General features: G+C 70.1%; 53 protein-coding genes (1 of these 53 running past the window's edge). 30 read left to right on the top strand and 23 right to left on the bottom strand.

All coding sequences use genetic code 11. The features are described 5' to 3' along the window. Nucleotides 1-15, bottom strand: partial view of a hypothetical protein gene (locus PUT80_RS36180; protein WP_275294822.1) — the 5' portion only. 546 nt of this gene lie to the left of the window's left edge; 15 of the gene's 561 nt are visible here — the first part of the coding sequence; the start codon lies at nucleotides 13-15; its stop codon lies beyond the left edge, outside the window. Nucleotides 16-104: 89 nt separating this feature from the next. Between PUT80_RS36180 and PUT80_RS36175 the strand changes: the two genes are divergently transcribed. Together PUT80_RS36175 and PUT80_RS36170 are read left to right on the top strand one after the other, a co-directional pair. Next, nucleotides 105-629 (top strand): PadR family transcriptional regulator, encoded by a 525-nt coding sequence (locus tag PUT80_RS36175; protein ID WP_107051028.1) that lies wholly within the window; start codon nucleotides 105-107, stop codon nucleotides 627-629. Next, nucleotides 593-1,189: an NUDIX hydrolase gene (locus PUT80_RS36170; protein ID WP_275294825.1), complete on the top strand. Its 597-nt coding sequence runs from the start codon at nucleotides 593-595 to the stop codon at nucleotides 1,187-1,189. Before PUT80_RS36175 ends, PUT80_RS36170 begins: the two co-directional genes overlap by 37 nt. A 23-nt stretch (nucleotides 1,190-1,212) precedes the next feature. Here PUT80_RS36170 and mgrA read toward each other — a convergent pair whose 3' ends face one another. Then, the gene (gene mgrA / locus PUT80_RS36165; RefSeq protein WP_037812382.1) at nucleotides 1,213-2,241 is read right to left on the bottom strand and encodes an L-glyceraldehyde 3-phosphate reductase; all 1,029 of its coding nucleotides are present in this window, start codon (nucleotides 2,239-2,241) and stop codon (nucleotides 1,213-1,215) included. Between the two features lie 168 nt (nucleotides 2,242-2,409). Here mgrA and PUT80_RS36160 point away from each other — a divergent pair, with 168 nt between their 5' ends. From PUT80_RS36160 to PUT80_RS36135, 6 genes are all read left to right on the top strand, one after another. After that, a complete protein-coding gene (locus tag PUT80_RS36160; RefSeq protein WP_051172698.1) occupies nucleotides 2,410-2,769 on the top strand; it encodes a hypothetical protein in 360 nt (119 codons plus the stop codon). After that, nucleotides 2,766-3,509: a hypothetical protein gene (locus tag PUT80_RS36155; protein WP_037812380.1), complete on the top strand. Its 744-nt coding sequence runs from the start codon at nucleotides 2,766-2,768 to the stop codon at nucleotides 3,507-3,509. The genes PUT80_RS36160 and PUT80_RS36155 overlap by 4 nt, the downstream gene beginning before the upstream one ends. An 18-nt stretch (nucleotides 3,510-3,527) precedes the next feature. Further along, on the top strand, nucleotides 3,528-4,289 hold the full coding sequence (locus tag PUT80_RS36150; RefSeq protein WP_275294821.1) for a hypothetical protein: 762 nt from the start codon (nucleotides 3,528-3,530) through the stop codon (nucleotides 4,287-4,289). Next, nucleotides 4,282-4,770 (top strand): hypothetical protein, encoded by a 489-nt coding sequence (locus tag PUT80_RS36145; protein ID WP_158714477.1) that lies wholly within the window; start codon nucleotides 4,282-4,284, stop codon nucleotides 4,768-4,770. Before PUT80_RS36150 ends, PUT80_RS36145 begins: the two co-directional genes overlap by 8 nt. Before the next feature lie 148 nt (nucleotides 4,771-4,918). After that, nucleotides 4,919-5,800, top strand: coding sequence for a MoxR family ATPase (locus tag PUT80_RS36140; RefSeq protein WP_009080300.1), 882 nt, complete (start codon nucleotides 4,919-4,921; stop codon nucleotides 5,798-5,800). Next, nucleotides 5,797-7,170 carry a VWA domain-containing protein gene (locus PUT80_RS36135; RefSeq protein WP_275294820.1) on the top strand — a complete coding sequence of 458 codons (1,374 nt, stop codon included), beginning with the start codon at nucleotides 5,797-5,799 and terminating at the stop codon, nucleotides 7,168-7,170. Before PUT80_RS36140 ends, PUT80_RS36135 begins: the two co-directional genes overlap by 4 nt. Here PUT80_RS36135 and add read toward each other — a convergent pair. Continuing rightward, complete coding sequence (gene add, locus PUT80_RS36130) at nucleotides 7,148-8,131, bottom strand: adenosine deaminase (RefSeq protein ID WP_275294819.1); 984 nt, start codon at nucleotides 8,129-8,131, stop codon at nucleotides 7,148-7,150. The two genes, PUT80_RS36135 and add, sit on opposite strands and share 23 nt — an antisense overlap. A gap of 119 nt (nucleotides 8,132-8,250) precedes the next feature. Here add and PUT80_RS36125 point away from each other — a divergent pair, with 119 nt between their 5' ends. Next, entirely contained in the window at nucleotides 8,251-8,454 is a 204-nt protein-coding gene (locus PUT80_RS36125; protein ID WP_037812373.1) for an antitoxin, read from the top strand. 62 nt (nucleotides 8,455-8,516) lie between these two features. Here the strand turns inward: PUT80_RS36125 and PUT80_RS36120 are convergent, their stop codons facing one another. Beyond that, complete coding sequence (locus PUT80_RS36120; protein WP_134670133.1) at nucleotides 8,517-9,827, bottom strand: serine hydrolase domain-containing protein; 1,311 nt, start codon at nucleotides 9,825-9,827, stop codon at nucleotides 8,517-8,519. 139 nt (nucleotides 9,828-9,966) lie between these two features. Then, nucleotides 9,967-11,811 (bottom strand): DNA helicase RecQ, encoded by a 1,845-nt coding sequence (gene recQ, locus PUT80_RS36115; protein WP_037812369.1) that lies wholly within the window; start codon nucleotides 11,809-11,811, stop codon nucleotides 9,967-9,969. A 241-nt stretch (nucleotides 11,812-12,052) separates the two neighbouring features. Between recQ and PUT80_RS36110 the strand changes: the two genes are divergently transcribed. Then, nucleotides 12,053-12,487 (top strand): DUF6314 family protein, encoded by a 435-nt coding sequence (locus PUT80_RS36110; protein ID WP_275294818.1) that lies wholly within the window; start codon nucleotides 12,053-12,055, stop codon nucleotides 12,485-12,487. A gap of 77 nt (nucleotides 12,488-12,564) precedes the next feature. Here the strand turns inward: PUT80_RS36110 and PUT80_RS36105 are convergent, their stop codons facing one another. After that, a complete protein-coding gene (locus PUT80_RS36105; RefSeq protein WP_158714476.1) occupies nucleotides 12,565-12,714 on the bottom strand; it encodes a hypothetical protein in 150 nt (49 codons plus the stop codon). A gap of 248 nt (nucleotides 12,715-12,962) precedes the next feature. On the opposite strand from PUT80_RS36105, the gene PUT80_RS36100 reads away from it, so the two are divergent. Beyond that, nucleotides 12,963-13,469: a DUF664 domain-containing protein gene (locus tag PUT80_RS36100; RefSeq protein ID WP_037812365.1), complete on the top strand. Its 507-nt coding sequence runs from the start codon at nucleotides 12,963-12,965 to the stop codon at nucleotides 13,467-13,469. A 922-nt stretch (nucleotides 13,470-14,391) separates the two neighbouring features. Here PUT80_RS36100 and soxR read toward each other — a convergent pair. Next, nucleotides 14,392-14,859, bottom strand: a complete 468-nt coding sequence (gene soxR, locus PUT80_RS36095) for a redox-sensitive transcriptional activator SoxR (RefSeq protein ID WP_134670128.1) — start codon at nucleotides 14,857-14,859, stop codon at nucleotides 14,392-14,394. A gap of 95 nt (nucleotides 14,860-14,954) precedes the next feature. Between soxR and PUT80_RS36090 the strand changes: the two genes are divergently transcribed. Next, nucleotides 14,955-15,515 (top strand): NAD(P)H-dependent oxidoreductase, encoded by a 561-nt coding sequence (locus PUT80_RS36090; protein WP_134670126.1) that lies wholly within the window; start codon nucleotides 14,955-14,957, stop codon nucleotides 15,513-15,515. A 644-nt stretch (nucleotides 15,516-16,159) separates the two neighbouring features. Here the strand turns inward: PUT80_RS36090 and PUT80_RS36085 are convergent. Beyond that, a complete protein-coding gene (locus PUT80_RS36085) occupies nucleotides 16,160-17,395 on the bottom strand; it encodes an FAD-dependent oxidoreductase (protein WP_275294817.1) in 1,236 nt (411 codons plus the stop codon). Nucleotides 17,396-17,451: 56 nt separating this feature from the next. On the opposite strand from PUT80_RS36085, the gene PUT80_RS36080 reads away from it, so the two are divergent. Beyond that, the gene (locus PUT80_RS36080; protein WP_275294816.1) at nucleotides 17,452-18,045 is read left to right on the top strand and encodes a TetR/AcrR family transcriptional regulator; all 594 of its coding nucleotides are present in this window, start codon (nucleotides 17,452-17,454) and stop codon (nucleotides 18,043-18,045) included. On the opposite strand, the gene PUT80_RS36075 is transcribed toward PUT80_RS36080, so the two are convergent. Genes PUT80_RS36075 through PUT80_RS36065 form a run of 3 tightly spaced genes read right to left on the bottom strand, consistent with a single transcriptional unit; the run spans nucleotide 18,042 to nucleotide 20,607 of the window. Beyond that, the gene (locus PUT80_RS36075; protein WP_275294815.1) at nucleotides 18,042-18,524 is read right to left on the bottom strand and encodes a hypothetical protein; all 483 of its coding nucleotides are present in this window, start codon (nucleotides 18,522-18,524) and stop codon (nucleotides 18,042-18,044) included. The genes PUT80_RS36080 and PUT80_RS36075 overlap by 4 nt on opposite strands. Then, nucleotides 18,521-19,867: a HAMP domain-containing sensor histidine kinase gene (locus PUT80_RS36070; RefSeq protein ID WP_275294824.1), complete on the bottom strand. Its 1,347-nt coding sequence runs from the start codon at nucleotides 19,865-19,867 to the stop codon at nucleotides 18,521-18,523. The genes PUT80_RS36075 and PUT80_RS36070 overlap by 4 nt, the downstream gene beginning before the upstream one ends. 59 nt (nucleotides 19,868-19,926) lie before the next feature. Then, nucleotides 19,927-20,607 carry a response regulator transcription factor gene (locus tag PUT80_RS36065; RefSeq protein WP_275294814.1) on the bottom strand — a complete coding sequence of 227 codons (681 nt, stop codon included), beginning with the start codon at nucleotides 20,605-20,607 and terminating at the stop codon, nucleotides 19,927-19,929. A 112-nt stretch (nucleotides 20,608-20,719) separates the two neighbouring features. On the opposite strand from PUT80_RS36065, the gene PUT80_RS36060 reads away from it, so the two are divergent. Then, on the top strand, nucleotides 20,720-21,625 hold the full coding sequence (locus tag PUT80_RS36060; protein WP_134670430.1) for a phosphatase PAP2 family protein: 906 nt from the start codon (nucleotides 20,720-20,722) through the stop codon (nucleotides 21,623-21,625). A gap of 33 nt (nucleotides 21,626-21,658) precedes the next feature. On the opposite strand, the gene PUT80_RS36055 is transcribed toward PUT80_RS36060, so the two are convergent. From PUT80_RS36055 to PUT80_RS36045, 3 genes are all read right to left on the bottom strand, one after another. After that, nucleotides 21,659-22,633, bottom strand: coding sequence for a pirin family protein (locus PUT80_RS36055; RefSeq protein ID WP_275294813.1), 975 nt, complete (start codon nucleotides 22,631-22,633; stop codon nucleotides 21,659-21,661). A gap of 355 nt (nucleotides 22,634-22,988) precedes the next feature. After that, a complete protein-coding gene (locus PUT80_RS36050; RefSeq protein WP_275294812.1) occupies nucleotides 22,989-23,804 on the bottom strand; it encodes an alpha/beta hydrolase in 816 nt (271 codons plus the stop codon). Nucleotides 23,805-23,814: 10 nt separating this feature from the next. Next, nucleotides 23,815-24,873: a hypothetical protein gene (locus PUT80_RS36045; protein ID WP_134728715.1), complete on the bottom strand. Its 1,059-nt coding sequence runs from the start codon at nucleotides 24,871-24,873 to the stop codon at nucleotides 23,815-23,817. 96 nt (nucleotides 24,874-24,969) lie between these two features. Between PUT80_RS36045 and PUT80_RS36040 the strand changes: the two genes are divergently transcribed. Then, nucleotides 24,970-25,890 (top strand): hypothetical protein, encoded by a 921-nt coding sequence (locus PUT80_RS36040; RefSeq protein ID WP_037812345.1) that lies wholly within the window; start codon nucleotides 24,970-24,972, stop codon nucleotides 25,888-25,890. Nucleotides 25,891-25,896: 6 nt separating this feature from the next. Here PUT80_RS36040 and PUT80_RS36035 read toward each other — a convergent pair whose 3' ends face one another. After that, on the bottom strand, nucleotides 25,897-26,364 hold the full coding sequence (locus tag PUT80_RS36035) for a MarR family transcriptional regulator (protein ID WP_037812343.1): 468 nt from the start codon (nucleotides 26,362-26,364) through the stop codon (nucleotides 25,897-25,899). A gap of 136 nt (nucleotides 26,365-26,500) precedes the next feature. Here PUT80_RS36035 and PUT80_RS36030 point away from each other — a divergent pair, with 136 nt between their 5' ends. The 5 genes from PUT80_RS36030 to PUT80_RS36010 all read left to right on the top strand — a co-directional run bounded on the left by PUT80_RS36030 (nucleotide 26,501) and on the right by PUT80_RS36010 (nucleotide 32,268). Continuing rightward, nucleotides 26,501-27,688, top strand: a complete 1,188-nt coding sequence (locus tag PUT80_RS36030) for an FAD-dependent monooxygenase (protein ID WP_275294811.1) — start codon at nucleotides 26,501-26,503, stop codon at nucleotides 27,686-27,688. Between the two features lie 182 nt (nucleotides 27,689-27,870). After that, on the top strand, nucleotides 27,871-29,703 hold the full coding sequence (locus PUT80_RS36025; protein ID WP_275294810.1) for an FUSC family protein: 1,833 nt from the start codon (nucleotides 27,871-27,873) through the stop codon (nucleotides 29,701-29,703). 72 nt (nucleotides 29,704-29,775) lie between these two features. Further along, on the top strand, nucleotides 29,776-30,543 hold the full coding sequence (locus PUT80_RS36020) for an NPP1 family protein (protein ID WP_205673114.1): 768 nt from the start codon (nucleotides 29,776-29,778) through the stop codon (nucleotides 30,541-30,543). A 69-nt stretch (nucleotides 30,544-30,612) separates the two neighbouring features. Beyond that, nucleotides 30,613-31,806 (top strand): CaiB/BaiF CoA-transferase family protein, encoded by a 1,194-nt coding sequence (locus PUT80_RS36015; RefSeq protein ID WP_275294809.1) that lies wholly within the window; start codon nucleotides 30,613-30,615, stop codon nucleotides 31,804-31,806. Between the two features lie 33 nt (nucleotides 31,807-31,839). Beyond that, the gene (locus PUT80_RS36010) at nucleotides 31,840-32,268 is read left to right on the top strand and encodes a MarR family transcriptional regulator (RefSeq protein WP_134667702.1); all 429 of its coding nucleotides are present in this window, start codon (nucleotides 31,840-31,842) and stop codon (nucleotides 32,266-32,268) included. Between the two features lie 24 nt (nucleotides 32,269-32,292). On the opposite strand, the gene PUT80_RS36005 is transcribed toward PUT80_RS36010, so the two are convergent. The 4 genes from PUT80_RS36005 to PUT80_RS35990 form a co-directional block, all read right to left on the bottom strand. Further along, on the bottom strand, nucleotides 32,293-33,219 hold the full coding sequence (locus tag PUT80_RS36005; protein WP_275294808.1) for a LysR family transcriptional regulator: 927 nt from the start codon (nucleotides 33,217-33,219) through the stop codon (nucleotides 32,293-32,295). A 239-nt stretch (nucleotides 33,220-33,458) separates the two neighbouring features. Then, a complete protein-coding gene (locus PUT80_RS36000) occupies nucleotides 33,459-35,834 on the bottom strand; it encodes a CoA transferase (protein ID WP_275294807.1) in 2,376 nt (791 codons plus the stop codon). Nucleotides 35,835-35,855: 21 nt separating this feature from the next. Beyond that, a complete protein-coding gene (locus PUT80_RS35995; protein ID WP_275294806.1) occupies nucleotides 35,856-37,037 on the bottom strand; it encodes an acyl-CoA dehydrogenase family protein in 1,182 nt (393 codons plus the stop codon). A 2-nt stretch (nucleotides 37,038-37,039) separates the two neighbouring features. Further along, on the bottom strand, nucleotides 37,040-38,101 hold the full coding sequence (locus PUT80_RS35990; protein ID WP_275294805.1) for an acyl-CoA dehydrogenase family protein: 1,062 nt from the start codon (nucleotides 38,099-38,101) through the stop codon (nucleotides 37,040-37,042). Between the two features lie 218 nt (nucleotides 38,102-38,319). Between PUT80_RS35990 and PUT80_RS35985 the strand changes: the two genes are divergently transcribed. The 6 genes from PUT80_RS35985 (at nucleotide 38,320) to PUT80_RS35960 (ending at nucleotide 44,698) form a co-directional block, all read left to right on the top strand. Next, complete coding sequence (locus tag PUT80_RS35985) at nucleotides 38,320-39,504, top strand: thiolase family protein (RefSeq protein WP_043835779.1); 1,185 nt, start codon at nucleotides 38,320-38,322, stop codon at nucleotides 39,502-39,504. After that, on the top strand, nucleotides 39,501-39,920 hold the full coding sequence (locus PUT80_RS35980) for an OB-fold domain-containing protein (RefSeq protein ID WP_134667710.1): 420 nt from the start codon (nucleotides 39,501-39,503) through the stop codon (nucleotides 39,918-39,920). Before PUT80_RS35985 ends, PUT80_RS35980 begins: the two co-directional genes overlap by 4 nt. Then, the gene (locus PUT80_RS35975; RefSeq protein WP_238605485.1) at nucleotides 39,910-40,704 is read left to right on the top strand and encodes a crotonase/enoyl-CoA hydratase family protein; all 795 of its coding nucleotides are present in this window, start codon (nucleotides 39,910-39,912) and stop codon (nucleotides 40,702-40,704) included. The genes PUT80_RS35980 and PUT80_RS35975 overlap by 11 nt, the downstream gene beginning before the upstream one ends. Nucleotides 40,705-40,783: 79 nt before the next feature. Beyond that, nucleotides 40,784-43,435 carry an ABC transporter permease gene (locus tag PUT80_RS35970; protein WP_275294804.1) on the top strand — a complete coding sequence of 884 codons (2,652 nt, stop codon included), beginning with the start codon at nucleotides 40,784-40,786 and terminating at the stop codon, nucleotides 43,433-43,435. After that, the gene (locus tag PUT80_RS35965; RefSeq protein WP_240691275.1) at nucleotides 43,422-44,084 is read left to right on the top strand and encodes an ABC transporter ATP-binding protein; all 663 of its coding nucleotides are present in this window, start codon (nucleotides 43,422-43,424) and stop codon (nucleotides 44,082-44,084) included. Before PUT80_RS35970 ends, PUT80_RS35965 begins: the two co-directional genes overlap by 14 nt. Continuing rightward, entirely contained in the window at nucleotides 44,081-44,698 is a 618-nt protein-coding gene (locus PUT80_RS35960) for an ABC transporter ATP-binding protein (protein WP_275294803.1), read from the top strand. The genes PUT80_RS35965 and PUT80_RS35960 overlap by 4 nt, the downstream gene beginning before the upstream one ends. Nucleotide 44,699: 1 nt before the next feature. Here the strand turns inward: PUT80_RS35960 and catC are convergent, their stop codons facing one another. From catC to PUT80_RS35940, 4 genes are read right to left on the bottom strand one after another with little or no spacing between them, the layout of a single operon-like run. Continuing rightward, nucleotides 44,700-44,978 (bottom strand): muconolactone Delta-isomerase, encoded by a 279-nt coding sequence (catC, locus tag PUT80_RS35955; RefSeq protein ID WP_037812322.1) that lies wholly within the window; start codon nucleotides 44,976-44,978, stop codon nucleotides 44,700-44,702. Between the two features lie 15 nt (nucleotides 44,979-44,993). Further along, nucleotides 44,994-45,836, bottom strand: coding sequence for a catechol 1,2-dioxygenase (gene catA / locus PUT80_RS35950; protein ID WP_037812320.1), 843 nt, complete (start codon nucleotides 45,834-45,836; stop codon nucleotides 44,994-44,996). A gap of 32 nt (nucleotides 45,837-45,868) precedes the next feature. After that, on the bottom strand, nucleotides 45,869-46,972 hold the full coding sequence (locus tag PUT80_RS35945; protein WP_037812318.1) for an enolase C-terminal domain-like protein: 1,104 nt from the start codon (nucleotides 46,970-46,972) through the stop codon (nucleotides 45,869-45,871). Beyond that, nucleotides 46,969-47,877 carry a LysR substrate-binding domain-containing protein gene (locus PUT80_RS35940; protein ID WP_275294802.1) on the bottom strand — a complete coding sequence of 303 codons (909 nt, stop codon included), beginning with the start codon at nucleotides 47,875-47,877 and terminating at the stop codon, nucleotides 46,969-46,971. Before PUT80_RS35940 ends, PUT80_RS35945 begins: the two co-directional genes overlap by 4 nt. Nucleotides 47,878-48,106: 229 nt before the next feature. On the opposite strand from PUT80_RS35940, the gene benA reads away from it, so the two are divergent. Genes benA through PUT80_RS35920 form a run of 4 tightly spaced genes read left to right on the top strand, consistent with a single transcriptional unit; the run spans nucleotide 48,107 to nucleotide 55,148 of the window. Beyond that, nucleotides 48,107-49,477, top strand: coding sequence for a benzoate 1,2-dioxygenase large subunit (gene benA, locus PUT80_RS35935; protein WP_275294801.1), 1,371 nt, complete (start codon nucleotides 48,107-48,109; stop codon nucleotides 49,475-49,477). After that, nucleotides 49,474-49,983: a benzoate 1,2-dioxygenase small subunit gene (benB, locus tag PUT80_RS35930; RefSeq protein WP_275294800.1), complete on the top strand. Its 510-nt coding sequence runs from the start codon at nucleotides 49,474-49,476 to the stop codon at nucleotides 49,981-49,983. The genes benA and benB overlap by 4 nt, the downstream gene beginning before the upstream one ends. A gap of 12 nt (nucleotides 49,984-49,995) precedes the next feature. Continuing rightward, on the top strand, nucleotides 49,996-52,485 hold the full coding sequence (gene benC / locus PUT80_RS35925; RefSeq protein WP_275294799.1) for a benzoate 1,2-dioxygenase electron transfer component BenC: 2,490 nt from the start codon (nucleotides 49,996-49,998) through the stop codon (nucleotides 52,483-52,485). A gap of 29 nt (nucleotides 52,486-52,514) precedes the next feature. Then, nucleotides 52,515-55,148, top strand: coding sequence for a LuxR C-terminal-related transcriptional regulator (locus PUT80_RS35920; protein WP_275294798.1), 2,634 nt, complete (start codon nucleotides 52,515-52,517; stop codon nucleotides 55,146-55,148). Nucleotides 55,149-55,469 lie beyond the last annotated feature (321 nt).

Raw genomic sequence — 55,469 nt, 5'->3', positions numbered from 1 at the left:
CTTCAGGTAGTTCATCGGTGCCCCTCGCTCACGTTCCTGTGGTGACATGTCAAAGCTAGAACGTCCGGCGTGCACATGTCAATAGTGGAAGGTAGGGTGAGCGCATGACCTTGCGACACGCGGTGCTGGGGCTGCTCGCCACTGCCCCCGGCAGCGGCTACGACCTGCTGAAACGCTTCGAAACGGCAATGTCGAGCGTCTGGACGGCCACGCAGAGCCAGCTGTACGGGGAACTGGGCAAGCTCGAGAGCGCGGACCTGATCGAGGTCTCCGCAGAAGGCCCGCGCGGCCGCAAGGAGTACGCGATCACCGACGCCGGCCGGTCGGAACTGCGCAAGTGGCTGCTGGAGGAGCGGCCGCCGGCCGCACGGCGGAACGAGATGCTGCTGCGGGTGTACTTCCTGGGCGAGGTCACGCCGGAGGAGGCCCGCGGATTCCTGCGCAGGCACGGGGCTTTCGCCGAGGGACTGGTCGACGAACTGGCGGCGATCGACGCGTCGGTGGACTGGGACGACAGCGATCCGTCGCTGTACGGCCGCCTCGCGCTGGAGTGGGGCAAGCGATACGCGGCGATGGAACGCGATTGGGCGGAGTGGGCGGCGGAGACGATCCGCGCGGCCCGCGGCTGATCATGACCGGCAGCGAGGCCCGCCATTGCGGCGACGACGCGGTTTTCGCGCGCGATCTTCGGGACGAGGGCGAGCCGGAGGCCGAGTTCAACCCGGGCATCGCCGAACGGTTTCCGCGCAAGAACGCGGCCGCGGGAGCGCTCGTCCGCGACGAACGCGGTCGGATCCTGTTCGTCTGCCCGACCTACAAGCCGTTCCTGGAAATCCCGGGCGGCTTGGTCGAAGACGGCGAATCACCGCTGGCGGCGTGCCGTCGGGAGGTCCGCGAGGAACTCGGCATCGACGTGCCGGTGGGGCGGCTTCTCGTGGTCGATTGGCTGCCCGAGCACGGAGTCTGGCGCGACAGCCTGCAATTCGTCTTCGACGGCGGCGTGCTGAGCCGCGAGCAGATCGGCGCGATCCGCCTGGCAACGGACGAAGTGAGCCGGTTCGAGTTCCTTGACCTCGAGGCCGCGCAAACGCAATTGCGGCCCTCGAAGGCACGGCGGATCGCGCTGGCGCACCAAGCGTTTCTGGCCGGGGAGACGGTCTACGGCGAGTTCGGCCGGAGGCTCGGGTAGTCCTCGCCTCCGGCCGTGCCGGGTCATCCGTCGGAAGACCGCTTCCAGATGTTGATGCCTTCTTCGGTGGCGTGCTGGTCGATCTCGGCCAGCTCCTCCGCGGTGAACGACAGGTTGTCCAGCGCGGCGACGTTGTCCTCCAGCTGCTTCACGCTGCTGGCCCCGATCACCAGCGACGTCATCCGCGGATCCCGCAGCGCCCACGCCAGCGCGAGCTGCGCCAGCGTCTGCCCGCGCCGCGCCGCGATCTCGCCCAGCGCCCGGATCTTGGCGAGCTTCTCCTCGGTGATCGTGTCCGGGTTCAGCGATTTCCCTTGCGCCGCACGAGAATCCGAGGGCACCCCGGAAAGGTACTTGTCGGTCAGCAAGCCCTGCGCCAGCGGCGAGAACGCGATGCACCCGGCCCCGGCCTGCTCCAGCGTCCCGAGCAGATCGTCCGTCTCGGTCCAGCGGTTGAACATCGAATACGACGGCTGGTGGATCAGCAGCGGCGTGCCCAGTTCGCGCAGCAACCGCGCGGCTTCCGCGGTCCGCGCGGAGTTGTAGGACGAGATCCCGACGTACAGCGCCTTGCCGGACCGGACCGCCCGGTCGAGCGCGCCGACGGTCTCCTCCAGCGGCGTCTCCGGGTCGAAGCGGTGCGAGTAGAAGATGTCGACGTAGTCCAGGCCCATCCGCCCGAGCGACTGGTCGAGGCTGGCCAGCAGGTACTTCCGCGAACCCCATTCGCCGTACGGACCGGGCCACATGTCGTAGCCGGCCTTGGTGGAGACGACCAGCTCGTCGCGGTACGGCTTCAGGTCGCTCGCCAGCAGCCGGCCGAAGTTCTCCTCGGCGCTGCCGTAGGGCGGGCCGTAGTTGTTGGCCAGGTCGAAATGCGTGATGCCGAGGTCGAAGGCGCGCCGGACGATGTCGCGCTGGACGGTGAGCGGGCGGTCGTTCCCGAAGTTGTGCCACAGCCCCAGCGAGATCGCGGGCAGCTTCAGGCCGCTGCGCCCGCAGCGGCGGTAGGGCATCGAGTCGTAACGGGCGTCAGCGGCAGCGTAAGTCACGCCGCGATGCTAGCCCGCGACCCGCCGCCGGAGCCCGCACACTGCCGGTGACCTCCTGATCGGTGGCAAAAGGCGGTTTTGCGCGCGACATCCCATTTGGCTCCGTACTATGCAGGCTGTGGCGCCCGTCACGGCCGGGCAGCCCGACGGCGAACGAGGGAGGAACGCATGGCCGGTTACAAGGTCATCACCGGCGCCTTGCGCACCGAAGCGAAGAAGTGGGATCCGCACGCGGAGAAGATCGCCGGCGTGCACACGGCGGTTTCCGGCATGACGCTCGACATCTCGGCGTTCTGGATCGGCGACGGCGTGAACTTCCTCCTCACCGCCGGGGTCGCCGCGATCGACAAATCCGCCTACGACAAGCTCCAGCAGTTCATGGAGCAGAAACTCTCCACGGCGGGCGCGGACATGGGCCACATCGGCGACGTGCTGGTCAAGGCGGCCAACACCTACGACCAGAACGAAGAAATCGTCGAACTCGACCTCAAGGACTGGTCGAAGAAGATCCCGGAGGGCGGCTCGTGAGCGAGGACGCGGAAAGCACCACCGCCGAGTTCAAGAAACTGATCGACCAGCTGGTCCAGTGGGTCAACGACATGGTCAACGGGTTCCGGGAGTTCGTCGGCAAATGGGCGGACTCGGCGTGGCGGTACGTCCTGGGCCCGGCGGTCATCGCCTTCGACCGGGGAATGAAGGCGCTCAGCGAGAAGCTGACGAAGATCGTCGAGGACATCAAGAAGATCCTGGAGCATTCGACCCCGATCGTCTCGATCATCGTCCAGGGGTTCTCCTGGCTGGAGGACGCCCAGCGTCCCGCGTCCCAGCTCCAGGGCGTCGTCAAGGAACACCCGGACGCGAACTTCGGGTACTGGGAAGGCGCGGCCCGGAACGCGTACAACGACGCCGTCGACCTGCAGCACGCCGCGCTGGGCGCGATCAAGACCAAAGCGGACAACATCAGCAGCTGGCTGCTCGACATCGCCAAGGCGAACATCATGTTCGTGAAGGAACTCGGCGACGCCTTCGCCGCCATCGCGGGGGAGTTCGTCGCCGTTCTGGTCGAGGCCGGGACGATCGTCGGCGCGCTGGAAGCCATCGGGGAAGCGGGCAAACTCGTCGAGAAGCTCGTCACCACCGCGGGGCAGCGGCTCACCAAGGTGGTCGAGATGTACAGCGAGGCGGTCGGGCGCACGCGCGACGCCACCAGCATCCAGTACGACGCCGCGGAATTCCCGCACGACAAATGGCCGAGCCTGGCCGGCTAGCCGCACGGAGGAACGACAATGACCGATCCGGTCGCCTCGGCGAACACGCTCGACGCGGGGCTGGAAGCACTTCGGGACATCAGCGCACGGCTCGATCGGGCCCCGGAGCCGCAGGCACTGCCGACCGTCGCCGAACCCGTGCTGGTCGGTACCGGGCACGCCCGCGGTTTCCGCGCGTCCGACCGGACCGGCGTCGTCACGATCACGCTGGACGAGGACCTCAAGCTGGTCGAGGCGACCGTCCTGGACCACTGGAAAGACCGGGTCGAGCCGGCTTTCCTCGGCGAAGCGCTGACGGAGGCGTACCTGTCCGCGCTGGACGCGGCGGTGCAGGCCAGATCCGAACGCCTGGCTTCGGAACCGCCGCCTGCCGCGGCTCCGGGCGACGCGGACGGTCCCGTGGTGGTCCCGACGCTCGACGAAGTGGTCGCGGCAGCCAGGGCCAGCCGGGAGCGCAACGAGAACGAACGGCTCCGGCAGCAGCGAGAACGCGCTTCGGCGGCGGAGCCGGAAGGGCCGCGTGAGGTGCGCGGAAGCTTCGGCTACCTGACCCTGCGCGTCCAGGGCGGCGCGATGATCTCGGCGACCCCGAACGTCAGTGCGCTGGACAACGCCGGCACGGCCAACATCCAGGAGGACATCGAAGCCGCGTTCGGCAACGCGGGACTGAAATCGCCGCACGCCGTCTCGGAATCGGGCAGTGTCCGCCCGGACAAGGCGGCCGGTCGCGAGTTCGACGACGAAGAGGACGCGTGGCAGGGGTTCCATGGCAATGATTAAGCGGCTCGTGCTCGGGCTGGCGGTCGCCGTTTCGGCAGCGGGATGCGGCGGCGCCGGCCCGGAGGAGACGTTCGCGAAAACGAACGCCTGCGAGTTGCTGGCGACCGCCGCGCGGGGCACGCCGATCGACCCGCAGCACAGCGAGTACAAGCTGGCGGACTCCGGGGCGTCGGGAGGCGTCGGCGGCTGCCGCACCGAGTGGAACCCGCCGTCGGGCAAGCTGACCGGCGGCGACCTGGCCGCGACGCTGGAGCTCGGCGAGGCGGAGGACTGGAGCGGGCACAGCGAATCGAGCACCCAGAGCGGGCACGAAGTCCGGAAGGACACCACGAAAGCCGGCGGCGGCTGCCGTTACCAGGTCCAGATCCCCGGCACGGACTCGGCGGTGCGCATCTGGTACCTCGACCGGTCCGTGAGCAACGAAGGGTCCTGCCCGGTCGCGAAACGGCTGGTGGACCAGGTCATTCCGAGCCTGCCGTGAACCGGCTCCGGCATACGTCGGAGGAATCTCGGGCTCTCCGTGTCTCTTCTAGGCTTTGCGTGGGCTTAGATCCGATGTCTGGCCGCCGGGACGCCGTTGGCGACGCCCGCCCAGTACAGTGCGGGTGAGCGATCGCTTAGGAGGCCACGTGGGCACCGGGTTTTTCTCGTCCGTCGACGACGTGTCGGCGCAGCTGGCCGAGGCCGGGTACCTCGCGTCGACCGCGGTCGCGACCACGGTGTTCCTCGCCGACCGGCTGGGGAAGCCGCTGCTGGTCGAGGGCCCGGCCGGGGTCGGCAAGACCGCATTGGCGACGGCGGTCGCCGAGGTCACCGGCTCGCGGCTGGTGCGGTTGCAGTGCTACGAGGGCATCGACGAGGCCCGCGCGCTGTACGAGTGGAACCACGCGAAGCAGCTGCTGCGGATCACCGCGGGCCGCGACGAGACGTGGGACGAGGCGCGCACCGACATCTTCGGCGAGGAATTCCTGCTGCGCCGCCCGCTGCTCACCGCGATCTCCGGCACCGAGCCGACCGTGCTGCTGATCGACGAAACGGACAAGGCCGACGTCGAGATCGAGGGCCTGCTTCTGGAGGTGCTCGGCGATTTCCAGGTGACCGTGCCCGAACTCGGCACGATCACCGCGACGCAGCAGCCGTTCGTGGTGCTGACGTCGAACGCGACGCGCGAGCTGTCCGAGGCGCTGAGGCGGCGGTGCCTGTTCCTCCACATCGATTTCCCGGACGAGGACCTGGAACGCGAGATCGTCCGGCTCAAGGTGCCCGGCATCGAGGCCGCGCTCGCGGATTCGGTGGTGCGGGTGATCGCCGCGCTGCGGGCGATGGACCTGCGGAAACTGCCGTCGGTGGCGGAGACCGTCGACTGGGCGCGCACGCTGCTGGAGCTCGGCGCGGGCGCGCTCGACGAACGGGTGGTGCGCGAAAGCCTCGGCGTCGTGCTGAAGCACCAGGACGACATCGCGAAGGCCGGGGCCGGGCTGCGTCTCGACCAGGTGCTGGACGCGTCGTGACCGCCGCGCCGGGCCTGACCGGACGGCTCGCCGAGTTCGTGCGGGCCTTGCGGGCGCAAGGCATCCCGGCCGGTCCGGGGGAGACGGCCGACGCGGCGGCCGCGCTGGAGGTGCTCGGCCTGGACGACCGCGAACTGGTCCGCGAAGGGCTCGCCGCCGCGCTGGTCCGCCGGGGCGGGCAGCGCACGGTGTTCGACGCCGCGTTCGACCTGTACTTCCCGGCCGGCGTCGGCGCCCCGGAGCTGGCGCGCGAAAACCCGCCGCAGGACCGGGAAGAGCTGCGGGAAGCGCTCGCCGCCGCCCTGGCCGAAGGCGACGACCAGGCGCTGGACCAGCTCGCCGGACTCGCCGTGGACCTGCTGGGCCAGTACGGCGTCGGAACCGGCCCCGGCGGCGGGTATTCGGCGCACCAGACGCTGGACCGCCTGCAACCGCAGACGCTCATCGCCCAGGTGCTGGCCGCGATGCGTGCCGCGGGCGCCCCGGACGAGTTCACCGACCGGCTCACCCGCGACGAAATCCGCCGCCGCGTCGAGGGTTTCCGCGGCCGGGTGCGCACCGAAGCCCGCCGCCGGGCCGCCGAAGTCCGGGGCCGCGAACGGATCGCCAAGCACGCGATCGCGCCCGCCGCCGACCGCGTCGACTTTCTCCTGGCCAGCCGCACGCAATTGGCCGAACTGCGGCGCACGATCCAGCCGCTGTCCCGAAAACTCGCCACCAGGCTTGCCGCGCGCCGCAAACGCACCACACGCGGCCAGATCGACTTGCGCCGAACGCTGCGTCGTTCACTCTCCACTGGCGGCGTGCCCTTGCGTCCAGCCTACCGGCACCGGCGTCCCGGCCGCCCGGAAATCATCCTCCTGTGCGACCTTTCCGGTTCGGTGGCGGGTTTCGCGAACTTCACGATGCTGCTGGTGCAGGCTTTGCGGGACCAGTTCAGCAAAATCCGCGTCTTCGGTTTCGTCGACAGCACCGACGAGGTAACGCATCTCGTGGACACCGGCGCCGCCGACCCCGAACAGCTGGGCGCGCGGATGCTCAGCGAAGCCGCAGTCGTCCGCTGGGACGGCCACAGCGATTACGGCCGCGCACTAGGACAATTCACTTCGCACTGGCTCGACGCCGTCGGCCCGCGAACGTCGGTCCTCATCCTGGGCGACGCCCGGACGAACGGCGGCGACCCGAATCTCGAGGCCGTCCGCGCGATCCGCTCGCGTGCCCGGCACGTCCACTGGCTGAACCCCGAACGCCGATCCCTGTGGGGGACCGGCGATTCGGCCGCGCCGGACTACGCGGACCTGGTGGAGATGCACGAATGCCGGAACGCACAGCAGCTGGGCGTGCTGGTCACCCGACTTCTGCCGACCTGAGCCAGCCGTCAATCTCCTTGCGCAGCAACGCTTTGGTCTCCTCCGGTGCGAACGATGCCTCGACCCCGTTGTGGACCAGCTGCGCCAAGGTCGCGTCGTCGTACCCGAAAACTTCCCTCGCCCGAGTGAATTCGTCGGTGATGGTGGTGCCCGTGACGTCCGGGACATCCGTGTTGAGCGTGACCCGCAGCCCCGCCTCGATCAACCGGGGGAGCGGGTGCCGCGGAAGCGTCGGCACCAAGCCGAGCGTGACGCTGGACGACGGACACACCTCGAGCGCGATCCCGCTTTCCGCTACCTGGGCGGTCAGTTCCGGATCCTCGACAATGCGGATCCCGTGGCCGATACGCTCCGCGCCACCGATTTCAATCGCCTCGCGGATGCTCTCCGGACCAGCGTCCTCGCCCGCGTGGTGAACGAGGTGCACTCCCGCCTCCCGCGCCCGGACGAACACCTCCCGGAACGGAGCGAGCGAATGCCTTTCCTCGCCCGCCATCCCGATCGCGACGACCTCTTCATACTGCTTGGCGAGTTCCAAGGTCTTCATCGCCCGCTCGACCGACCTGCGCCGCGAGTGATCAAGGATCAACCGCCATTGCAGCCCATGCTCTTTTCCGCCCTCCGTCAGTCCTTTGCGGACCGCGTCGAGCGGCATTTCAAGATCCCCGAGCCGTTCCCCGTGCGACGCGGCGGTGAACGTAACCTCGACGTACCGAGTCCCCTGCGCGGCTTCGTCCGCGCAGAACTCGCGCGCGATCCGCTCGAAGTCTTCCGCCGCGCGCAAACACGACCGAGTGAGACTGTTGCGATCGGCAAACGCCCGAAACCCGTTGAACGAGGCCGGTTTATCCGGCACCTCGACTCCGTGGACAGCCGCGAGCTCCTTGAGCGTGCCCGGGCGGACAGTGCTCTCGAGGTGGACGTGGAGATGCACCTTGGGAAGGGCCGAAAGATCGCGCACGCGTCGGATGATGCCTGCCTTCGGCACCTCCTGTCACTCAAGTTTGCCCGGGGGAACTCGCGGTGGCGTGGCGGCGTTGAGAAGGTGACGGATGTTTCCGCAGGGGAAGGCTGTGCGCGATGGCTTTGATGAAGAAACTCACCATGCTGGCCGGTGCCGCGGGCGCGGTGTCGTATGTGCGGAACAACCCGCAGAAGGTCAACGAGGCCGTGGGCAAGGCGGCGCGCTTCGTGGACGAGAAGACCAACGGGCGGTATCACTCGCAGATCGCCGGGGCGGTGCGGAAGGTCTCGGACACCACGCGTCCTCGGACGGCTGAGTGACGCTGCTGGCTGGGACCCGGGTTCGCGCACCTTCCGCAGGGCCGTGCCGGGTCGCGTGAAGATCAATCGACTCGGTAGGCGGCGGCTCCGTTGTGCAGGAAGCGCGCGCGGCCGCGCGCGTCGGAGCCGATCAGTGACCAGACCTGGTGGCCGTCGAACTTCGGTTCGGCGGTGATGACCGCGTGGTCGTCGAGGCGGACCACCTCGACGCGCCGCGCTGGCTTGCCGTGCCGCGATTCGGCGGTCTCCTTGCGGGGACGGTAAGTGAGGAACGCTCGATCGTTGTCGACGGTCAGAGTGATGTCGTCCGAGGTGGTGCGGTAGGTGCCGCACATCAGGTCCGCGTCGAGGGGAACGGGTTCCGCGGGCGGTACGGGAAGCGGTGCCGTCTCGACGCCGGCGAGGTCCCGGAGCACCGTGCTGAAGAGTTCGTGGGCCAGAGGTTCGGCGCCCGCGCTGTTGGTCAGGACGGCCATCGCCACCCCGGCCGAGGGGACGACGCGCAGGAAAGCCTTCTGGCCTTTGGAGACGCCGGTGTGGCCGACGACGCCGTCGCGGTAGAGCATCCAGCCGAGCCCCCAGCCGAGGACGCCGCCGCCGAAGTCGGGGACGGATTCGAGCTGGGGTTCGCGCAGTCCCGCGAGCGTGTGGTCGGCGAGGTGCAGGCGAACGAACTCCAGCAGATCGCGGGCACTGATCGCGAGGTGCGAGCCGCTGGGCGTGGAGAAATAGCGGACTGCCCAGCTCTTCGTCGGCGCGAGTCTTCCTTCGGTCTCGACGTGGCCGACCGCGGTGCGGTGCAGGATCGCTTCGTAAGTGTCGGAGGCGAGGGTGGAAAGTCCCAGCGGCGTCGCTAATCGATCCCGGAGCACGTCGTGGAAGGTCCTGCCGCGCAAGACTTCGACCAGCCTGCCGAGCACGGCGTATCCGCTGTTGGAGTAGGAGAAAACGCGGCCCGGGGGAAAGAGATGAGCCGCGTCGGCGAGGGCAGCGACGAACTTCTCGATCGCGTCGTCGTTGCGTCCGGTGTCGACGAGGTGGTTGCTGTCGACTCCGCCGGTATGGGTGAGCAGGTGGCGGGCGGTCAGGGTTTCAGTGGCCGCCGGGTCGCTCAGCCGGAACCCGGGCAGGTAGGCGTGAAGAGGGCGGTCGAGGTCGAGCAGATCGTCGTTCACCAGCTGCTGGACCAGGGTGGCGGTCCAGATCTTGGTGATCGAACCGATCTTGAACACCGAGTCGGTCGTGGCCTCGACTCGCGTGCGGAGGCTCAGCACGCCCGCGGCCTCGTCCCGGATCTCGCCGTCGGCCAGCACCGCGACCTGCGCGCCCGGTACGTCGTGCTTCGCGATCAGCTCGCTCAAACCCCACGCCATCCCCGCAATGTACTGCCCGGAACGCTTGGTACGAGCACGAACCAAGCCTTCCGGGCAGCGGCATCGCCAGGCGGAACGTTCTGAAGCTGCTTAGCAGGGACGACTGTCGAGGGGACGCCGCCTGTTCTTCCGGCCAGCCTCACTCCTCGGCCAGCACCGCCAGCACACCCTCCCCGTACTTGGCCAGCTTGCTCTCGCCGACCCCGCTCACCGTGCCCAGTTTGTCGAGCGTCGTCGGCATCATCGCGGCGATCTGGCGCAGCGTCGCATCGTGGAAGATCACGTACGCCGGGACGCCCTGTTCCTTCGCCGTCGCCCCGCGCCAGGCACGCAGGCGCTCGAACACCGGTTCCGCCTCTGGGGGCATGTCGATCGGAGCGGCTGGCGTGCGGCGGGACGTGCGCGGGGCGCGCGCCGGGCGTTCCGGTTCGCGGCGCAGTTGCACTTCCTGGGAACCGTTCAGCACCGCGGTCGAACCTTCGGTCAGCACCAGCGATCCGTAATCGCCCTCGACCGCGAGCAGGTTGCGCGCCAGCAGCTGCCGCACCACCGCGCGCCATTCCGGTTCGCGCAGTTCGGTGCCGATGCCGAAGACCTTCAGCGTGTCGTGCTGGAACTGGGTGACTTTCGGCGTCGTCTTGCCCAGCAGGATGTCGATGATCTGGCCGGCGCCGAAACTCTGCCGCCGCTCGTTACGCAGACGGACCACTGTGGACAGTAGTTTCTGCGCGGGAATGGTGCCGTCCCAGCGTTCCGGCGGGGCCAGGCAGGTGTCGCAGTTCCCGCACGGCTGGCCGGACTGCCCGAAGTACGCGAGGATCTGCGTGCGCCGGCATTCGACCGTCTCGCACAGCGCCAGCATCGCGTTCAGATGCCGGGCTTGCAGGCGGCGATGCATCTCGTCGCCTTCGGACTTGTCGATCATTTTGCGCAGCTGCATCACGTCTTGCAGCCCGTACGCGAGCCAGGCGGTCGACGGCTGTCCGTCGCGGCCCGCGCGGCCGGTTTCCTGGTAATAGCCTTCCACGGACTTCGGCAGATCCAGGTGGGCGACGAATCGGACGTCCGGTTTGTCGATGCCCATGCCGAACGCGATCGTGGCGACCACGACGAGCCCGTCCTCGCGCAGGAACCTCGCCTGGTTCGCCGCGCGAGTCGACTTGTCGAGCCCGGCGTGGTAGGGCACTGCCCGGATTCCGTTCTGCACCAGGAAATCCGCCGTCTTCTCCACCGACGCGCGCGACAGGCAGTAGACGATCCCGGCGTCGCCCTGGTGCTCGGTGCGCAGGAGGTCGAGCAGCTGCTTCTGCGGCGAGTTCTTCGGGACGATCCGGTACTGGATGTTCGGCCGGTCGAAGCTCGCGACGAAGTGCTTCGCGCCGTCCAGGCCGAGCCGCTGCGAGATTTCCTTGTGCGTGGCCTCGGTCGCGGTGGCGGTGAGCGCGATCCGGGGCACGTCCGGCCAGCGTTCGTGCAGCGAGGACAGCATCAGGTAGTCGGGGCGGAAATCGTGGCCCCACTGGGAGACGCAGTGCGCTTCGTCGATCGCGAACAGGGCGATTTTACCGCGGTCGAGCAGCCGCACGGTGGATTCGACCGACAGCCGTTCGGGCGCGAGGTAGAGCAGGTCCAGTTCGCCCGCGACGAACGCCTCCTCCACCTCCTGCCGCTGCGCGAAATCCTGGGTGGAGTTGAGGAATCCGGCGCGCACGCCGACGTTGCGCAGCGCGTCGACCTGGTCCTGCATCAGCGCGATGAGCGGCGAGATCACCACGCCGACGCCGGGGCGCACCAGCGACGGGATCTGGTAGCACAGCGATTTCCCGCCGCCGGTGGGCATGAGCACCAGCGCGTCGCCGCCGGAGATCACGTGCTCGACGATCTCCGCCTGGTCGCCGCGGAACGCGTCGTAGCCGAAGACGCGCTGCAAGGTCTCGAGAGCGGGGGAACGGGTGGCCTGCTCGGCCAGATCGGGGTGCGCCACGCGGCCGATTCTAGGGCGGCGGGCCGTCCGGGCGAGCCTGCCCCGCCGGGTTCGGCGCGAGAGTCCCCATCGCACCGGCCGTTTTCGGCGTTCGCGACCGGCCTGGTCGCACAGGGTAAGCAGCCTGGCGACTGGTGACACCGGGGGCGGCGGGACCCTTCACGCCACCCCCGTGACAGACGGTGTCGAGACGACAGTCCTGGTGCCCCTCGCCCGCGGACCGGAGGCGCACAATGGATCCGTGGCTTTTCCGATCGATGACCTGACCGGGTATTTCTCCGGCGAATGGCAGCTCGCGCGCAAAATCGTCGACGTCGACGGAGCGGCGCTGGGCGAGGCGAGCGGCCGGGCGACGTTCACCTGCGAAGACGGGGTGCTCGTCTATCGGGAGTCGGGAGAGTTGCAGCTCGGAGCGCATCGCGGACCATTTGTCCGGACGCTGCACTACCGTCCGTCCGGCGGCTCGCGCGCCGCGGTCCACTTCGACCACGGCGGGTTTTTCCACGACGTGGACCTGGCGACCGGCGAGTGGACGGCCGATCATCCGTGCGCCGCCGACTGGTATCGCGGGGCGTACCGCGTGCTCGACGATCGCCAGTGGGAGCAGGAATGGGTCGTGACCGGACCGGCCAAGGACCACGTCATCACCAGCCGGTTCACGCGCGCGGACCGATGATCCTCCCGGCCTGGCGCAGGATTCCGCACTGCCGCACGTGAGATCCGCCGGATATCGCAGCGAACGCGCTGCGTGAACTACTTCCGCCGGTTGCGCAGGATCACCAGCAGCACCGTGATCGCCGAAATCGCGCAGGCGGCGGCGATCACCATGCCCGCCCAGGCGGGAATCGCGATGCCGGCGATGTTGTCGAACCCGGGCAGGGCTCGGGGCGCGGTGATCGCCACGGGTCCCTCCGTTCGCGTCGTCGGCGTGCAGATCGCTCTCGCGCCGGAGTCTACCTGCCACCGGCCGCACGCGTCAGGTCCGAAGTGGACAGTTGCGGTCACCGCTGGTAGTCAACGGATTTTCCGTGCCGAGGCCGTTCGATCCGGTGCGAATGGACCCCTCGTGCCGCTCGAGTCACAGTGCTGGGCACAAGCGGATCTTCGAGGCATGATCGAGGCAAGCGCACGACGACGAAGAGGAGCGCGAGATGAATGTGGCCGATCTGCTCGTGGACGGATTCGGCCGGGTGCGGGAAGTGGTGCACCAGGCAGTCGACGGGCTGACCGCGGAGCAACTGGCGGCGCGCCCGGGCCCGGAGGCCAACTCGATCGGCTGGCTGGTGTGGCATTTGGCGCGGGTGCAGGACGACCATGTCGCGGACGTCGCGGGCACCGACCAGTTCTGGACGGCACAGGACTGGCGCGAGAAATTCGCCCTGCCGTTTCCCGCCGGCGACATCGGTTACGGGCACAGCAGCGACGACGTGGCCAAGGTGCAGCCGAAGTCGCCGGATTTGCTCACCGGCTACTACGACGCCGTGCACGAGCACACGGTTTCGTGGGTGACCAGCCTCAACGGAACGGCGCTGGACCGCGTGGTCGACGAAGGCTGGAACCCGCCGGTCACCCTTGGCGTCCGGCTGGTCAGCGTGCTCTCCGACGACCTGCAACACGCCGGACAGGCCGCCTACGTGAGGGGGTTGCTGCTGGGATGACCTGGAGCGGCTGACGCGCTGAGTGAGTGACCGGCTGGCCTGGCAGCTCGCGTCGCGGAACACGCGCACCGTCGCTGCGCTCTCGCTCTGTACCTGGGCAACGAACCGCCGCACAGTTCGCCCGGCGGGCCGGGGGAGTGATGGCGACGCATGCTGGCCAACGCGGTGAGGGCGCGTGGTCAGAGTGGGATTGGCGGGTGCGGTGAGGGCGAGTGGCGAGAGAGCGGCCGGTGGCTGAGGCGGGCGCGGTGCGAGCGCGCGGCGAGAGCGGGGCTGGCGGGTGCGGCGAGGGCGCGTGGCGAAGGCGGGGTGGCAGCTTAGGCGGGTGCGGCGAGGGAAGGCGGCGAGAGAGCGGAGGGTGGCTGAGGCGGCCGCAGTGCGAGCGCGCGGCGTGAGCAGGACTGGCGAGGGCGCTTGGCGAAAGCGAGGCTGGTGGCTGAGGTGGGTGCCGTGCGAGCGCACGGCGTGAGCAGGACTGGCGGCTGAGGCGGGTGTGGTGAGGGGATGTGGTGAGAGAACGGCCGGTGGCTGAGGTGGGTGCAGTCCGCGCGTGCGGCGAGAGCGGGACTGCTGACTGAGGTGCGCGCGTGAAGCGAGAGCGGGGCTGGCGGCTGAAGCAGGCGTGGTGATCGCATGTGGTGAAAGTTGGCTCGTCGCTGAGGCGAGCGCGCGGCGAGAGCGGGACTGGCGAGGGAGGTGAGAATGCGCGGTGAGAGTCGGGTTGCTGGCCAACGCGCAGTGAGAGCGTGCAGCGAGCTGGTGGCTGAAGCGCGCGGTAAGAGTGCGCCGTGAGCACTGGCTGGTAGCCGAAGCGGACGCGGCCTCGCGTAGGTGCAGTTCCGCGGAGAACTCCCGCAGTCCCACACGAAGAAGCATCGGCCGAGCAGCCAGTCAACCTCCCGGAGTCAGCTGCCGAGCGGTCTCACTCGAATCCGGCGCCCCGGTGGTCCGGCAGTCGGCGCGGGCCGGGGCCGTCTTGGCCTAGGCGGTCTTCTGGGTTGGCCAGGCGGCATTTGGCCAGGGACATGCAGCCGCAGCCGATGCAGTCGTTCAGTTGGTCGCGGAGTTGTTCCAGTTGGCGGATGCGCTGGTCCAGGTCGGAGCGCCAGCAGGACGAGATGCGCGACCAGTCGGCGCGGGTCGGGGTGCGGTCGTCCGGGAGGAGGGCCAGCACGTCGCGGATCTGCGCCAGCGGCATGCCCACCCGCTGCGACATGCGGATGAACGTGACCCGCCGCAAGGTGTCGCGGCGGTAGCGGCGCTGGTTGCCCGCGGTGCGCCTGCTTTGGATCAGGTTCTCGTCCTCGTAGAACCGGAGGGCCGACGCGGGTACGCCGCTGCGGTGGGAAAGTTCGCCCACGGTCAGTTCGGGCAGCTCCGTTTTCGCCATGCGCACAGCATAGCTTGACTTAAAGGGAGCTTGAAGTTCGAGACTCCTTTCCGGAGGCGGGAAACCTGTTCCGCCCCGGAGAAAAGGAGAAAAACGTGTCCGAAGCTCCCGTCCGGCTCGCTGTGCTCGTCGGCAGCGCCAGGGAAGGGCGGTTCGCCCCCACGGTCGTCCGCTGGTTCTCCCGCCAGGCCGACCGCCACGGCGGGTTCGAGGTCGACGTCCTCGACGTCGCCGAGATCTCGCTGCCGCTCGCGATGAACGGCGAGGGGGCCGCGCCCGTCGCTGCCCGGCTCGAGGCGGCGGACGCGTTCGTCGTGATCACGCCCGAGTACAACCACAGCTACCCGGCCGCGCTCAAGAACGTCCTCGACTGGTTCCGCGGCGAATGGCACGCGAAGCCGGTCGCGTTCGTGTCCTACGGCGGGATTTCCGGCGGGCTGCGCGCGGTCGAGCACCTCCGCCCGGTCTTCGCCGAACTGCACGCGGTCACCATCCGCGAAACCGTGAGCTTCCACGGGGTCCACGGGCGGTTCGGGGAGGACGGCGAACCGCTCGACCCTGCCGTCGAGACCGCGGCGAAGGCCTTGCTCGACCAGCTCGAATGGTGGGCCCGCGCGTTGCAGGACGCCCGATCGGTGCGGGCTTACCCTGCGTAGCTGCTGCGGGGTGGCGCTGGTCGGCGTGGTTGAAGCGCCGGGGTAGCCGTGCGGATGCTGCTCCGGCGGAGTTTGGACGGCTCGCTGCCGTGAACTGCGACGTGTTCCGCTCAGCCGAGGGGGTGAGTTCGGGGCGGCGCTGGAAGCCGGTGGTGCGCTGACTGACGGTGCGGCCCCGCTGGGTGATGCGGTTGCCCTTCCAGAAGAGGGGCGGCCGGACCATGTTCTGGGCCGGAACCGCTGCGATGGAAGAGGAATCCGGCGTTGCGGGAAGCCAGCGCAGTCTTGGTTGGCGACGCTGCGGCTCGGCGGAGCTTCCCGCCGCGCTGGCTGAGGCTGGACCACGCTTCGGTCGGCACCGTCCGACAAGGCAGCGAGTTCGGTGCGGCACCGTTCAACAGGGCATTGAGTCCGGTGCGGCACCGTCCAAATGGGGGCGGCGAGTTCGGTGCCGCCCCGTCCGACAAAGCAGCGAGTTCAGTGCGGCACCGTTCAACAAGGCGCTGAGTTCCGTGCGGCACCGTTCAACAAGGCGCTGAGTCCGGAGCCTCAACAATGCAGCGAGTCCGGTGCCGCCCACCGGAACAGCAAATCCGGTGCGGTGCCGCGAAACCCAAGCGGCACCGCACCGGACCGCCAACCGGTCAGCCAGCGTGACTGTCCACACCAGACCGTCGGGCGAAAGCGGGAGCGTGTTCCGGCCGCAACCCAACGCCGCCAAGGTAAGCAGTCACCCCGGAAAGCGCCGGGAATCGTTGCACCACCCGCATCGGCGCGGGTAAACGGTCCAGCGTCCCGGCTAGCGCGGGGCGCAACAGCATCTCGTGTTCACCCCGCTGGCTCGACTGCACCGCGACAGTCGGCAACAACCGGCGGCGGCGTACGGCGGCCAGGCGGGACACCGGAACTTCCCCGCGCCGCAACGGTTCCGCGAGGAGTCGTGCGGTGGCGACGGCGTCTTGCACGGCCAGGTTCACCCCGACACCGCCAACCGGCGACATCGGATGGGCTGCATCGCCGATGCACAAGGCTCCCGGGGCGTGCCAGCGCGGCAGCAGGCCCATGGTCACTTCCAGCAACTTCACGTCGTCCCACGAGCGGACGGCGGACACTTGCGCGGGCGTCCAGCCGAACAACTCGGCCAGTCGTGAGCGGAAGTCTTCGATGGGGCCGGAACGCAGGCGGGCGTCTTGGCCTCGCGGGATGAGGTACGAGGTCTGGTAGTAATCGCCGCGGTCCATGGTCACCGAGGCGTATCCGGGGCCGAACCGGGCGAACACCCCCTGTTCGCCCGGTCCGGCTTTCGGCACTCGCACCTGCCAGACGTCCATCGGGACGTCTGTCTCCCGCAATGCGAGGCCGAGTTCTTGGCGCACTTTCGACCAGCGTCCGTCGCAGCCCACGGTGAGCGGGGCTTCGAGTGCGGCGATGTCACCGCTGTCGTCGCGGTAGTTGACGCCCGTGACGCGTCCGCCTTCGCGGCGCAGAGAGGTAACAGAAGCGCCCATGCGCAGGGTGAAATTCGGTTCGGCCGCACCGGCTTCGGCCAGCAGGCCCAGGAATTCGGCTTGCGGGACCATCGCGATGTGCTTGTGCGGGCCGCGCAGCCTGCTGAAGTCGGCGGCGATCACCGTTTCCTCGCCGATCTCCATTTTCATCCGCTCCAGGACCGAACGGGACAGCGCGGCGAACCGGGCGCCGAGGCCCAGTTCGTCCAGCAGGCGCAGCGTCGACGGGTGCACGGTGTCGCCGCGGAAGTCCCGCAGGAAGTCGCGGTGCTTCTCCAGCACCACCACCTCGACCCCGGCCCGGGCCAGCAGCAGGCCCAGCATCACGCCTGCCGGACCGCCCCCGGCGACCACGCATCCGGTCCGTTCCATCGGGACCTCCAATATTAGAGACTCTCTAAGTTTAGAGTAACGCTAAGATTCACGCCATGACCGGGTTGCGGGAAGAGAAGAAGCGGCGGACCCGCCAGGCGCTGATCGAGGCGGCGCTCACGCTGTTCGACGAGCAGGGCTACGACGGCACGACCGTCGCCGAGATCTCCGCGCGGGCGAAGGTGTCCCCGGCGACGTACTTCAACTACTTCGCCGCCAAAGAGGACGTCGTCTTCGCTGACCAGCATCTTTACGACGAGGTGGTGGACGGGGTCTTCGCCGCGGCGGAGCCGGGGACGCCGGTGGCGGAGATGGTGACCAGGACCGTCCATGCGCTGGTGACGGCGGACGCGTGGAGTTTCCCGCTGGACCATCCGCTCACCGAGGTGCGCACCCGGCTGCTGGCCGGGGTGCCCGCGTTGCGCGCGGGATACCTGCTGCGCAACGCGGCGGTGGGGGATCGGTGGGCGGAGAAGCTGTACGAGACGTGCGCGCCGCAGCTGGACCGCGTCGAGGCGGCTGGATTGACCGGTGCGGTGTTCGGCGCGTTGGAGGCGGCGTTGCGGCAGGTGCCGCCGGGGGAGAGCGCGACGGAAGCCGTGCTGGGGATCGTCGAACGGGTCGTGCGCGGGTTCGTGCCGGAAGGCTAGTTGCAGTACAGGGATTCGAGTTTGGTGTCCGAGGCGACCACGGTGATCCCCTTGCCGACCGGCTGCCCGGACGCCGCTAGCGACGCGGACACGGTGCAGACCACCTGCTGCAGACCGACGGGGTACAGCAGTTTCATCGATTCGGAGACGGTCACGGTCACCGGCTGGGCCGAGGTGTCGACTGTGACGTGCCGGCCGGGCGAGAGCATCGAGTAGAAGCCCTCTTGTTCTTCCGTGCGAGTCGGGCCGCCGAACAGTTCTGTCAGCACCGTCGTGGGGGTCGCGTCCCTCGCCCAGGCGCGTTGCACCGGGCTGAGCTGTCCCGCGTACACGAAGTAGAGCGTGATTTGCGGACGTGGCGTGCCCAGCTGGAAGCCGCCGGGAGCATCGCCGGCGGAGATCACTCCGGTCGGCTGGATACCGCAACCGGCGACGGCCAACACAGCAGCGAAAGCGACGAAGCGCCGCAGAAGTTTCATCGCTCCTCCTTCGCGGTGCGGGGCAGCCGGAGCGTGAACCGCGCCCCGTTGCCGGTGTTCGCCGCTTCGATGTCGCCGCCGTGCAGGCGGGCGTTTTCCAGCGCGATCGACAGGCCGAGGCCGCTGCCGTCGGACCGGGCGCGCGAGGTGTCGGCCTTCGCGAAGCGGTCGAACACCTTCGGCAGCACCTCCTCGGGGATTCCCGGGCCGTGGTCGGTGACAGTGAGGAAAACGGTCGTGTCGTCGGTGCTCAGCCGGATCTCGACCGGCGGCGCGCCGTGACGCAGGGCGTTGCCGACGAGGTTGGCGACGACCAGGTCGAGCCGTCGCGGGTCCGCGGGCACGGTGACGCTCGGCAGGTCGGCCGCGACGGAGTCGGTCCAGCCGCGGGCGGCGACGCTGTTCGCGACTGCCTCGGCCAGGTCGACCTCCTCGACCCGCAGTTCGGCCCGTCCGGCGTCGAAGCGGGAGATTTCGACCAGGTCCTGCACGAGGCGGGTCAGCCGCCGCGTTTCGGCGGACACCAGGCGCGCCGCTACGGCGGTGTCCGCGGGCAGCTGGTCGGCGTCTTCGTCGAGGACGTCGGTGACCACGTTCATCGCCGCCAGCGGGGTGCGCAGCTCGTGAGAGACGTCCGCGACGAACCGGCGCGCGTCGGCCTCCATCTCGCGCAGCGATCCGACGGTGCGTTCCAGTTCCGCCGCGGTGTGGTTGAACGTGGTGACCAGCTGGGCCAGTTCGTCGGAACCCTTCGCGGGCAGGCGCACGTCGAGCTGCCCGTCGCCGAGTTTGCGCGCCGCCGAGTTCAGCGCGCGCACCGGTCGCAGCACCTGCCGCGCGGCCAGCAGCGCCAGCGCGACCGCGATCGGCAAGGCCAGCGCGGTCATGACCCACGCGCGCGTCGCCAGCTGCTCGATCGCGGCCTGCTGGGTGGCGAGCGGGACCGTCTTGTAGACCTCGATGCCGGTGTGTTCGCCCTTCGTCGCGCCGTAGCGCAGCAGCGGCATCCCGATGTAGAGGACCGGGCGCCCGCCCTCGATGACGCGCTGGAACTGGATGCTGGTCCCGCCCGCGACCGCGGTGCGCAGGCCGCCGGGTATCTCCGCCGGATTCAGCCCGACGCGCGAATGCAGCGACCCGAACACCACGGTCGTGACGCCCTTGAGCGAGCTCGCCATGTTGTCGAGCTGGCGCTGGTCGGGCGGCAGGGTCAGCTGCGGCAGGTACGTCCTGACCTCGTCGCGCAGCTGCACCATCGCCGGGTCCTGCACGCCGGCCAGGATCGTGTTGCGCGCGGACACGTAGCTCGCGCCCGCCGCCGCACCCGCGCCGACCAGCGTCATCGCCGCGAACGCCAGCACCAGCCGCAGGCGCAGCCCGGACACCCACGACCGGAGCCGTTTCACGAGCGGCCGAACCGGTAGCCGAAGCCGCGCACCGTCTGCACGTGGTCCGGCCGCGCCGGGACGTCCTCGATCTTCGCGCGCAGCCGCTGCACACAGGCGTCGACCAGGCGGGAATCGCCGAGATAATCGTGTCCCCACACCGACGCCAGCAGCTGGCTGCGGCTGTACACCTGGCCCGGCGTGCGCGAGATCTCCAGCAGCAGCTTCAGTTCGGTCGGCGTGAGCGAAACCGGTTCGCCGTGTTTGCGCACCAGCATCCCGGCCCGGTCGATCACCAGGTCGCCGTGCTGTTCGGGGCCCGCGCCGCCGGGTTCGGCGGCAGTGCGGCGCAGCACCGCGCGGATGCGGGCGTCGAGCACGCGCGGTTCGACCGGCTTCACGACGTAATCGTCCGCGCCCGCTTCGAGGCCGGCGACGATGTCGAAATCGTCGCTGCGCGCGGTGAGCATGATGATCGGCACCTGGCCGAGCGCGCGGATCCGGCGGGAGGTCTCGAACCCGTCGATGCCGGGCAGCATGAGGTCGAGCACCACGAGGTCCGGCGCGCGTTCGCGCAGCTGCGCCACGCCGTCCTCGCCGGTCGCCGCGGTGTGCACGGTGTGTCCTTGCCGGCGCAGCGCCAGTTCCATGCCCTCGCGGACGGACGCGTCGTCCTCGACCACCAACACCACAGCCACGCTGGCCATTATTCGGAATGCCCGCGGATTCGCGCGAGCCGGGCGGATCTTGTAGCGAAACCATGACATGGCCCTGACGAGATCTCGAAATCCCGCGGCCAGGCTCGAAGACATGGCAGTACTGACTCCTGATCCGCCGACCGTGCCCCTGTCCGCGCCCCGCCACGCGCTCGCCCCGCCGCGGCGTTCGCGGACCGCGGTGCTGATCGCCGCGGCGATCGGGTTCGCGGGCGCGTTCGTCGTCGCCTACCTGCTGTTCGTGCGGACCGAGGCCGGGCAGCGCGCGGAGGACGGGGTCGTCCGCTTCGCGCAGGGCCTTCCGCGGTCCACTGTGGACTGGGCGCGGCCGCTGGCCGGGATCGACGGGGTCGAGGTGTTCGGCGCGGCCGGGATCGTCATCGTGGCGCTCGCCGTGCTGCGCAAGCGGTTCGCGCTCGGCGTGACCGCGCTGGTGCTGTACTTGCTGCCGCTGGCCGCCGCGCAGCTGCTCAAGATCTACCTGCTGGACCGGCCGGACGTCGGGTCGGCCGGGGCCCCGCACCACAACAGCTTCCCGAGCGGGCACGTGAGCGCGGCGACCGCCGTGCTGCTGGCACTGGCCGTGGTGCTGCCCGCGCGGTTCCGGACCTGGGTGCTCGCCGTGGGTGCGCCCGGCGTCGCCTGGGTGGCCGCGGCGACCGTCGCGCTCAGCTGGCACCGGCTCTCCGACACCGTGGGCGCCTGCCTGCTGGTGGCCGCGGTCGTGTCGGCGGGCGCGGCGGTCGTCTCGGCGCGGCGTCCGGACGGCAGCCGGATCCCGCCGGTGCGGACGGCGATCGCGCTGTTCGGGCCGGTCGCGGTGGTGCTCGGCGGGTACGCGGTGCTGTCCTCGGCGACGTCGGTTCCGGCCCGGTTCGTGGCGGCGCTGGTGCTCGCGGCGCTGAGCGCGGTGGCGGTGGTGCTCTTGGCCGCGGGACCGCTCCGGCGGGTGAACTTCGACCCGTCCGGGGCGCGGAACCGGCTCAGCGGAGGGTCGTGAGCGGGGATCCCCCGCCTACCCCGCGACAGCCGTTCACGACGGGTTCCGGCGCGGTTTGATCCGCACCGCGGGCAGCGGGGGAGCGGGCAGCCGCGCCGGGCCGCCGGGGTACGGCTCGATCGCGCCGAACTGGTCGGAGTTCGCCTCCCAGGCTTCGCGGTATTCGGCGATCTCGTCGTGGCTGCGGCCGACGAAGTTCCACCACATCAGGATTTCCTCGCCGAACGGCGGGCCGCCGAGCACGATCGCCCGCGCCGGGGACGACCCGGGGTTGTGCAGGTCGAGCGTCGTTGCGCCGATGCCGAGGTAGCCGAGCTGGGCCCGCTGCAGCGGGGTGCCCGCGAAGGTGAGCTCTCCGGTGTCGAGCAGGACGCCGTGCTCGAAGGACGGATCCGCGGCGAGGCTGAGCGATGCGCCCGGGTCGAGGACGATTTCCGCGCCCAGCAACGGAGTGAAGGTCTTGACCGGCGAGGTTTCCCCGGCCAGCGTGCCGAGGAAGACGCGTGCGGTGGCTCCGTCGAGGGCCGTGGCCGGCGGGACGTAATGCTGGAAGTCGCGGGCGGTGTGCCGGTGCTCGTCCGGCAGCGCGACCCACAGCTGGACCCCGTGCAGCGTCGTGGTTTCCGGCGTCGACACCTCTTCGTGGCAGATGCCATGCCCGCCGGTCATCAGGTTCAGCTCGCCGGGCCGGACCATCGCGTGCGAGCCGAGGCTGTCGCGGTGCTCGATCTCGCCGGTGAACAGCCAGCTCACCGTCTGCAGTCCGGTGTGCGGATGCGGGCCGACGGACATGCCGCCGCTGACGGAGGTGTCGTCGGGACCGTAGTGGTCGGCGAAGCACCACGCGCCGATCAGCGACCGCTGGCGTTGCGGCAGCGTGCGGCGGACCGGCATCGCGCGCGGGCCGCCGAGCGGCACGGAGCGGGCGTCGAGGATCTCGACCTTGCCGGGGTCAACAGGGTCGCCGCCGCAGGCTAGTTCGGCCGGGTCGGTCTCGACGTTGCTCATGCCCGACACGATAACCGGCGAGAGACGGGGTTACTGCCCGGCTGGCGGTGAGGGGCCACCTGCCGGACACGCGTGAAACGTCCATCGCGGGACGCTTCAGTCTCGCCGCCGGGAAACGGCAGCCGCGTCGATTCAGCCCGGCTGATCGTCCACAAGAGACACCACTGCTGTCGAAATGACCGCTTTTCGACTATCTGACGGGTTCTTGAGGTACGTGAGGGGGTCCCTGAGGGAATCTGATTCCCTCAGGGACCCCCTCACGTACTGCGAACCCCGCCTGGAGCAAGCGCACCTCGCAACACTGGCTTAAGTTCCCGGCATGGGGAATCAGAGTAAGTGAGGGTTCCCCTCACGGTCAGCCGTGGAGGTTGCGCAGCCAGTCGAGCGCGGTCGGGAGCGCGTTGAGCACCGAGATGTGCCCGTCGCGCGGGCGGAGCCACAGTTCGGCGTCCGGGAGGTTCCGCAGGAGCCATTCGCTGTGGCTGACCGGGACGATCCGGTCCTCGCCGCCGTGCACCAGCAGCACCGGGACCCGCACGTCGGCGGCGGAGAAGCCCCACGGCGCGACGTACGCGAGGTCGTCGTCGGCTTCCGCGGCCACGTCCGCCGCGGCGCCGGCGTCCTCGCCGAGAGGACCCCACGTGCCGCGCAGCGCCGCCCAGTCCGCGTCGGTGAAGCTTGTCGGGTCGAATTCCTGCGTTTCTCCGTGCTGCAGCCGGGTTTCGCGGCCCTTGCGGGCGGCCCGCAGCGAGCTGTCGTCGACCATCCCGCCGTACCAGTCGTACTCCTCGGAGTACGGAGCCAATCCGGCGAGGCACACCGCCGCGGTCACCCGATCCGGCAGCAGCGCGGCACAAACCAGCGTGTGCGGTCCGCCGCCGGACGCTCCCATCACCGCGAACCGCGGCAGGTCCAGTGCGTCGGCCAGTTGTCGCACGTCCTCGGCAGCCGAGCCCACCGTGCGGCCGACCTGCGGAGTGGACCCGCCGTATCCAGGCCGCGCATAGGAAACGACCCGGAATCCTCGCGCGGACGCGGCCTCGACCACCGGCGGCAGCAGACGACCGGATTGCGGAGTCCCGTGGTGCCACACCAAAGGGAAGCCGTCGCCTCCGCTGTCGTGGACCCGAAGGTTGCGGCCGTCGGGCAGCGGCAGGTCAGTCGTCCCCATGTCGAGGACTCTAGCCACCCCGCCGCGCTCGATCGGCGAAATTGTCCCAAGCCTGGCGCACCAGCGCGGGATGCGCGAGGAGGTCCGACGCGGTGCGCGCCAGCGCCGATGCGGTCGCGAGCAGCACCGTCCGGGCTCGCGGCGATCCGGTCGCCTCGGCGAACGCGCGGCTGCCGACGGCGCGCACCGGATCGTGGAGGGCGACGGACGGGTGGATCGTCGGCATCCGCACGCTCAGGTCGCCGACCTCGGGCCGGCCGGGAATCGCCGCGGACCCGGACGGGGACGCGTGGATCCCGCACGCCGCGAGATGCCGGGCGAAATGCCCGGACAGCACCGGATTGTCCTGGAACCGCGCGTGAATCGGGCCGAACCGTTCGACGTTCGCCTTGGTCCCGGTCGCCATCGCGGCGCCTTCGGCGGCGGTGGTCACTTCGGTGACGACGTGCCCGAGCGTTGCGGAGTCCGGCGCACGCAACCCGAAGCGGGCTTCGGCGAAATCGGGCACTACATCGGTGGATTCCCCGCCGTGCGTCACGATTCCCTGCACCGCCGCGCCGGCGGGCAGCCGGGCCCGCAGCGCGGCGATCGCGGTGAAGACCTGCACCAGCCCGGCGACCGCGTCGGTGCTGTCTTCGGGAGCCGGCCCGGAATTCCCGTGCACGGTTACGCGCAGCTCGGTCCGCGCGGCGAGCGGCGCGGCGGCCCAGGTGTGCACGCCGGGCTGGAAGGTCAGCACCGCGTCGATCTCGTCGCCCGCGCGGTCGGTGACGACGACGGAACCGGATTCCAGTGTCGCGGCGGTGGCGAGCGCGGCGCCGAGCACCGCCGCGGTGACGAGGTTGTGCCCGAACTCCCGGAGCCGGTCGGACGGGAGCAGCAGGGCGACGCACGGACGGCCGGAGCCGTACCGCGCGACGCCGCCGTCGACGGCGAACCCGGCCTCGGCGAGCGGGCCGAGCTCCGGCCCCCGCTCGCCGTCCGGTTCGCGGGACCAGGCCCAGAGCCGCTCGGCGAGCAGCTCGATTTCGTGGTCGGTCCGGTCGTGCCGGTCCTCGTCGGACTCCATGCCGCCCAGGTACCCACCGGGCAGCGATTCGATCCCCTTCGAAAGTGGGTAATTCGGCCGTTGGCGCGCCCGGGCCGGTGCGCGAGGGTCACGGGCATGACAGCGGGAAGCTACCGGGTGCTGCCGGCCGAGGTGTCGGCGATCGTGAAGAACGTGGAGGGCCTCGGCGCCGCGGCGTTCTCGGCCGTCCGCGACCTCGAGACGCTCGTGATCGACGCCTTGTCGTTCGCGGGCATCGGCAGCGGGGTCGCCGCGGCGAACACCTTGCTGCAGTCGAAACTCGTGTCCTCGCTCGGCGATTTCGTGAAGCTGATCGAACAGGTCAACGGCAAGGTGCAGCACGCGGCGCGGAACTACGCCGACGCGGACACCGCGGTGGCCCAGGGCTACGGCGGCGGCACGGGCGGCGGAGGAGCCGGGGCGGGCGGCGGCGGTGCGGCTGCTGGGGGTGCCGCACCGCAGCAGCTGGACGACCGGGTCGTCGATTCGATCATGCGGTCCGAGGGCGCGACCGGCGAACAGGGCGGCGTGCGCGAGGCGTACGGCTTCCGCGAGAGCATGCACAACGGCTACGACCAGATCATGGCCGCCCGCCGGGAATACGGCCTCGGCAGCGCCGAAGAACGCGCGGTGGTCGCGCAGCTGATGACCGCGAACGCGCGCCGCGCCGGGGCGATGGAGTTCACCGACGCGGGCACCCAGGCCGCGATCATGTCCGGCGCGCACATGCGCGGTGCGGGCGGCGTCCGGGCGATCCTCAACCACATGGGCGGCGCGGACATCGTGCAGAGCGCGCGCACCCTCGACCCGGACGCCGTGCAGCATCTGCAGAGCCTGACGCCGCAGGAATTCCAGCAGCAGTTCCACGACGCGCGGATCGAATACGACCGCGAGGTCTACGGCGACACGACCACCCGGCAGAACGGGCACACGCAGAACTGGTGGGACCGCTACGGAAACGGCCTGACCCAGCGCTACGACCGCGAGCAGCAGGAGTTCCTGCGGATGTCGCGGTAATCCCGTTCAGTCCAGATCGGACAGCCGGGCCGTCAGGTCCTCGACCAGCTTCGTCATGAGGCGGTCGAGGAGCTGGCGGTCTTCGGCGGTCCAGTCGCTCATCGCGTCGGCGAACCAGCCCTCGATGACCGCGACGTAGCGTTCGGCCGCCGTTTTCCCTTCCGGCGTCAGCTCGATCAGCCGCGCCCGCTGGTCGTCCGGGTCGGCCACGCGCCGCACCAGCCCGCGGCTTTCCAGCCCCTGCACCTGCCGCGTCACGTGCGGCCCGACGACGTTCATCCGGTTCGCGATCTCGCCGACCCGCAGCGGCGCGTCCTCGATGTGCAGGATGCCGAGCACGCTCATCGCCGGCCGCTCCAGCGGCAGCCCGGTCGCCTCGACCGCGCGCTCGAACAGCTTGCCCCGGCGCAGCGTCCCGCTCAGCTCGTTCAGCCGGGGGAGCAGGTCCCGGAACAGGGAAGGGACGGCGGACATCGCGGGCTCCTTGAATAGATACCTAACTTAGGTATACAGTTGGGTCACCGGGATCGCGCGAGGCGGTTCCGGCCGGTCTCAAAAATGATACCTAAGGTAGGCATCTATCGCCTGCCGGGGAACAAAGGGGAGAACCATGAGCAGGAGTGTGCTGATCTCGGGGGCGAGCATCGCGGGTCCGGCGCTGGCGTACTGGCTGAACCGGTACGGCTTCGCGGTCACCGTGGTGGAGAAGGCGGCGGCGGTGCGCGGCGGCGGGTACCCGATCGACATGCGCGGCCCGGCCGTCGAGGTGCTGCGGCGGATGGGGCTGGCGGAGCAGGCGCGGGAGCGGCATGTCGCCACCCGGCGGCTCTCGTTCCTCGACGCGGACGGGAGCGTGCTGAACAGCGTCGCGCCGACCGTGATCACCGGGGACGAGGCCGGGCACGACATCGAACTGGCTCGCGGCGACCTCACCAGCCTGTTGTACGACGCGGTCCGTGACGACGTCGAGTTCCGCTTCTCGGAGTCGATCGCCGCGCTGGCCGATCGCGGAGACCGGGTCGACGTGACCTTCGCCAGCGGCCGGAGCCAGACGTTCGACCTGGTCATCGGCGCGGACGGGCTGCACTCGAAGACCCGTTCGCTGGCGTTCGGGCCGGAGGAGCAGTTCCACCGCTACCTCGGCTACTGCTTCGCCGGATTCACCATGCCGAACTACCTCGGCCTCTCGCACGAGGGCATGTCCTGGGCGGTGGCGGGCCGGTCGGCGTCGCTCTACGCCGCGGGCGACCGCGACGGCGACCACGTGCACGGGTTCCTGGTGTTCACCCGCGCCGACGCGCCCTTCGAAGCGTTCGCCGACCCGGCCGCGCAGCGCGAACTGGTCGCGAGCCGTTTCGAAGGCTGCGGCTGGGAGGTGCCGCGGATGGTCGAGGCGATGCGCTCGGCGGACGACCTGTTCTTCGACGTCGTCAGCCAGATTCACATGCCGGTGTGGTCGAAGGGGCGCGTCGCGCTGGCCGGGGACGCCGCGCACGCGACGTCGTTCCTGTCCGGGCAGGGGTCGAGTCTCGCGATGATCGGTGCGTATCTGCTGGCGTACGAGCTGGCGGACGCTCCGCACGACGTCGCTTTCGCGGCGTACGAGCGGCGGTCGCGGGAGTTCGTGGAGGCCAACCAGGCGTTGGCGACGGGCGGGTCGGCGTTGATGTCGCCGCGGACCGAGGCGGAGGTGGCGGCGCGGAGCGCGGCGTTGCGGGCGCTGGACGGGCTGCCGGGGGAGGAGCACAGCGAGGTGCACAACTTGCTGACGCTGCCGCCGGAGCGCACGACCGTCTGAATCGTGCGTGCCTGCGCCGGTGAGAACCGGAATTGCCGCGCACGAGGGCGAGTGGTGGGGCGGTCGTGCGTGCCTGCCGGGGTTGAACCGCGATCGCCGCACGGGCTTTCCCCGACGCGCGGCGCCCGCGTGCGGCGTGCGAGGCTACCCGGCGGCATTGCGCGGTGACGGAACGGGGCGGGATGAACGCGATTGCGCGCGGCGGCGGGATGCTCGCGGCGGTTCTGGTGGTCGTCGGCGGCACGGCCGGGCTCGGGGTGGCGCTCGGGCTCGGCGGGACGGCGGTGCTGGCCGGGCTGACCGCGTTGTTCTGCTTCATCGCCGCCACCGGCGGGCCGTTGCGGCCGGATCTGTGGCTGCTCGCGGCGTTCGCTCCGGCGGTGGTGATCGGCGGGGCCGGGCCGCGGTTGCTGGGCGAGGTGTCGCCGGTCGCGTCGATCGCGCTGCTCGTGCTGGTGGTGTTCGCGGCGGCGGTGGTGCCCGCGCTCGGGCCACGGTACGTGACGGTCGGGCTCGGACTCGGCATGGCTTCGGTTTTCGGCTACGGCTTCCAGTTGAGCGGGGCGGCCAGCCCGGTGCAGATCATCTGCGCGCCGGCGCTGGCCGTCGCGGTCGTGTTCGTGCTGCGGCTGTTGATGGGCCTGAGCGATCCGGGCAAGCCGACCCGCACCGCGCTGGCCGACGCGCTCGCCGGGCCGGATCGCGCGAGCGCGGAGCGGGCGGTGCGGTTGTGGGTGACCGACCGGCCGCGCGCGTGGCAGGCGCGGGTTCTCGCTGGCGGCGCCCGGTACCACGGCACCGCCGCATTGCTGCGGGATCGGCTGCGTGCGTTCGATGAAGAGCAGGCAGCGGCGGTTTCCCGCGTGCTCGACGCCGCGGACGAACAGGTCGCGGCGCTGGCGGAAGCCGTGCGGGCCAAGACCGTTACGGATCCGCCGGAGATCGAACGGATCGACCCGGACGTCGCGTTGCCCGGCGACACCGCTGCGCTGCTTGATGAAGCCTGGGCCGGGTTGTTCGCGATCCGGGAAGCCGTGCTGAACCGCGACGAGTCCATTGTGGACTTCCCGCGGCATCTCGTCCGCGAGGCCTTGCGACGAGAGGCGACCGGGGTGTTCTCGTGGCGGTCCGCGCAATTGCGGCACGCGGTGCGGTGCGCGCTGGGGATGCTGGTCGCCGCGGTGATCGCGACGTTCCGGCCCGGCGATCCGCTCACCGTGTCGTTCCTCATGACGACGTTCGCGCTCATGCAGCCGGAATGGCGGGACACGCTGGCGAAGGCCTGGCAACGCGCGGCCGGCGCGGCGGCCGGGGCCGTGGTGCTGGCGGTCGCGTTGTGGTTGCTGCCGCCGGGCGCGTTGCTGCCGCTGGGGATCGTCGCGCTGCTCGTCGGTTTTCCGTTCATGCAGGTGCAGCCCATGGTGTTCAACGGGTGCATGGTGCTGATGAGCGTCGGGATGAACGCGACGACACGGCATCTGGACGCGGTGTCGGTGCTCGTGGAGTACCTGCTGCTGGTCGTGCTGGCGGTGGTGATCGGCCTGTTGTTCGGCTTCGCCGCGGTGCCCGGGGTGCCGAAACCTTCGGTGGCGCAACGGTTTTCCGATGCCGTCTCCGAAACTGGCGAGCTGCTCGCGTCGGTGGCGGAGCGGTTGCGCGGCGGAGGCGGCCGGCGTGAGGTCGGGCTGCGGTTCCGCGCGGCGGCTCGGACGCATCAGGACCTGTTGAGCCCCGAACCCGGCAGCCGGGAGCCTTCGTCGGAGCAGCGAGAAGCCTTGGAAGAGGCAGGACAGGGGTTGCGCGGTCTCGCGGCTTCGGCGGGCGCGCTGCTGCAGCGGGACGGGCAGTCGCCGACGATGGCGTCCTTCGCGGAGGCGGCGGCAGGCGCGCTGGCCGGAAGCGGGGAACTGCCGCCGCGACCGTCGGAGGCGGACGAGGAGGAACGGCTGCTCGCCGACCTTGTACGGGCTGACCTGCTGCGCGTGCACCGCGGCGCGGAGGTCCTCGCGAGCTGAAGGTCCGTGCGGACACCGGATGCTTCCCCTGCGTCCCTTCACCTTCCGCGTTCGCGGTGTCACCATCCGGACATGAGGAAACTCCCGCTCGCCCGCGTCGCGACGGTGGCAGCCTGCGTCGCGTTGCTGTTCCCGGTGTCCGCGGCGTACGCCGATCCGCCGCACAACCTGCCGCAGAACGCCAACGGATACGAGCAGTCCTTCTCGCCCGCCTACGACTACGACGGCGACGGTTGCTACGCCACCCCCGCGATCGGCCCGGACGGCACCCTCGCGCCCGGCCTCAAGACCACCGGCGCGGTCAACGGCAACTGCCACGACCAGTCGGACCTGGACAACTCCCAGACCTACTCGCGCTCCACCTGCAACCACGGCTGGTGCGCGGTCGTGTACGCGAGCTACTTCGAGAAAGACCAGGCCGTCGACGGCAGCGGCCTCGGCGGGCACCGGCACGACTGGGAGCACGTGATCTCGTGGATCGACCAGTCGTCGAACCAGGTCGAGTACGTGACGACCACGCAGCATTCCTCGCAGGTGACGTACCCGCGGTCGAAGGTGAGTTTCGACGGCGCCCACCCGAAGGCGGTGTACCACAAGGACGGCCCCGGCACGCACTTCTTCCGCCTCGCCGACGCCCACGACGAGCCGCCGGAGAACCACTACCACGATTGGCGCTATCCGCCGCTGGTCGGCTGGGACGGGTGGCCGTCGAGCGCGCTGCGCGACCGCCTCATGGCCGCGGACTTCGGCGCCGCGACGATCAAGATCAGCGACGGCCGGTACCAGGACCTGCTGGAGAAGTCGAAGCCGGCCGGCATCCCGTTCGACCCGCGCGGCTAGCTTTCAGGGTGCTCCACGCGACGCAACTCACCCGAGCACCCTCGCGAAAACCGGGTAATAGTAATCGGCATGCACTCGGACTCCGCGCTCCCGCTCGACGGAATCACCGTCGTCTCCATCGAACAGGCAGTCGCCGCCCCGCTGGCCACCCGCACGCTGGCTGATCTGGGCGCCCGGGTCATCAAGGTGGAACGCGCCGACGGCGGCGACTTCGCCCGCGAGTACGACCACGTCGTGCACGGGACCGGCGCCCACTTCGTCTGGCTCAACCGAGGCAAAGAATCCCTGGCCGTAGACCTGAAAACCACGGAAGGCCGCGACGCGGTCCACCGCCTGATCGCCAGGGCCGACGTCTTCGTCCAGAATCTGGCTCCGGGCGCGGCCGCGCGGCTCGGGTTCGGGGCCGAAGAACTGCGCGCCGGCCATCCGGAACTGGTGGCCGTCGATCTCTCCGGCTACGGCGTCGGCGGGCCCCGGGAACAACGCAAGGCCTACGACATGCTGGTCCAGGCCGAAGCGGGCCTGATCGGCATCACCGGCACCCCGGACACCCCGGTCAAGACCGGCATCCCGACCTCCGACATCGCCTCCGGAATGTACTGCGCGCAAGCGGTGCTGGCCGCCCTGCTGCGCCGCTGGCGGACCGGGCAGGGCGCGACGGTCGAGGTGTCGATGCTGGAGGCGACTGTCGAGTGGATGGGCTACGCGATGTACAGCCAGATGTACTCCGGACGCCAGCCCGCGCGCATGGGCTTGAGCCACGCGTCGATCGCCCCCTACGACGCGTACCCGACGAAAGACGGTCAGATGCTGATCGGGGTCCAGAACGACAGCGGGTGGCGGACGTTGGTCACTTCAGTCCTCGAAGCCCCGCAGTTGGCCGACGACCCGCGATTCACCACGAATGTGCAGCGCGTCGAACACCGCGCGGAATGCGACGCGGCGGTTGCCGCCGAGACTGCCCGATGGTCCACAGTGGAATTGGACGAGCGGCTCGCGAACGCCGGAATCCCTGCGGCGCAAGTGAAACAGGTCGCCGACGTCGTGGCCGACCCGCAGCTTCGCGCCCGCGACCGCTGGCGCAAGATCGGCACCGAACACGCGACCGTCGACGCGCTGCTGCCGCCGGTGACGTTCGCGGACGTCGAGGCGCGGATGGGCGACGTGCCCGCGTTCGGGGCGCATACCCGTGCGCTGCTTGAAGAAGCCGGGGTCGACGCGGAAGACCTGCTGCGCCGGGGGATCGCCGCCGAGCCGCGTTGACAGTTGTATGGTGCATCTCTAGCATGCGGGGACATGCCGGGAGAAGACCGCGACGGCGATGCCCTGGACGCTATCCACCGCGCGATGATCCTGTTTTCCCGCGGGTCGCGGGTGCGCTCGAACGAACTGTACGAGGGGCTCGGGTTCGTGCAGTACACGATGCTGTCCTCGATCGACCTCGCGGACTGCGCGCACGCGGCGGATCTCGCCCAGGAGTACGGGCTCGACCCCTCGACGGTCAGCAGGCAGCTGGCGGAACTGGAGACCGCCGGGCTGGTGGTGCGCGGCCCGGACCCGCGGCATTCGCGCAGGCAGCGGCTCGAGCTGACCGAAGCCGGGCATCGCGCGCTGGCGATTACCCGTGCGGCGCAACGGAACCGGCTCGAAGAGCGGCTGCGCGACTGGCCGAGCCGCGACGTGGCCGAGTTCGGGCGGTTGCTGAGCAGGTTCGTCGAGTCCTGACCGGTCCACTGTGGACGATCCGGCTCAGCCGCGGCGGATCGGGCCCAGTTTCGCGGAAAGGGCCTCGGCGAGGTCGGCCGGACGGGGCGGCCCGGCGGCGCGGTCGGCGGCCCAGGCGAGCGCGAGCCTGCTCGGTTCCCAGCCGTCCTCGTCGATCCGGACCAGCTTGAACTCCGGCGGCGAGAACATCCGGCCGATGAACGACGCCGGCGCGTAGGACACGAGCGCGACCAGCCGCCGGTTGAACACCTGCGCGGCCATTTCGAGCTCGCCGCCGCGCCCGCTGACCGCGCGCACGATGTTCCGGACGCCGCGTTTGGCGAGTCTCCTGGTCAGCGCGGCGAGGATGACCGGGTTCGGCCGGGCGAAGTCGATGACCACCTCGCGGTCGCGCAGTTCCTCGATGTGCACGAGGTCGCGGCAGGCGAGCGGATCGTCCGCGCGGACCGCGATCGCGCCCTGGTACTCGGCGACGGTGCGGGCGCGCAGCCGCTGATCCTCGACCGACAGGTGGATCAGCCCGAGCTCCAGATGCCCGGACACGAGTTTCGCGGTGACCTCGGCGGCGGAGCCGGCGACCTCGAACGTCGCCGGAGCGGCCAGCCCGCCGACCGCGGTTTCCAGGTCCTCGAGCAGATCCGACGGCGCGTACGCGGTGGCCCCGACCCGGATCGGCGTGCCGTCCTCGAGAACTCCGGCCGCGAGGTCCTTCAGGTCGTCGACCTGGCGCAGGATCGCCCGCGCCGGGCCGAGCAGCGCCTGGCCGAGCGGGGTGAGCCGGACCTCGTGGTAGTGCCGCTCGAACAGCGGCCCGCCGAGCTCGCGTTCGAGCAGCTTGATCTGCTTGCTGAGCGGCGGAGGGGTGATCCGCAGCCGGTCCGCCGCGCGCTTGAAGTGCAGTTCGTCGGCGACCGCGACGAAGTACTTCAGCCGGGTGAAATCGATCTCCATCGTCCAATGTCCAGCGAGGCGAGCGGGTTGCGGCGATCATACGGCGGGCGGCGGAGTTCGGCGGGGCGCCGGGCGGGTTTCCGGGAGCTGCCAGACGGCGCGGGCATTGCCGCCCGGCCCCGCCGCGTCCTCCGGTGACGGGATCGGGGAGGCAGCGGAAGAGACTTCACGGGAAGGAAAATGTCCGTTCCGAAGCTCGCCCGGTGCCAACGCCCCGCGAATGCCGCGCCCGCCGAAAATCACCCAGCGCGAGTAGCCTGCCCGCCCTGCTCCTCAGGCGCCTCGAGCACCCCGCGAGCGACTAGCCCAGCCGTCTCCGCGACCCCCAACCCGAGCAGTTCCGCCGCGATCTCGAACGTCTGCTCGCCCAGCAACGGCGCCTGCCCCGTCGGCGGGTCAGCGACATGCGCGGCATGGATCTGCACGTTCTCCAGCACGTACGGCTCCTCCGCGCACGGATGCAGCTCCTCCCGAAACACCCGCCGCTCCCGGTACTGCTCCCACTCCGGCAGATCACCCGCCCGCAGCATCGCCCCGGCCGGAACACCGGCGGCCTGCAGCAGATCCATCGCCTCGAACGGGGAATGCCGCTCCGTCCAGTTGGTCACCGCCGCGTCGATCCGAGTCCGGGAAGCGGCGCGGCCGGAGCGGGTGGCCAGACCGGGGTCGGCAGCCAGGTCAGGGCGGTCCAGCACCGAGCACAACGCACCCCAATCCGCGTCGTTCCGTACCGTGACGGCGAGCCAGTCGTCGTCGCCGGCGGTCGGGAACACGCCCCACGGCGCGTCGTGGGCCGGTTCGGTCAGGTGGTGTCCCCGGCGGGCTAGGTCTTCGGCGGCGATCCGGTCCGCGAAGTGGCTCAGCATCACCTCGGATTGCGCGACGCTCACCGACCCGCCCTCGCCGTCGCGTTCGCGCCGGACGAGCAGGGCCAGCGCGGCCAGCGCGCCGATCCGGGCGCACACGTGGTCCGGATAGACCGTGACGGCGTCACTGAACGTGCCCGGTTCGCCCGGATAGATCCACTCGCTGGTGAGTCCGGTCGCGGCGCGCACCAGCGGGCCGTACCCGAGCCGGGCGGCCCACGGGCCGGTCGGGCCGAAGGCGGAGCTGTCCACGACGACGATGCCCGGGTTCACCTCGGCCAGCGCGGCCCGGTCGAGCCCGAGCGAGGTGATGACGCCGGGCTTGAAGTTGGTCAGCACGACGTCCGACTGCGCGACCAATCGTCGCACCAGTGCTTGGCCTTCCGGATCGCGCAGATTGACGCCGATGGCGCGCTTGTTGCGATGGCCGGCGGCGAAACCGTGCGACATCAGGCCGGGCAGCGCGGCGCGGGAACCGTCCGGGAAAGCCGAGTTCTCGATCTTGATGACGTCCGCGCCGAGGTCGCCGAAGAGCCGTCCGGTGTCGCCGCCGACCACGATCACGCCGAGGTCCAGGACCCGGATTCCCTCCAGCGGACGTCCTTCGCCGCGCCGGGAGCGTCCCGCGAGGATCGGCGCGGCGGTGACGCGTGCGCCGGTGTCGGGGCCGGCGACGGCGCGGTGTCCGTCGATCTCGGTGATTCCGGCCGGGACCGGTGCGACGAGTCCGGGGGACAGTTCGGTGTCGCGGAAGAACCCGCGTGCGGCGAGCTGGTCGGTGTGCAGGGCTTCGGCGAGCGTGAGCACCGCAGCGGTCGGCACGCCGTGGCGCTGGCCCTCGCACTCCAGCGCGGCGCGGGTCTGATCGGCGAAGAAGCGGCCGATCGCGGGCAGCAGGTCCGGCGACGCGTAGCGTTCGCGCACCTGGTCGTACTTCGGATCGGCGAATTCGGCCGGGCTGCCCATCCACTCGAACATCCCGCGCCATTGCCGCCGCGACAGCAGGCAGATCCGGATGTACCCGTCCTGGCACGGGAAAATCGGGTACCGGTGGCGTTCTTCGGTGCGTCCGCGCGGAAGGTCGCTCAACGGCACCCCGGCGGCCGCGCTGCCGACCATGCCGAACGCCGGGTCCAGCGCCTGCATCGCCCCTTCGATGACGGCGAAGTCGATGCGGTCGCCGCGTCCGGTGCGCAGCCGGTCCAGGTACAGGCTCACCGCCTGGAACGCGGCTTGCGCGGCGGCGACGTGGTAGGGCAGTTCGCCGGGCGGCAGCAGCGGCGCGCGGCCGGGGATGCCGGACCGGGAGAGTTCGCCGGTCAGCGCGTGGAACACCGGCGTGGTGGCCTGCCAGTGCCGCCGGGTCGTGGCGCGGCCGAAGTCGCTGATCGACAGGACGACCAGCGCGGGATGCCGGGTGCGCAGGCTGGGGACGTCGAGCAGTTCTTCGGCGCGCGAACCGGGCGGAGTGGTCTCGATCAGCAGGTCGGCGTCGGCCAGCAGCTGTTCCCAGCCGTGCGAGCCGGGTTCGGCGGCGGCGTGGGCGAAGCCGTGCCGGTCGATCGCGGTGCCGATCGCGACGCCGTCGACGACCGGTCCGGTGGTGCGTTCGTCGGTGACGCCGGGCAGGACGACCCGGGTGACGCGCGCGCCGAGATCGGCCAGCAGCCGTGCGGCCGCGGTCATCGGGCCGGACGACAGATCGAGCACGCGGACCCCGGACAGCGGCGGGTCGTAGGTGTCGGGCAAGGGAACCAGCCTCCTCGGGGCTCAGCTGCGGCGGACGGCGCGGAAGGGCAGGTCGCGGTCGATCTCGGGTTCCTTGGGAAGCCCGAGGACGCGTTCGGCGATGATCGTGCGCTGGATCTGGTCGGTGCCGCCGCCGATGGAGGTGAAGAACGCGTTGAGCGCCAGGAAGTTCACGTCGTCGGCGACCGGGTTCTCGTCCCCGGCGAGCAGCGTTTCCGGACCGGCGATGTCGGTGCGCAGCCGCCCTTCGGCGTGCAGGATGCCGGACATCGCGAGCTTTCCCAGCGACATCACCGAACTCGACGTGCCCTGTTCGGCCGCGGCTTTCGCCCGGGCGTTGTTCAGCGCGTTGAGTTCGCGCAACGCGAGCACGGTGGCCAGGTTGTCGCGGATGACCGGGTCGGCGAGGCGGCCGCGTTCCCGCGCCAGTTCGACGAGGTCGTCGGCGATCGATCCGTGTCGCGAGGCCCGCGCGCCGTCGCCCATGATCGAGCGTTCGTACGCCAGCGCGGTCTGCAGCACGCGCCAGCCCTTGCCCTCTTCGCCGACCAGATAGTCCGCCGGGATTTCGACGTCGGTCAGGAACACCTCGTTGAAGTGCGCTTCGCCGGTGATCTGCACCAGCGGCCGGATGTCGACGCCGGGCTGGTGCATCGGCACGACGAAGTAGCTGAGGCCCTTGTGCTTCGGGACGTCCCAGTCGGTCCGCGCGATCAGCAGCGCGTAGTCCGCGGTTTTCGCGCCGGACGTCCAGACTTTCTGGCCGTTGACGATCCAGCGGTCGCCGTCGCGGACCGCGGTGGTGCGCACGCCGGCGAGGTCCGAGCCCGCGCCGGGTTCGCTGTAGAACAGGCAGGTCCGGGAGCGTTCGGTGAGGACGTCGTGCAGCAGGTCGTGCTTGAGTTTCTCGGTGCCGAACGCGAGGACGGTGTTGGCCGGGATGCTGTATTTGTCCTGACGGGCGCCGGGCGCGTCGACGGCGTCGAACTCCGCCGCGATCACGTCGGCCAGTTCGGCCGGGTAGGCGCGGCCGGACCATTCGACCGGCCAGGTCGGCACGGCGTACCCGGCGGCGACGACCTTTTCCAGCCACGCAATGCGTTCCGGGGTGGTGCTCCAGCGATCCTCGGCCGGGGCGAGCCCGGTCCATTCGGCGGCGAGCCACGCGCGGACTTCTTCGCGGAGTTGATCGATGGTGATCATGGTCAGGCCCCCTTCGAGGCGAGGTAGCGCTCCCGGTGCAGCCGCGAACCGCCGAACAGCTGTGCGCCGGAGCGGGCGCGGCGCAGGTACAGGTGCGCCGGGTGTTCCCAGGTGAAACCGATCCCGCCGTGCATCTGGATCGCCGACAGGGCAACGGTTTCGTACGCTTCCGCGCAGGCGAACCCGGCGAGCGCGATCGCACCCGGGCTGCCGTCGGCCGCGGCGTGCCGGGCGGCCGACGTCGCGGATTCGACGTCCAGGAGCCGGTCCGCGGCGAGGTGCTTCATCGCCTGGAAACTGCCGATCGCGCGGCCGAACTGGACGCGGGTGTTGAGGTAGTCGACGGTCGTTTCGAAAATCTTCCGGGCACCGCCTGCTTGTTCTCCGGCGAGTGCGATCACGCTGACGTCCAAGGCTTTCTGCACGGCTTCCCAGCCTGCAGTACCAATTCGTCGCGCTGGTGTATCAGCGAAGGTGAACTGGGACAGCCGCACGGTCGGGTCGAATACCGATTCCGCGGTGCGAGTGAAACCGGAGGCGTCGGGTGCGACCTCGAAGACGCCGATGTCGTCGCCGGTGCGAGCCACCACGAGAATGACGTCGGCAACCTGGCCGAAGGTCACATACGGCGTGGTCCCGGTGAGAGTTCCGTTTGCTTGCACCGCAACGCTTTCGGGCGTCCAAGCGGCGCTGACGGCGACGGTCCCGATCGACGACCCGTCGGCCAGCGCGGGCAACAGACGGCGTTTGTCCTCTTCGGACCCGGCGGCGTCGATGAGCGTCGACGTCAGCACCGCGCTGGACAGGAACGGCGACGGCAGCAGCGCCGCCCCGATTTCCTCCGACACCGCTTCGAGTTCTTCCGCGCCCAGGCCGACTCCGCCGTATTCCGTCGCGATCAGCAGGCCGGGCAATCCCAGTTCGGCCAGTTGTTTCCACAGCTGCGGGTCGTAACCGGAGTCGCTCGCCATCACGCGGCGTACGTCGGACTCCGTGCAGCGGTCCGCGAGCAGGTCGCGCACCGCCTCCCGCAGCTGTTCGGTTTCCGCGGCGCTGATCGCCATCGCCGGACCGCCTTTCCCGTCGTCGGGTCTCGATTCCCATGCTGGGCGGGGAAATCCGCGATGTACATCACGGATTCCGACACCGGCAGGTTTCCGGGAGCGACATCGGCGCACGTGTCGCGGGCGCACATCTGCCGGTGTCCCGACCGGTCGTTTACGCCGCGTCAGCGGGATGCGAACGTGGAGGTGCGACCACCGGTCGGGAACGGAGTGCGATGATGACGAGCAGGCGGGAGACCCCGGCGCGCCGGAGGGCGGCAATCGCCGGTCTCGGGCTCACTGAGCTGGGCAAAGTCTACGGTCCGAGCGCGCGGCAGTTCGCCGCGCAGGCCGTCCGGCGGGCAGCCGCGGACGCCGGGATCGGGCTGTCCGACATCGACGGGCTGCTGGTGTCCGCCGGCACGACGCCCGGCGTGGACCTCAGCCTGCAAGTCGACTTGGGACTGCGCGACCTGCGCCTGTTCACCCAGATGCAGGCGTTCGGCTCGACGGCGGGCGCGATGGTGCAGTACGCCGCGATGGCCGTCGAAGCGGGCATGGCCGACACCGTGGCCTGCGTGTTCGCCGACGCGCCGCTCAAGGAGGGCAAAGCGACCGGCGCGGCCTACGGCGGACGGCGCACGACCCCGACCGGCTGGGGAAGCCTGCTGGGCTCCAGCGGTTTCGCCGGGCCGAACTCCTTCTACGCGCTCGCCGCGCGACGGCACATGAAGACTTACGGCACCACGAGCGAGCAGCTCGGCGCGATCGCGGTCGCGCAGCGCGCGTGGGCGGCGAAGAACCCGCTGGCACAGCTGCGGGATCCGATCACTCTGGCGGACCATCAAGCGTCGCGGTTCATCGCGGAACCGTTCCACCTGCTGGACTGCTGCCTGGTGTCGAACGGCGGCGCGGCCGTGATCGTGACGTCGGCCGAGCGGGCGAAAGAACTCGCCCAGCCCGCGGTGCAGGTGCTGGGCTGGGGACAAGCGCACCCGGGCAATTCCTTCCGCCGCAACGACAATCTCGGTCTCGTGAGCGGTGCGGCGCAGTCCGGCCCGGCGGCGATGGAGATGGCCGGAGTGACCATCGAGGACATCGACGTCGCCGAGATCTACGACTGCTACACCTTCACCGCTCTGCTCACCCTCGAGGACTACGGGTTCTGCGGCAAGGGCGAAGGCGGCGAGTTCGTCGCGACGCCGGGCATGCTCGGCCCGGACGGCAAGCTCGCGGTCAACACCGGCGGCGGCCAGCTGTCGTCCTACTACCTGTGGGGCATGACGCCGCTGTCCGAGGCGATCATCCAGGCCCGCGGCCAGGGCGGCGAACGCCAGGTGCCGAAGCACGACACCGTGCTGGTTTCGGGCAACGGCGGCATTCTGGACCACCACAGCACGCTCGTGCTCGGAACGGAGGCATGACAGTGCGGATCAACCCAGTCGCCCGCGACGAGGAGTCCGCGGCGTTCTTCGACGGCACCGCGGCCGGCGAGTTCCGGCTGCTGCGGCGGCGCGGTACCGGCGAGTACCTGGACCCGCGCACGGTCCCGGACCCCGACGACGATCTGGAGTGGACGGCCGCCGCCGGAACCGGCACGGTGGTGTCGTGGTCGGTGGTGCACAAGCGGGCGCGCGACGGCGGCGAGCCGGAGCGCGTGGTCGTCGGCATCGTGGAGCTGGCCGAGGGACCGTGGTGGTGGTGCCGGCTCGACGCCGACCCGGACGCGGACCTCTGGCAGCTGCCGGTGCGGGCAGTGTTCGTGCCCTCCGGTCCCGAATCTGACCACGAGAAGGTGCCGGTCTTCGCACCGGCGGAGGAGGACGGTCATGCCCGCTGACGCCCCGGCCGCGCTTGTCGAACAGCGCGGACACGTCCTGGTCGTCACGCTCAACCGGCCGCACGCGATGAACGCGGTCAACGCCGAGTTGAGCGAACTCGTCGGCACCGCGCTGGACCGGGCCGAACAGGACCCGGAAACGCGCGTCGTCGTGCTGACCGGCGCGGGGGAGCGCGCGTTCTGCGCCGGCGCCGACCTGAAAGCCGTGTCGCGGGGCGAATCGCTCGCCGCGCCCGGGCACGAGGAGTGGGGCTTCGCCGGCTACGTGCGGCACCCGATTTCCAAGCCGACGATCGCGGCGGTGAACGGATTCGCCCTCGGCGGCGGTACCGAACTCGCGCTGGCCAGCGACCTGGTGGTGGCGGCCGAATCGGCGAAATTCGGGCTGCCCGAGGTGAAACGCGGCCTGTTCGCCGCGGCGGGCGGGGTGTTCCGGCTGCCGCGGCAGATCCCGCAGAAGATCGCGATGGAGATGATGTTCACCGGCGAACCCCTGGACGCCGCCCGCGCGGCGGCGCTGGGGCTGGTGAACCACGTCGTCCCGGACGCCGGCGTGCTGACCGAGGCGCTGGCGCTGGCGGAGAAGATCGCCGCGAACGCGCCGCTCGCGGTGCAGGCCAGCAAACGCGTTGCACTGGGCATTGTGGACGGTGCGATCGCGGCCGACGACAGCGACTGGGACAACACTCGGGAGAACGCCGTCGGGGTCATGACGAGCGAGGACGTCCGCGAGGGAACCCTGGCGTTCGTCGAGAAGCGCGCGCCGGTCTGGCAGGCCAAGTAAGCGTTCTGTACTCGGGAAAACGCGCTCTGTGCGCATCGACCGGCACCCGCCGGGGTCGAGATCGTGGCAGACTCGGCAGATGCGCGGGTGGGGGGCGACGCCGTGGACGCGGGCGCCGAAAACGGGGTGGCGGCAACCAGCGGTCGTCGTGGCGGCGATCGCGGCGGCGGTGCTCGTCGCGTTGCCCGCGGCGGCAGTGGCGTTGTTCCTGTCGTCGGCCGGGAACGCGACGCTGCACGACCAGATGAGCCGGGCGTGCCAGTGGGCGGTCGGCGCGGAGTGGTCCGGCGGGCTGCCGATGTCCCAGCCGTACCCGGGCGCGACCGGACCGACCGGGAAGGCGCTCGACGACGCCCGGCTCGCCGTCGCCCGGGACGCGGCTCGCGAGGTGCCGCGGCTGTCCGGCGTGCGGTCGACGCTGACCAGCAGCGCGAAGGTCAACCCGGTCCGGCCGGGCTCGCCGAACCCCGAGCAGTCCGCGATGTGGCTGGTCGCCCAGGACGATTTCGCCGCGCACCTGCAGGTGCTGGAAGGCGGCAAGGGCCAGGGGATCTGGGTGCCGAGCCAGTTCGCGCGGGCGCGCGGGCTGCACGCGGGCGACCAGGTGGCGATCCAGGGCGGCTGGAGCCCGCGGACCGGGGTGCCGCCGGGAGCGCCGGTGGCGACGATGCCGGTCGCCGCGGTGTACCGCGACCTGCGCGAGCTGCCCGACCAGCCGTTCTGGTGCCATCTGCAGCCGCTGTACCGGCCGAATCCGCTGAGCGAGGCTCCGGTCTTCCCGGTGGGATTCGTGTCGCGGGACGCGCTGTTCGGGCTGACCCCGGCCGATTCGGGCGTCGGCAGCATGCTCGAAGCCTCGGTCGACCAGAACGGGCTGACCACCGCGAACGCACCCGACACGATCGCCGGGCTGGAACGGGTGCGCGAGCGCACCGAAAACACTCCCGAACTGTTCGCGCAGCGCGGCCGGATGCAGTTCACGTCGTCGCTGGGCGGCATCGCGGACCGCGCGGACCAGGTCGAATCCTCGCTCGCCGCGACGGTCGTGCCGATCGGCGTCGCCGGGTCGCTGACCGGGCTGGTCATTTCGGCGACGGTCGGGTCGTTCTGGGTCGAACGCCGCCGGGCCGAGCTGGCGGTGCTGTCCGCGCGCGGGGCGGGGCCGGGTGCGCTGGCCGGAAAAGCGTTGCTGGAGCTGGGTTCCATCGCACTGCTCGGCACGGTCGGCGGCTGGTTCGCCGCGCGCGGGCTGGTGAGCGCGCTGGGGCCGAGCCCGCTGGTGACGTCGTCCGCGCTCGGCTTTTCGATCGGCGGCGCGGCGGTGGCGTTCCTGGCGACGCTCGCCGGGATCGCCGGGTCGGTCGTCTTGCGCACGCGGGCGATGTTCGACGCGCGCACGTCGCGGATCCGGCATCTGCCGTGGGAAATCCTCCCGCTGGTCGCCGCGGTGGTCTGCTACTTCGCGCTCGGCGACGGCACGCAGACCGGGCTCGGCCAGGCGGGCTCGGTCGCGCGGATCCCGCCGCGGCTGATCGTCGTGCCGTTGCTGCTGGTGCTGGGCCTGGCGATGCTGGTGACCCGGGTCGTGCGGCTGACCCTGCCGCGCGTGCGAGCGGTGCGGCGGGAACGCGCGGTGGCGTTCCTGGCCTGGCGACGGCTGGCTTCGGCCCCCGCGGCGGCAGCCGTGCTGGTCGGAGCAACCGCGGTACCGGTGGCGCTGTCGATTTTCGCGACCACCGTCACCAGTTCCGTCCAGCGCACGCTCGCCGACGAGGGACAGCTCGTGGTCGGCTCGGACGTCGTGGTGCATCTGACCGGCCCCGCCGCGATCCCGCCCGGCCTCGCCGGGCAAGCCGCGCTGGTCGACCGCTACGACTCGGCATACCTGGGCAGCAAGACGGTGAACGTGCTCGGCGTCGACCCGGCGACGTTCGGCTCAGCCGCGTTCTGGGACGACCACCTCAGCGGGCCGACCCTGCCGGAGCTGCTGGACGAGCTGTCCGGCGACAATGCGGTCGGCATCATCGCCGGAGTCCCGGACGCACCCGCGCAGGCGACGCTGAGCATCGGCGGCAAAGACCTGCCGTTGCGCGTCATCACGGTGGCGCAGCTGCCCGGGAAGAGCGCCGGGTTCCCGGAATTGCTGCTGCGCAAGGACATTCTCGCCAAGTTCGCCGGAGAGAGCGTGCACCGCGAGCTGTGGGCGCGCGGCGATCCAGCGCAAGTGCTGCCGGAACTGGGCAAAGCCGGGGTTCCTGCCGGGACAGTGAGCCGCGCGACCGACGTCACCGCGCACGGCGTGTACGGCGGAGTCACTTACACCTTCGCGTTCTTGACCGCAGTGTCCGCTTTGGTCGGTGTCGTAGTCCTAGTTGGACTGTTGTTGTATCTCAACGCCCGGGCTCGCGCGCGCCGCGGAGCGTATGTCCTCTTGCGACGGATGGGCATCACCTCGGGCGCGCATTGGCGAGCGCTTGCGTACGAAGTCGGCGGGTTGCTGGCGGCCGGATTCGCTTTGGGCGTCGGGTTCGCGGCCGTCGCGGTCTCGGTGACTTACGAGGGTTACGACCTCGATCCGGCGACGCCGCCTGGCACCGTGATCCCAGTGCCGTGGGGACCGGGTGGGCAATTGCTGCTCGCGGCGGTGGTCGTCGCGCTTGTCGTTACTTATGCGGCCCAACGCGCGGCTGCGCGGGCACTGCCTTCGGAGGTGTTGCGTGACACTGCCTGATGCTGTCCGGGGTACCGGTTTGACGCACAGCTATCGCACCGCCGGTCGTTCGCTGACCGCTCTGCACGAGGTGTCGATCGCCGCCGCACACGGCCGGATCACCGCGCTGGTCGGCCCCTCTGGCTCCGGCAAATCGACCTTGCTGCGTCTCTTGGCGTGCCTGGAACGACCGGACGAGGGCCGAGTGGAGGTCGGCGGCACCGACGTCACCGCGTTGTCCGCGCGAGCGCGCCGGGCGGTGCGGCGACGGCGGATCGGTTACGTCTTCCAGAATCCCGTCGACAATCTGCTGGATTACCTGACAGTGCAAGAACATCTGGAGCTGGCCGCGAAAATGCGCGGCACGGGACTTTCCCTGGCCTTGCTGGAGCGGCTGGGTCTGGACCACCGCCGAGGCCACCGCCCGCGTCAGCTTTCCGGCGGTGAGCAGCAACGAACCGCGCTGGCCTTCGCTGCGGTTGGCGACCCGGATGCGGTGCTGGCGGACGAGCCGACTGCGCAGTTGGACCGTTCGTCGGCCGGGTTGGTGGCGGAGGCTTTTCGCGCGCTGGCGGAGTCGGGGCAGACCGTGGTGGTCGCGACGCACGACCCGGTGCTGGCCGAGGCGGCGGACGATGTGGTGGAGCTGGTGGACGGGAGAGTCCGGTGAGTGCGCTGCTCAGCGTGTCCGACGTAAGCCGTTCGCACGGCGGGATGCCGGTGCTGCGGCACACGAGCCTGGAGCTGGCGGCGGGCGAACTGGTCGCGCTGACCGGTCCGTCGGGCTCGGGGAAAAGCACGCTGCTGATGATCGCGGGCGGCTGGGACAAGCCGGACAGCGGGACCGTCACCGCGCATCCGCCGATGCCGGACCTGCCGGTTTCGGAACAGCCGTGGCACGCGCTGGCTTTCGTGCCGCAGTCGATCGCGCTCTTCGAGGAGTTGACGGTCGCGGACAACCTGGCGTTCGCCGCGCGGACCGCGGTGGAGCCGCCGGATCAGTCGAAACTGCTGGAAACCCTGGACCTCGCGAAGCTGGCGGATCGGCTGCCGGGCGAGGTTTCGCGCGGGGAGCAGCAACGGGGCGCGGTGGCGCGGGCTTTGGCGGCGGGTCCGCTGGTGCTGCTGGCGGACGAGCCGACGTCGCATCAGGACCGTGCGCACGCCGAGATGGTGCTGACGGCTTTGCGCCGGGCAGCGGATCGCGGGACGGCGGTTGTGGTGGCGTCCCACGATCCGCTGCTGGCCGGGCACGCGGACCGGGTGGTGACGGTCGGCGAGTGAGTCAGTCCACTTTGGACGGATGCCGCGCGAGCGCGGTCACCTGGATGTCCATGTACGGGAACAGCGGCAGGTTCGACAGGATCTGGTGCAGCTCGTCGTGGTCGGCGACGTCCAGCACCGAGTAGTTCGCGTACTCCCCGGCGATCCGCCAGATGTGCGGCCATTTCCCGCTGCGCTGCAGCTGCTGGCTGTACTCCTTCTCGCGCGCGATGAGGGCGTCGCGGACCGCCGGGTCCAGGTCCGGGGGAATGCGGACGTCCATCCGCACGTGGTAAAGCATGGTTCTCCGATCGAATCAGGCCGGGTCGAGGACGAAGTTGTACTCGATCGTCTCGCCGTTGTCCGCGGGCTTCGGGTCGAGCAGCAGTTCCGGCTTCACCGCGGACGCGATGTCGTCGTCGTTGTGCTCGTCGCCCGGGAAGTACAGCTGCGCGGTGAGCAGTTCGTGGCCCGGCGCGGACACCTTGACGTGCAGGTGCGCCGGACGCCACGCGTGCCAGCCCGCCGCCGCGATCAGTTTGCCGCAGGCGCCGTCGGTCGGGATCTGGTACGGCGCGGGCCGCACGGTGTGGATTTCGAAGCGGCCCTCGTCGTCGGTGGTGAAGGTGCCGCGCAGGTTCCACTCCGGGATGTCCGGCGCGAACTGCGAGTACAGCCCGTCCGCGTCCGCGTGCCACAGTTCGACCTTCGCGCCGCCCAGTGCCGCGCCGGTGGTCGAGGTGACCTGTCCGGTCCAGGTGAGCGGCGTGCCCGGCTCGTTTTCGCGCGAGGGAACCGAACCGCGCGCGCCCTGCTCGGGGGCGTCCGGCACGTAGTAGGGGCCTTCGATGGTGCCCTTGTTGCCCTTGCGGTGCTCGGTGGCGACGTCCTCGACGACATGCTCGACCCAGACGTCCAGGAACAGCGGCCATTCGCCGTCCTCGCCGACGCTGATCAGCCACGATTTGAGGGCGTTGTACTCCTCGTAGGTCACCTTGTGCTTGCGGATGGTCGCGTGCACGGCCTCCAGCACCTCGCGGGCGAGCAGGCTGACCCGTTCCTTCGGGGTGCCCGCGACGCCGGCGAGCTTGTCGCTCTTGAACCGTTCGGTGGCGTTGGCTCCGGACGCGGCGGCGGTGGGGGAATGCGTGGCAGTCATGAATCCTCCTTGATCCATCGGGGGTTTCCGGCTCAGCGGTCTTGCCGGTAGTGCCGGAGCTTGCCGGGGTCGAGTGCGGCGCCGAGGCCGGCGCCGGGGCGGATGACCAGTTCGCCGTCCGCGATGCACAGCGGTTCGGCGAGCAGGTCGTCGGTCATGTCGAGGAAGTTGGACAGTTCGCCGGGACGGCGCGACGTCAGCTCGTACGCCGATCCGAACGCGACAGTGCACAGTGAACCGATCTGGCCGTCGATCTGGTTGCCCATCACGACTTCCAGCCCGAGGCCCTCCGCGAGGTGGTGCGTGCGCTGCGAACGCGTGAAGCCGGTGCGGGCGGTCTTGATGCTGATCGCGGTGGCCGACCCGCCGAGGATCTCGCGGGTCACGTCGGCCGGGGTCACCGCGGATTCGTCGGCGATGAACGGAACGTCCAATTGCGACACGAGCCAGCGGCGGCCGAGCACGTCGTCGGCGGGGCACAGTTCCTCGGCGTACAGCAGGTCGAGGTCGGCCATTTCCCGCATCGCACGGGCGGATTCCGCGGCCGTCCAGCCCCGGTTGCCGTCCACGTACAGGTCGACCTCGGCGCCGAAGCGCTCCCGCAACGCGCGGACCACCGCGGTGTCGAGGGAAACCGGACGGCGGCCGACCTTCACTTTGAACGTCGTGATGCCGTAGCTGTCGCGAATCCGTTCCGCCTCGGCGACCATCGCGGCAGGCTCGTCGAAGCCGAGCATGTGCGACACCTTCATGCGGTCGGTGTAGCCGCCGAGCAGTTCGGTGACCGAGACGTCGAGGCTTTGCCCGAGCGCGTCCCAGATCGCCATGTCCACAGCGGACTTCGCGGCCGGGTTGCCGACCGTGCGCCCGAGCCGCGCGTGCACGGTCTCGCGTTCGAGCAGGCTCAGGCCCACTACCTGAGGGGCGAACACGGTCTCGATGACGGCCACGATCCCGGCTTGCGTCTCGCCGTAGGTGAACGGCCGGGGCGGTGCCTCGGCAACGCCGACCACGCCGTCGTCGGTGTGCACGCGGACCAGCACGTGCTCGGCCGTGTGCACTTCGCCGGAAGCGAAACGCAGCGGTTTGCGGTAGGGGATGGCGAACGGGATCGCCTCCACCCGGGTGATCTTCATCGTGTCCTCCCTGACACGGGCACTTCGACGGGGAACAGCTCGCCGAGCGCGTCGAGCACGGCCGGGACCAGTGCCGAGGCCCGGTCGCGGTGCCAGGCGAGCGCGAGCTGGACGGTGGCCGCCCCGGCGAGGTCGCGGAACACGACCCCGGCCAGCGGCAGCGCCCGCGCGGACGCGGGGACGACGCCGACGCCGAGACCGCCGGCGACGAGCGCGAGCAGCACCGCGGTGCCGGCCGCTTCGTGCTCGCGTTGCGGGGTGAATCCGGCGTCGCGGCAACTGCGCAGGACCGCTTCGTTGACGACGGAATAGCTGGCCGGATAGGTGACGAAAGCTTCGGCGCGCAGATCGCTCATCGCCACGACCGGTTCCACCGCGAGCCGGTGGTCGGCCGGGACGGCGAGCACGAGCGGCTCGGTCTCGACGATGCGCAGGTCGAGGTCTCCGTCGGTGACCGGCGGACGCAGCACGCCGATGTCGAGGGTGCCGTCGCGCAGCTGTTCGCACTGCTCGCCGGTGAGCAGGTCGGCGTGCACCTCGAGTTCGACCTCGGGCAGCCGGTGCTGCAGCGCGCGGGCGACCTGCGGCAGGTGCGACAGCGCGGCGGTGCCGGTGAAGCCGATCCGGGCGAGGCCGCGGCGGCCGTCGGCGATGCGCCGGGCTCCGCGCGCGCCCGCCTCGACGGCGTCCAGGATCCGCTGGGCCTCGGCCAGGAAGAACCGGCCCGCCGGGGTGACCTGCACCTGCCGCGTCGTGCGGCTGAGCAGGGCGACGCCGAGCTCGTCCTCCAGCTGCCGGATCGCGTGGGAAAGCGCGGGCTGGGCGAGGTGCAGGCGTTCGGCGGCGCGGCCGAAGTGGCAGGTCTCGGCGACGGCGGCGAAGTACCGCAGGTGGCGCAGTTCCATCGGGCTGCCTCCTCACCGGCTCCTCGCGTGGTCCCGCTCACCGTAAGTTCCGGCATTGAGTGAAGACAAGGAGCGATTTACGTGCGATTGATAAACGGAATCGAATAATCACACCCTAGGTCAGGACTGGGTCTTGCCCTGGTGTGGCGGCGGCCACGGGCTGGCACAGTGCGGTAAACGCCCTGCTCAGGAGCCGATCAGTGCAGATCAGAGGCCCGTTGGAGGAGTCATGACCGAGACGCTGGACCACGCCGCTTCCGTAGTCGCGGACGCCGTGGTGGAGGACCCGGAGGCGGGCGTCTACCGCGCGAACCGCCGGATCTTCACCGACGAGGAGATCTTCGAACTCGAGATGAAGCACATCTTCGAGGGCAACTGGATCTACCTCGCGCACGAGAGCCAGCTGCCGAACCCCGGCGACTACTTCACCACCACGATCGGCCGCCAGCCCGTCGTCGTCACCCGGGACAAGGCAGGCGAACTGCACTGCCTGATCAACGCGTGCGCGCACCGCGGCGCGATGATCTGCCGGCGCAAACGCGACAACCGGCCGACGCTGACCTGCCCGTTCCACGGCTGGACTTTCCGCAACGACGGCAAGCTGCTCAAGGTCAAGGACCCGGACGGCGCCGGCTACCCGGAGTCGTTCGACACCGGCGGTTCGCACGACCTGACGAAGGTCGCCCGCTTCGAGTCCTACCGCGGGTTCCTGTTCGGCAGCCTCAACCCGGACGTGCTGCCGCTGACCGAGCATCTCGGCGACGCCACGAAGGTGATCGACATGCTCGTGGACCAGTCGCCGGAGGGGCTTGAAGTACTGCGCGGGGCCTCCACGTATACCTACGACGGCAACTGGAAGGTCCAGGCGGAAAACGGCGCGGACGGCTACCACGTCACCGCGACGCACTGGAATTACGCGGCCACCACGGCCCGGCGCAACACCGGCGAATCGGCGAACGACACCAAGACCCTCGACGCCGGGTCGTGGGGCAAGTCCGGCGGCGGCTACTGGTCGTTCCCGCACGGGCACCTGTGCCTGTGGACCTGGGCGGGCAATCCGCAGGACCGGCCGCTGTGGCCGCGGATGGCGGAGCTGAAGGAGCGCTACGGCGACGCCAAGGGCGAGTTCATGGTGCGCGGCTCCCGGAACCTCTGCGTGTATCCCAACGTGTACCTGATGGACCAGTTCTCGACGCAGATCCGGCATTTCCGCCCGATCGCGCCGGACAAGACCGAGGTCACCATTTACTGCATCGCGCCGAAGGGCGAGAGCGCCGAATCGCGGGCGTGGCGGATCCGGCAGTACGAGGACTTCTTCAACGCCTCCGGCATGGCGACGCCGGACGACCTGGAGGAATTCCGGTCCTGCCAGCTCACCTTCCGCGCGACGGCCGCGCCGTGGAACGACATGAGCCGCGGCGCGCGGCACTGGCTCACCGGACCGGACGAGGTCGCGTCGTCGCTGGGGCTGGACGGGGTCGTGTCGGCCGGGCAGAAGAACGAGGACGAGGGCCTTTATCCGGTGCAGCACGGGTATTGGCAGGAAACCATGCGCGCGGCGATCGCCCGCGAGCAGGCCGTTCGAGGAGAAGCCCGATGACCGCCGCCGCCGAGAAGACCATCACCCAGCACGACGTCGAACAGTTCCTCTACCGCGAGGCGCGGTACCTGGACGACCGCGAGTTCGAGAAGTGGCTGGACTGCTACGCCGACGACGTCGTGTACTGGATGCCTTCCTGGGGCGACGACGATCTGCTCACCGAGGACCCGCAGCGCGACATTTCGCTGATCTACTACCCGAACAAGGGCGGGCTCGAGGACCGGGTGTTCCGGATCCGCACCGAACGCTCGAGCGCGACGTCCCTTCCGGAACCGCGGACGAGCCACAACATCGCCAACGTCGAACTGATCGAGCGGCACGGCGATCTGGTGGACGTGCGGTTCAACTGGCACACGATGTATTTCCGGTACAACACGGTCGACCCGTATTACGGGACTTCGTTCTACACCGTCGATTTTTCCGGTCCGTCGCCGCTGATCCGGCGGAAGACCGTGGTGCTCAAGAACGATTACATCCACCACGTCGTCGACGTGTACCACTTCTGAGCGGAGGCGGTCATGAACCACCGGATCGCTCTGTCCTTTGAGGACGGCGTCACTCGCTTCGTCACCTGTGCGGCGGACCAGACGGTCGCGGACGCGTCGTACCGGCAGCGCATCAACATTCCGCTCGACTGCCGCGACGGCGCGTGCGGAACCTGCAAGGCGTTCTGCGAATCGGGGGAGTACGAGGGCGGGTCTTATCTCGAAGACGCGTTGAGCGCGGACGAGGCGGAGCGCGGCTATGTCCTGCCGTGCAGCATGAAGCCGAAGTCCGATCTGGTGCTGCAGATCGCGAGCACGTCGGCGGTCGCGAAGACGCAGGCCGCCGAGCATCACGGAACTCTCGTCGCGCTGGAACGGCTTTCGCCGACGACGATGTCGCTGACCGTCGAGATCAGCGATCGGGACCGGCTCGCGTTTCTGCCGGGCCAGTACGTGAACATCACTGTCCCGGGGACCGAGGTGACGCGGTCGTATTCGTTCAGCAACGCGCCTGACGACAAGCGGCTGACCTTTCTGGTGAAGCTCAGCCCGGGCGGCGTCATGTCGGATTACCTGACCGGGCGGGCGAAATCCGGCGACGAACTGACTTTCACCGGCCCGCACGGGAGTTTCTTCCTGCGCGAGACGGACCGGCCGGTGCTGCTGCTGGCCGGAGGCACCGGGCTCGCGCCGATCCTGTCCATTGTGCGCACTATGCGCGATTCCGGCGTGACCCGGCCGGCGCATCTCGTGTACGGCGTCAGCACCGACGACGACCTGGTCGAGACCGCGACGCTGGACAAGCTCGCCGCCGAGGTTCCGGGCCTGACCTGGGACTACTGCGTGTCGGATCCGGGGAGCGCCGCGCCGAACAAGGGTTACGTGACCACGCTGATCCGGGACGAGCACCTGCACGGCGGGGATGTCGCGGTGTACCTGTGCGGCCCGCCGCCGATGGTGGAGGCGGTGCGCGGGCATTTCGCGTCCGCCGGGTTCGAGCCGACCGGGTTCTACTACGAGAAGTTCGCGCTGGCGGCGCCAGTCCGGGCGCCTGAGATCCCAGTCGAGCCGGTTGTCGCGGCACTGCCGGAACCTGAACCGGAGCTGGAGTTCGTCGCGGGCCGCGCGCTGGCCGGGCAGGAGCTGTTCCCGGAGGTCGAATTGGCCCCGCTGCGGGCCGGAGCGGTGTTGTCCGCGGCGGAAGAAGCGCGAGTCGCGCGCACGATCGCGGGCCAGGAAATGCTGCCTGCGGCCGAGGAAACGCCGGGCGAGTACGAAATCGGCGAGGAACACCCGTCGGTGCACGAATCGGACGCCGTTTTCGAGGCCAGGCAAGCCCTTGAACTGGGTGCGCTCGAACTGACCATCGGACGGCTGACCTCGGGCCAGCTCGCCGGGTACCGGCTGCTCGCCGAGTCGACCGTGCCCTATGTGGACGGTGACCGGTTCCTGGACGCCGCCGCCTACACCGAAACCAACGCGGCGTTCCACGACTACCTGTTCACGCTCACCGGCAACGAGCACCTGCTGCAGGCATATCAGGCGCTCGGCGTGAAGGGCCACATGGCCGAGACGCTGCGCAACGCGACCTGGTGCCATCCGCGATGCACGCAAGACCACCTGGACCTGGTCGCCGCGTTCGAATCTGGGGACCGGGCGACCGCGCGAAGGCTGGTCGCCGAGCACGCGGAACGGTCGAAGGTCACCACCCGGCGGGCGATGGGCGGCGCGGCGGCGGGACCGAAATTCCTGTCGCCGGGGCGGTTCGCGGGCAAGGTCGTGGTGGTCACCGGGGCCGCGCAGGGGATCGGCGAGGCGACCGCCCGGCGGATCGCCGCGGAGGGCGGCGCGCTGGTGCTCGCCGACCGGTCCGGCCTGGTCAGCGGGCTTGCCGACGAGCTGCCCGAGGCCGCCGCGGTGGTCGCGGACCTGGAGACCTGGGCGGGCGCGCAGGCGGTCGCGGAAGCCGCGCTGGCCCGGTTCGGCCGGATCGACGTGCTGGTGAACAACGTCGGCGGCGCGCTGCGGTTCAAGCCGTTCACCGAGTTCGGCCCGGACGAGATCGAGGCCGAACTGCGCCGGTCCTTGCTGACCACGCTGTTCTCCTGCCGGGCCGCGCTGCCGTCGATGGCGCAGCGGGGCGGCGGGGTGATCGTGAACGTGTCGTCGGCGGCCACCCGGGGCATCCACCGGATCCCGTATTCGGCGGCGAAGGGCGGGATCAACGCACTGACCGCGTCGCTGGCGTTCGAATACGCCGACGCGGGCATCCGCGTGGTCGCGACCGCGCCGGGCGGCACCGAGGCCCCGCCGCGGCGGATCCCGCGCGGCGGCCCCGATCCGGCCACCGACCAGGAACGAGAGTGGTTCCAGGCGCACATCGACCAGACTGTCGGGTCGTCATTGCTCAAGCGGTACGGCACCCTGGACGAGCAGGCCGCGGCGATCGCGTTCCTGGCCTCGGACGAGGCCTCGTACGTCACCGGCACCGTCCTGCCCGTGGCCGGGGGCGATCCCGGCTGACGGAGGCATTCGGCGAAGCGGGGAGGACCGTGACGACCGCGGCGGAGGAGCTGGCCGGCCTGCTGTCCCGGGCAGGACGCGCCGTGCTGCTGTGCGGTCCGGCCGGGTCCGGGCGCACCACGCTGGCGCGGCGGGCCGCCGACGCGTTCCCCGGACCGGTGCTCCTGGCGACCGCGGCCGAATGGGAGAGCGACAGCGCGTTCGCCGTACTGCGGCAGCTGTTCCCGGACCTGTCGACCGATGGCGGGCCGCTGCCGCTTGCCGGACGGATCGCGGCGGAGTTGGTGCCCGGGACGTTGCTGGTGATCGACGACGCGCAACTGGCCGATGTGGACTCCGTGCGGACGCTGTCGTCGTTGCTGCGACGCCATCCGGCGACGCGGGCGACGGTCCTGCTCACTGTCGCGACCGGCGATTCTCGCGCTCGTGCGGACGTTCTGGAGCTGCTTGCCCGGATGTCCGGCGACGAGGTGCGCGTTCCGCCGCTTGACGCCGCGGAAGTGTCCGAATTGGCCTCGGCGCGCGGCATCGCCTTGCACCCGACGATGGCTGAACGATTGTGCCGCCACACTCTTGGCCGGCCGCGCAATGTCGTGCAGCTGCTGACCGAAGTTCCGCGTACGACGTGGGCGGGGTTCGATCCGAATCTGCCCGCACCGGCCGCGGTCGCCGCTTCGGTCCGCGAACGGGTCTCGCGGCTTTCCCCTGCGGCGGAACGGTTTGTCGCGGCCGCCGCGGTGCTCGGCACTGGTGCGGCGGTGCGGTCGGTGGCGTCGCTGGCCGATCTCGACGGCGATCCGTTGCCGGTGCTGGACGAGGCGTGTGCGGCGCGGCTGGTCGAACTCGCGCCGCGCGGACTCGCCGAGGTGGGGCCGCCGGATCCGATGGTTCGCGCGGCGGTGCTCGCCGGGCTGGGTCCGGAACGACGGTCGAAGCTGCAGCGGCGGGCGGCGGAACTGGTCGAGGATCCGGCGCGGAGCTTGCGATTGCTGGTCGCAGCCAGCCCGGTGCCGGACGCGAGTGTCGCGGATCGGCTCGACGCGCTGGCGGTCGAGCGGGCCGCGGCCGGGGCGTGGGGGACGGCCGCGGTGCTGCTCAATGACGCCGGGCGGCTTACCGAGGATGCCGAGCTGCGCCAGGCCCGGATCACCCGGGCTGTCGATGCGCTGATCGGTGCTGGCGATGTGTTCCGGGCGGCTGCGCTGGCTCCGGAAGTCGAGAGCGTGCGCGAGACGCCGCTGCGGGACGCGGTGCTGGGTTATCTGGCGGTGGTGCGGGGTCGAGCCGCGGAAGCTGGCGGACGGCTGAGCCGGGCGTGGGATATCGTCAACGCCTCGCGGGATCCGGAGACGGCCGCGTTGATATGTCAGCGGTACGTGCTTGACGCGCTTTGCCGGTACTCGGCGGAGGACCTCGTGCGGTGGGCGGATCGGGCTCTTGAACTGGCGGTGCCGGAGACTCCGGCCGCGGTGGAGGCGGCGGCGATCCGGGGTCTCGGGCTCGCTGCTTCGGGGCGGGCCAAGCAGGCTCGGCGGGATTACACACAATTGGCTGAGCGGATCCGGCATGGCGCGCAGGCGCAGCGGATCGTGATGGCGCGGGGATGGCTGAATCTGCTCACCGATCGGATCGACGACGCGCGAGTGGATCTGGAAAGTGCTGTGCCCACTAGTTATTTAGGCGGTTCGGCGCGGATTTCCTTGTGGGCGCAGGCTTGGCTGGCGCGGACATTGTTCCTGAGCGGAGAATGGGACGACGCTCTGCGGGTGGTTCGGGAAGCGCTTGTGCTGGTGGACCGGACGGGAATTGTGCTTACCGCGCCTTTGCTGCATTGGACTTCCGCCGCGGTGCACGCGTTGCGCGGGGATCAGGCGCGGGCGGAGGAGGCGTTGCTGGCTTGTGCTTCCGGGCCGCAGGATTACGAGATCATGCGGATTCCTGCTTTGCTGGCTCGGGCGCAAGTTGCGGAGGCGGCCGCGGATTCTGCTGGGGTTTTGCGGGCGTTGCATCCGTTGACGCGGTTGTCGTTGCCTGCTTCGGTGGATGAGCCGGGGCATTGGCCTTGGCATGATCTGTACGCGCATGCCTTGGTCCTTAGTGGACGGTCTGACGAGGCGGATGCGTTTTTTGCTCCGCATGAGCGGGCTGCGGGGAAGCGGGAGCATGCTTCGGCTCGGGCTCGGCTTGCTGCTGCGCGGGGGCGGTTGCTGGGGGCGCGGAATGATCATGTCGGGGCGGTGGCGGCGTTTGATGCTGCGGTGGAGATGATTTCGGGGTTGCCGTTGCGGTATGACCAGGCTCGGATCGCGTTCGCATACGGACAGACGTTGCGGCGGTTAGGTCGGCGGGCTCGGGCGGATACGCAACTGGTTGCTGCTCGGGACGGGTTCGCTTCTTTGGGGGCGGTTACGTATGTGGCTCGGTGTGAGCGGGAGTTGCGGGCCGGTGGGGTGCATTTGCCGCGGGGTGGGGTGGATTCCTTGACGCCGCAGGAGGAAGCGGTGGCGCGGATGGTGGCTCGGGGGCAGTCGAATCGGGAGGTGGCTGCGGAGTTGTTTTTGTCGGTGAAGACTGTGCAGTATCACTTGACGCGGATTTACGCGAAGCTGGGGATTCGGGGGCGGACTGAGTTGGCTGTGTTGCGGTCTGGGGAGGAGGGGTAGTCCTTTCTCGTCGCCTGGCGGCGACATCGGTCCTTGGTTGCGTGGGGCACCCCGAAGCCCAATTGTGCTGACGGGCGGTGGGTGCTTGTCAAGGCGGGAAAGATGCCTTGACAAGCCACCCCGAACCGTCAGCACTGAGGTTTCCCCCGGGTGCCGGTCACCGGGTTTATGCCGCGTGGGCGTGGTGGTGATGATAGTTCAGGCGGGTTTCGTGGGGTGTGCGGTAGTCGAGGGTGGAGTGCAGGCGGTGGTGGTTGTAGTAGGCGAGGTAGGCGAAAACCGCTTGCCTGGCTTGGTGTCGGGTGGTCCAGGAGCGGGTGC

The sequence above is a fragment of the Amycolatopsis sp. La24 genome (genome assembly GCF_029087445.1).
In the GTDB taxonomy this organism is placed as follows: Bacteria; Actinomycetota; Actinomycetes; order Mycobacteriales; family Pseudonocardiaceae; genus Amycolatopsis; species Amycolatopsis nivea.
The sequence above is the reverse complement of the archived record's forward strand: the minus strand, read 5'-3'. Positions and strand labels throughout refer to the sequence as shown.

Excerpts from the sequence above, each read along its gene's own strand:
- PUT80_RS36175 (WP_107051028.1), top strand. The coding sequence starts at position 105 with ATGACCTTGCGACACGCGGTGCTGGGGCTGCTCGCCACTGCCCCCGGC.
- PUT80_RS36160 (WP_051172698.1), top strand. The coding sequence starts at position 2,410 with ATGGCCGGTTACAAGGTCATCACCGGCGCCTTGCGCACCGAAGCGAAG.
- PUT80_RS36150 (WP_275294821.1), top strand. The coding sequence starts at position 3,528 with ATGACCGATCCGGTCGCCTCGGCGAACACGCTCGACGCGGGGCTGGAA.
- PUT80_RS36145 (WP_158714477.1), top strand. The coding sequence starts at position 4,282 with ATGATTAAGCGGCTCGTGCTCGGGCTGGCGGTCGCCGTTTCGGCAGCG.
- PUT80_RS36125 (WP_037812373.1), top strand. The coding sequence starts at position 8,251 with ATGGCTTTGATGAAGAAACTCACCATGCTGGCCGGTGCCGCGGGCGCG.
- PUT80_RS36120 (WP_134670133.1), bottom strand. The coding sequence starts at position 9,827 with ATGGCGTGGGGTTTGAGCGAGCTGATCGCGAAGCACGACGTACCGGGC.
- PUT80_RS36100 (WP_037812365.1), top strand. The coding sequence starts at position 12,963 with ATGAATGTGGCCGATCTGCTCGTGGACGGATTCGGCCGGGTGCGGGAA.
- soxR (WP_134670128.1), bottom strand. The coding sequence starts at position 14,859 with ATGGCGAAAACGGAGCTGCCCGAACTGACCGTGGGCGAACTTTCCCAC.
- PUT80_RS36085 (WP_275294817.1), bottom strand. The coding sequence starts at position 17,395 with ATGGAACGGACCGGATGCGTGGTCGCCGGGGGCGGTCCGGCAGGCGTG.
- PUT80_RS36080 (WP_275294816.1), top strand. The coding sequence starts at position 17,452 with ATGACCGGGTTGCGGGAAGAGAAGAAGCGGCGGACCCGCCAGGCGCTG.
- PUT80_RS36075 (WP_275294815.1), bottom strand. The coding sequence starts at position 18,524 with ATGAAACTTCTGCGGCGCTTCGTCGCTTTCGCTGCTGTGTTGGCCGTC.
- PUT80_RS36070 (WP_275294824.1), bottom strand. The coding sequence starts at position 19,867 with ATGACGCTGGTCGGCGCGGGTGCGGCGGCGGGCGCGAGCTACGTGTCC.
- PUT80_RS36060 (WP_134670430.1), top strand. The coding sequence starts at position 20,720 with ATGGCAGTACTGACTCCTGATCCGCCGACCGTGCCCCTGTCCGCGCCC.
- PUT80_RS36055 (WP_275294813.1), bottom strand. The coding sequence starts at position 22,633 with ATGAGCAACGTCGAGACCGACCCGGCCGAACTAGCCTGCGGCGGCGAC.
- PUT80_RS36050 (WP_275294812.1), bottom strand. The coding sequence starts at position 23,804 with ATGGGGACGACTGACCTGCCGCTGCCCGACGGCCGCAACCTTCGGGTC.
- PUT80_RS36045 (WP_134728715.1), bottom strand. The coding sequence starts at position 24,873 with ATGGAGTCCGACGAGGACCGGCACGACCGGACCGACCACGAAATCGAG.
- PUT80_RS36040 (WP_037812345.1), top strand. The coding sequence starts at position 24,970 with ATGACAGCGGGAAGCTACCGGGTGCTGCCGGCCGAGGTGTCGGCGATC.
- PUT80_RS36035 (WP_037812343.1), bottom strand. The coding sequence starts at position 26,364 with ATGTCCGCCGTCCCTTCCCTGTTCCGGGACCTGCTCCCCCGGCTGAAC.
- PUT80_RS36030 (WP_275294811.1), top strand. The coding sequence starts at position 26,501 with ATGAGCAGGAGTGTGCTGATCTCGGGGGCGAGCATCGCGGGTCCGGCG.
- PUT80_RS36025 (WP_275294810.1), top strand. The coding sequence starts at position 27,871 with ATGAACGCGATTGCGCGCGGCGGCGGGATGCTCGCGGCGGTTCTGGTG.
- PUT80_RS36020 (WP_205673114.1), top strand. The coding sequence starts at position 29,776 with ATGAGGAAACTCCCGCTCGCCCGCGTCGCGACGGTGGCAGCCTGCGTC.
- PUT80_RS36015 (WP_275294809.1), top strand. The coding sequence starts at position 30,613 with ATGCACTCGGACTCCGCGCTCCCGCTCGACGGAATCACCGTCGTCTCC.
- PUT80_RS36010 (WP_134667702.1), top strand. The coding sequence starts at position 31,840 with ATGCCGGGAGAAGACCGCGACGGCGATGCCCTGGACGCTATCCACCGC.
- PUT80_RS36005 (WP_275294808.1), bottom strand. The coding sequence starts at position 33,219 with ATGGAGATCGATTTCACCCGGCTGAAGTACTTCGTCGCGGTCGCCGAC.
- PUT80_RS35995 (WP_275294806.1), bottom strand. The coding sequence starts at position 37,037 with ATGATCACCATCGATCAACTCCGCGAAGAAGTCCGCGCGTGGCTCGCC.
- PUT80_RS35990 (WP_275294805.1), bottom strand. The coding sequence starts at position 38,101 with ATGGCGATCAGCGCCGCGGAAACCGAACAGCTGCGGGAGGCGGTGCGC.
- PUT80_RS35985 (WP_043835779.1), top strand. The coding sequence starts at position 38,320 with ATGACGAGCAGGCGGGAGACCCCGGCGCGCCGGAGGGCGGCAATCGCC.
- PUT80_RS35980 (WP_134667710.1), top strand. The coding sequence starts at position 39,501 with ATGACAGTGCGGATCAACCCAGTCGCCCGCGACGAGGAGTCCGCGGCG.
- PUT80_RS35975 (WP_238605485.1), top strand. The coding sequence starts at position 39,910 with ATGCCCGCTGACGCCCCGGCCGCGCTTGTCGAACAGCGCGGACACGTC.
- PUT80_RS35970 (WP_275294804.1), top strand. The coding sequence starts at position 40,784 with ATGCGCGGGTGGGGGGCGACGCCGTGGACGCGGGCGCCGAAAACGGGG.
- catC (WP_037812322.1), bottom strand. The coding sequence starts at position 44,978 with ATGCTTTACCACGTGCGGATGGACGTCCGCATTCCCCCGGACCTGGAC.
- catA (WP_037812320.1), bottom strand. The coding sequence starts at position 45,836 with ATGACTGCCACGCATTCCCCCACCGCCGCCGCGTCCGGAGCCAACGCC.
- PUT80_RS35945 (WP_037812318.1), bottom strand. The coding sequence starts at position 46,972 with ATGAAGATCACCCGGGTGGAGGCGATCCCGTTCGCCATCCCCTACCGC.
- PUT80_RS35940 (WP_275294802.1), bottom strand. The coding sequence starts at position 47,877 with ATGGAACTGCGCCACCTGCGGTACTTCGCCGCCGTCGCCGAGACCTGC.
- benA (WP_275294801.1), top strand. The coding sequence starts at position 48,107 with ATGACCGAGACGCTGGACCACGCCGCTTCCGTAGTCGCGGACGCCGTG.
- benB (WP_275294800.1), top strand. The coding sequence starts at position 49,474 with ATGACCGCCGCCGCCGAGAAGACCATCACCCAGCACGACGTCGAACAG.
- benC (WP_275294799.1), top strand. The coding sequence starts at position 49,996 with ATGAACCACCGGATCGCTCTGTCCTTTGAGGACGGCGTCACTCGCTTC.